The sequence below is a fragment of the Methanotorris igneus Kol 5 genome (assembly GCF_000214415.1).
Lineage (GTDB): Archaea > AGJL01 > Methanococci > Methanococcales > Methanococcaceae > Methanotorris > Methanotorris igneus.
The window spans coordinates 1,151,478-1,209,148 of the sequence record NC_015562.1 but is presented as its reverse complement, the minus strand read 5'-3'; the positions used below and the strand labels follow the sequence as shown (position 1 = coordinate 1,209,148).

Annotated in this window: 55 protein-coding genes and 2 tRNA genes (1 of these 57 only partly in view); 28 read left to right on the top strand and 29 right to left on the bottom strand. The window is 32.6% G+C overall.

What is annotated here, in order from left to right:
* Window positions 1–257: 257 nt before the first annotated feature.
* From frhB to frhA, 4 genes are read right to left on the bottom strand one after another with little or no spacing between them, the layout of a single operon-like run.
* Window positions 258–1,106: a coenzyme F420 hydrogenase subunit beta gene (frhB, locus tag METIG_RS06045; RefSeq protein WP_013799340.1), complete on the bottom strand. Its 849-nt coding sequence runs from the start codon at window positions 1,104–1,106 to the stop codon at window positions 258–260.
* Window positions 1,107–1,138: 32 nt separating this feature from the next.
* On the bottom strand, window positions 1,139–1,864 hold the full coding sequence (gene frhG, locus METIG_RS06040) for a coenzyme F420 hydrogenase subunit gamma (RefSeq protein WP_013799339.1): 726 nt from the start codon (window positions 1,862–1,864) through the stop codon (window positions 1,139–1,141).
* Window positions 1,865–1,886: 22 nt separating this feature from the next.
* Window positions 1,887–2,387 (bottom strand): coenzyme F420-reducing hydrogenase, FrhD protein, encoded by a 501-nt coding sequence (gene frhD / locus METIG_RS06035; RefSeq protein WP_013799338.1) that lies wholly within the window; start codon window positions 2,385–2,387, stop codon window positions 1,887–1,889.
* Window positions 2,388–2,398: 11 nt separating this feature from the next.
* Window positions 2,399–3,631, bottom strand: coding sequence for a coenzyme F420 hydrogenase subunit alpha (gene frhA / locus METIG_RS06030; protein ID WP_013799337.1), 1,233 nt, complete (start codon window positions 3,629–3,631; stop codon window positions 2,399–2,401).
* A 469-nt stretch (window positions 3,632–4,100) separates the two neighbouring features.
* Between frhA and METIG_RS06025 the strand changes: the two genes are divergently transcribed.
* From METIG_RS06025 to METIG_RS05985, 9 genes are all read left to right on the top strand, one after another.
* Window positions 4,101–4,523 carry a hydrogenase iron-sulfur subunit gene (locus METIG_RS06025; protein WP_048055556.1) on the top strand — a complete coding sequence of 141 codons (423 nt, stop codon included), beginning with the start codon at window positions 4,101–4,103 and terminating at the stop codon, window positions 4,521–4,523.
* Window positions 4,524–4,532: 9 nt separating this feature from the next.
* Entirely contained in the window at window positions 4,533–5,444 is a 912-nt protein-coding gene (locus tag METIG_RS06020; RefSeq protein WP_013799335.1) for an NADH-quinone oxidoreductase subunit B family protein, read from the top strand.
* Window positions 5,445–5,526: 82 nt separating this feature from the next.
* The gene (locus METIG_RS06015; protein WP_013799334.1) at window positions 5,527–6,948 is read left to right on the top strand and encodes a Ni/Fe hydrogenase subunit alpha; all 1,422 of its coding nucleotides are present in this window, start codon (window positions 5,527–5,529) and stop codon (window positions 6,946–6,948) included.
* Window position 6,949: 1 nt separating this feature from the next.
* On the top strand, window positions 6,950–8,143 hold the full coding sequence (locus METIG_RS06010; RefSeq protein ID WP_013799333.1) for a 4Fe-4S binding protein: 1,194 nt from the start codon (window positions 6,950–6,952) through the stop codon (window positions 8,141–8,143).
* A 95-nt stretch (window positions 8,144–8,238) separates the two neighbouring features.
* Window positions 8,239–10,203: a CoB--CoM heterodisulfide reductase iron-sulfur subunit A family protein gene (locus METIG_RS06005; RefSeq protein WP_013799332.1), complete on the top strand. Its 1,965-nt coding sequence runs from the start codon at window positions 8,239–8,241 to the stop codon at window positions 10,201–10,203.
* 106 nt (window positions 10,204–10,309) lie between these two features.
* On the top strand, window positions 10,310–11,614 hold the full coding sequence (locus METIG_RS06000) for a formylmethanofuran dehydrogenase subunit B (RefSeq protein WP_013799331.1): 1,305 nt from the start codon (window positions 10,310–10,312) through the stop codon (window positions 11,612–11,614).
* 151 nt (window positions 11,615–11,765) lie between these two features.
* Window positions 11,766–12,122: a hypothetical protein gene (locus METIG_RS05995; protein ID WP_013799330.1), complete on the top strand. Its 357-nt coding sequence runs from the start codon at window positions 11,766–11,768 to the stop codon at window positions 12,120–12,122.
* A 13-nt stretch (window positions 12,123–12,135) separates the two neighbouring features.
* Window positions 12,136–13,332, top strand: coding sequence for a molybdopterin oxidoreductase family protein (locus tag METIG_RS05990; protein ID WP_013799329.1), 1,197 nt, complete (start codon window positions 12,136–12,138; stop codon window positions 13,330–13,332).
* 112 nt (window positions 13,333–13,444) lie between these two features.
* On the top strand, window positions 13,445–14,584 hold the full coding sequence (locus tag METIG_RS05985) for a Coenzyme F420 hydrogenase/dehydrogenase, beta subunit C-terminal domain (RefSeq protein ID WP_013799328.1): 1,140 nt from the start codon (window positions 13,445–13,447) through the stop codon (window positions 14,582–14,584).
* A gap of 103 nt (window positions 14,585–14,687) precedes the next feature.
* Here METIG_RS05985 and METIG_RS05980 read toward each other — a convergent pair whose 3' ends face one another.
* Entirely contained in the window at window positions 14,688–15,428 is a 741-nt protein-coding gene (locus tag METIG_RS05980) for a TatD family hydrolase (RefSeq protein WP_013799327.1), read from the bottom strand.
* Window positions 15,429–15,503: 75 nt separating this feature from the next.
* Between METIG_RS05980 and METIG_RS05975 the strand changes: the two genes are divergently transcribed.
* Complete coding sequence (locus METIG_RS05975; protein WP_013799326.1) at window positions 15,504–16,574, top strand: DUF362 domain-containing protein; 1,071 nt, start codon at window positions 15,504–15,506, stop codon at window positions 16,572–16,574.
* A gap of 61 nt (window positions 16,575–16,635) precedes the next feature.
* On the opposite strand, the gene METIG_RS05970 is transcribed toward METIG_RS05975, so the two are convergent.
* From METIG_RS05970 to METIG_RS05930, 9 genes are all read right to left on the bottom strand, one after another.
* The gene (locus METIG_RS05970; protein WP_013799325.1) at window positions 16,636–17,244 is read right to left on the bottom strand and encodes an IMP cyclohydrolase; all 609 of its coding nucleotides are present in this window, start codon (window positions 17,242–17,244) and stop codon (window positions 16,636–16,638) included.
* A 49-nt stretch (window positions 17,245–17,293) separates the two neighbouring features.
* Window positions 17,294–17,458, bottom strand: a complete 165-nt coding sequence (locus METIG_RS05965) for a 4Fe-4S binding protein (protein ID WP_013799324.1) — start codon at window positions 17,456–17,458, stop codon at window positions 17,294–17,296.
* Window positions 17,459–17,777: 319 nt separating this feature from the next.
* A complete protein-coding gene (cobI, locus tag METIG_RS05960) occupies window positions 17,778–18,461 on the bottom strand; it encodes a precorrin-2 C(20)-methyltransferase (RefSeq protein WP_013799323.1) in 684 nt (227 codons plus the stop codon).
* Window positions 18,461–20,038 carry a M56 family metallopeptidase gene (locus METIG_RS05955; RefSeq protein WP_013799322.1) on the bottom strand — a complete coding sequence of 526 codons (1,578 nt, stop codon included), beginning with the start codon at window positions 20,036–20,038 and terminating at the stop codon, window positions 18,461–18,463. Before METIG_RS05955 ends, cobI begins: the two co-directional genes overlap by 1 nt.
* A gap of 166 nt (window positions 20,039–20,204) precedes the next feature.
* Complete coding sequence (locus METIG_RS05950) at window positions 20,205–21,233, bottom strand: ATP-binding protein (RefSeq protein ID WP_013799321.1); 1,029 nt, start codon at window positions 21,231–21,233, stop codon at window positions 20,205–20,207.
* Between the two features lie 11 nt (window positions 21,234–21,244).
* Window positions 21,245–21,991 carry a coenzyme F420-0:L-glutamate ligase gene (locus METIG_RS05945; RefSeq protein ID WP_013799320.1) on the bottom strand — a complete coding sequence of 249 codons (747 nt, stop codon included), beginning with the start codon at window positions 21,989–21,991 and terminating at the stop codon, window positions 21,245–21,247.
* A 39-nt stretch (window positions 21,992–22,030) separates the two neighbouring features.
* The gene (locus tag METIG_RS05940) at window positions 22,031–23,227 is read right to left on the bottom strand and encodes an acetylornithine transaminase (RefSeq protein ID WP_013799319.1); all 1,197 of its coding nucleotides are present in this window, start codon (window positions 23,225–23,227) and stop codon (window positions 22,031–22,033) included.
* Window positions 23,228–23,282: 55 nt separating this feature from the next.
* A complete protein-coding gene (locus METIG_RS05935; protein ID WP_013799318.1) occupies window positions 23,283–24,248 on the bottom strand; it encodes an inorganic phosphate transporter in 966 nt (321 codons plus the stop codon).
* Window positions 24,249–24,411: 163 nt separating this feature from the next.
* Entirely contained in the window at window positions 24,412–25,032 is a 621-nt protein-coding gene (locus METIG_RS05930; RefSeq protein ID WP_013799317.1) for a TIGR00153 family protein, read from the bottom strand.
* A 149-nt stretch (window positions 25,033–25,181) separates the two neighbouring features.
* On the opposite strand from METIG_RS05930, the gene METIG_RS05925 reads away from it, so the two are divergent.
* The 3 genes from METIG_RS05925 to METIG_RS05915 all read left to right on the top strand — a co-directional run bounded on the left by METIG_RS05925 (window position 25,182) and on the right by METIG_RS05915 (window position 28,096).
* Window positions 25,182–25,748 (top strand): phospholipase D-like domain-containing protein, encoded by a 567-nt coding sequence (locus tag METIG_RS05925; RefSeq protein WP_013799316.1) that lies wholly within the window; start codon window positions 25,182–25,184, stop codon window positions 25,746–25,748.
* A gap of 27 nt (window positions 25,749–25,775) precedes the next feature.
* Window positions 25,776–26,411, top strand: coding sequence for a TfuA-related McrA-glycine thioamidation protein (locus tag METIG_RS05920; protein ID WP_013799315.1), 636 nt, complete (start codon window positions 25,776–25,778; stop codon window positions 26,409–26,411).
* Between the two features lie 749 nt (window positions 26,412–27,160).
* Window positions 27,161–28,096 (top strand): transposase, encoded by a 936-nt coding sequence (locus tag METIG_RS05915; protein ID WP_013798476.1) that lies wholly within the window; start codon window positions 27,161–27,163, stop codon window positions 28,094–28,096.
* A gap of 521 nt (window positions 28,097–28,617) precedes the next feature.
* Here the strand turns inward: METIG_RS05915 and METIG_RS05910 are convergent.
* A complete protein-coding gene (locus METIG_RS05910; RefSeq protein ID WP_013799314.1) occupies window positions 28,618–29,844 on the bottom strand; it encodes a cation:proton antiporter in 1,227 nt (408 codons plus the stop codon).
* Window positions 29,845–30,203: 359 nt separating this feature from the next.
* Between METIG_RS05910 and dph5 the strand changes: the two genes are divergently transcribed.
* The 5 genes from dph5 to METIG_RS05885 all read left to right on the top strand — a co-directional run bounded on the left by dph5 (window position 30,204) and on the right by METIG_RS05885 (window position 35,591).
* Window positions 30,204–30,971 (top strand): diphthine synthase, encoded by a 768-nt coding sequence (gene dph5, locus METIG_RS05905; protein ID WP_013799312.1) that lies wholly within the window; start codon window positions 30,204–30,206, stop codon window positions 30,969–30,971.
* A gap of 64 nt (window positions 30,972–31,035) precedes the next feature.
* Complete coding sequence (locus METIG_RS05900; RefSeq protein ID WP_013799311.1) at window positions 31,036–31,806, top strand: DUF2334 domain-containing protein; 771 nt, start codon at window positions 31,036–31,038, stop codon at window positions 31,804–31,806.
* A gap of 14 nt (window positions 31,807–31,820) precedes the next feature.
* Window positions 31,821–32,753, top strand: coding sequence for a D-glucuronyl C5-epimerase family protein (locus tag METIG_RS05895; RefSeq protein WP_013799310.1), 933 nt, complete (start codon window positions 31,821–31,823; stop codon window positions 32,751–32,753).
* Between the two features lie 4 nt (window positions 32,754–32,757).
* A complete protein-coding gene (locus tag METIG_RS05890; protein WP_013799309.1) occupies window positions 32,758–33,831 on the top strand; it encodes an SLC13 family permease in 1,074 nt (357 codons plus the stop codon).
* A 230-nt stretch (window positions 33,832–34,061) separates the two neighbouring features.
* Entirely contained in the window at window positions 34,062–35,591 is a 1,530-nt protein-coding gene (locus METIG_RS05885; protein WP_013799308.1) for a radical SAM protein, read from the top strand.
* Between the two features lie 71 nt (window positions 35,592–35,662).
* On the opposite strand, the gene METIG_RS05880 is transcribed toward METIG_RS05885, so the two are convergent.
* Genes METIG_RS05880 through minD form a run of 4 tightly spaced genes read right to left on the bottom strand, consistent with a single transcriptional unit; the run spans window position 35,663 to window position 38,119 of the window.
* Window positions 35,663–36,433, bottom strand: a complete 771-nt coding sequence (locus METIG_RS05880; RefSeq protein WP_013799307.1) for a glycosyltransferase family 2 protein — start codon at window positions 36,431–36,433, stop codon at window positions 35,663–35,665.
* Window positions 36,434–36,483: 50 nt separating this feature from the next.
* Window positions 36,484–37,152: a hypothetical protein gene (locus METIG_RS05875; RefSeq protein ID WP_013799306.1), complete on the bottom strand. Its 669-nt coding sequence runs from the start codon at window positions 37,150–37,152 to the stop codon at window positions 36,484–36,486.
* A complete protein-coding gene (locus tag METIG_RS05870) occupies window positions 37,149–37,337 on the bottom strand; it encodes a hypothetical protein (protein ID WP_013799305.1) in 189 nt (62 codons plus the stop codon). Before METIG_RS05870 ends, METIG_RS05875 begins: the two co-directional genes overlap by 4 nt.
* Window positions 37,334–38,119: a septum site-determining protein MinD gene (gene minD, locus METIG_RS05865; RefSeq protein ID WP_013799304.1), complete on the bottom strand. Its 786-nt coding sequence runs from the start codon at window positions 38,117–38,119 to the stop codon at window positions 37,334–37,336. Before minD ends, METIG_RS05870 begins: the two co-directional genes overlap by 4 nt.
* Before the next feature lie 843 nt (window positions 38,120–38,962).
* Here minD and METIG_RS05855 point away from each other — a divergent pair.
* Together METIG_RS05855 and METIG_RS05850 are read left to right on the top strand one after the other, a co-directional pair.
* Window positions 38,963–39,898, top strand: a complete 936-nt coding sequence (locus METIG_RS05855) for a transposase (RefSeq protein WP_013798476.1) — start codon at window positions 38,963–38,965, stop codon at window positions 39,896–39,898.
* 94 nt (window positions 39,899–39,992) lie between these two features.
* Window positions 39,993–40,634, top strand: coding sequence for a hypothetical protein (locus METIG_RS05850; RefSeq protein WP_157209555.1), 642 nt, complete (start codon window positions 39,993–39,995; stop codon window positions 40,632–40,634).
* 53 nt (window positions 40,635–40,687) lie between these two features.
* Here the strand turns inward: METIG_RS05850 and METIG_RS05845 are convergent, their stop codons facing one another.
* A complete protein-coding gene (locus METIG_RS05845; RefSeq protein WP_013799303.1) occupies window positions 40,688–41,464 on the bottom strand; it encodes a MinD/ParA family ATP-binding protein in 777 nt (258 codons plus the stop codon).
* A gap of 290 nt (window positions 41,465–41,754) precedes the next feature.
* The gene (locus METIG_RS05840; RefSeq protein WP_013799302.1) at window positions 41,755–42,075 is read right to left on the bottom strand and encodes a winged helix-turn-helix transcriptional regulator; all 321 of its coding nucleotides are present in this window, start codon (window positions 42,073–42,075) and stop codon (window positions 41,755–41,757) included.
* A 348-nt stretch (window positions 42,076–42,423) separates the two neighbouring features.
* Between METIG_RS05840 and priS the strand changes: the two genes are divergently transcribed.
* Complete coding sequence (gene priS, locus METIG_RS05835; protein WP_013799301.1) at window positions 42,424–43,461, top strand: DNA primase catalytic subunit PriS; 1,038 nt, start codon at window positions 42,424–42,426, stop codon at window positions 43,459–43,461.
* Here priS and METIG_RS05830 read toward each other — a convergent pair.
* Both METIG_RS05830 and METIG_RS05825 read right to left on the bottom strand, forming a co-directional pair.
* Window positions 43,451–44,113, bottom strand: coding sequence for a DUF166 domain-containing protein (locus tag METIG_RS05830; protein ID WP_013799300.1), 663 nt, complete (start codon window positions 44,111–44,113; stop codon window positions 43,451–43,453). The genes priS and METIG_RS05830 overlap by 11 nt on opposite strands.
* Window positions 44,114–44,163: 50 nt before the next feature.
* Window positions 44,164–44,239, bottom strand: a tRNA-Gln gene (locus METIG_RS05825).
* A gap of 96 nt (window positions 44,240–44,335) precedes the next feature.
* Here METIG_RS05825 and METIG_RS05820 point away from each other — a divergent pair.
* A tRNA-Thr gene (locus tag METIG_RS05820) sits at window positions 44,336–44,409 on the top strand.
* Window positions 44,410–44,481: 72 nt separating this feature from the next.
* Here METIG_RS05820 and METIG_RS05815 read toward each other — a convergent pair.
* From METIG_RS05815 to METIG_RS05805, 3 genes are all read right to left on the bottom strand, one after another.
* On the bottom strand, window positions 44,482–45,423 hold the full coding sequence (locus METIG_RS05815; protein ID WP_013799299.1) for a GltB/FmdC/FwdC-like GXGXG domain-containing protein: 942 nt from the start codon (window positions 45,421–45,423) through the stop codon (window positions 44,482–44,484).
* 271 nt (window positions 45,424–45,694) lie between these two features.
* On the bottom strand, window positions 45,695–46,033 hold the full coding sequence (locus METIG_RS05810; RefSeq protein ID WP_013799298.1) for a P-II family nitrogen regulator: 339 nt from the start codon (window positions 46,031–46,033) through the stop codon (window positions 45,695–45,697).
* 78 nt (window positions 46,034–46,111) lie between these two features.
* Complete coding sequence (locus tag METIG_RS05805) at window positions 46,112–47,263, bottom strand: ammonium transporter (protein WP_013799297.1); 1,152 nt, start codon at window positions 47,261–47,263, stop codon at window positions 46,112–46,114.
* A 658-nt stretch (window positions 47,264–47,921) separates the two neighbouring features.
* On the opposite strand from METIG_RS05805, the gene METIG_RS05800 reads away from it, so the two are divergent.
* Both METIG_RS05800 and METIG_RS05795 read left to right on the top strand, forming a co-directional pair.
* Window positions 47,922–48,212: a SemiSWEET transporter gene (locus tag METIG_RS05800; protein WP_172632633.1), complete on the top strand. Its 291-nt coding sequence runs from the start codon at window positions 47,922–47,924 to the stop codon at window positions 48,210–48,212.
* Window positions 48,213–48,779: 567 nt separating this feature from the next.
* Window positions 48,780–50,393, top strand: coding sequence for a tRNA uridine(34) 5-carboxymethylaminomethyl modification radical SAM/GNAT enzyme Elp3 (locus tag METIG_RS05795; protein WP_013799295.1), 1,614 nt, complete (start codon window positions 48,780–48,782; stop codon window positions 50,391–50,393).
* Window positions 50,394–50,489: 96 nt separating this feature from the next.
* Here METIG_RS05795 and METIG_RS05790 read toward each other — a convergent pair whose 3' ends face one another.
* Together METIG_RS05790 and bioA are read right to left on the bottom strand one after the other, a co-directional pair.
* The gene (locus METIG_RS05790) at window positions 50,490–51,032 is read right to left on the bottom strand and encodes a diacylglycerol/polyprenol kinase family protein (protein ID WP_013799294.1); all 543 of its coding nucleotides are present in this window, start codon (window positions 51,030–51,032) and stop codon (window positions 50,490–50,492) included.
* A gap of 88 nt (window positions 51,033–51,120) precedes the next feature.
* Window positions 51,121–52,503 (bottom strand): adenosylmethionine--8-amino-7-oxononanoate transaminase, encoded by a 1,383-nt coding sequence (gene bioA, locus METIG_RS05785; RefSeq protein WP_013799293.1) that lies wholly within the window; start codon window positions 52,501–52,503, stop codon window positions 51,121–51,123.
* A gap of 443 nt (window positions 52,504–52,946) precedes the next feature.
* Between bioA and METIG_RS05780 the strand changes: the two genes are divergently transcribed.
* The 4 genes from METIG_RS05780 to queC are packed head-to-tail and all read left to right on the top strand — an operon-like array spanning window position 52,947 to window position 56,659.
* Complete coding sequence (locus METIG_RS05780; protein ID WP_013799292.1) at window positions 52,947–53,576, top strand: IS607 family transposase; 630 nt, start codon at window positions 52,947–52,949, stop codon at window positions 53,574–53,576.
* Entirely contained in the window at window positions 53,566–54,870 is a 1,305-nt protein-coding gene (locus METIG_RS05775; protein ID WP_013799291.1) for an IS200/IS605 family accessory protein TnpB-related protein, read from the top strand. Before METIG_RS05780 ends, METIG_RS05775 begins: the two co-directional genes overlap by 11 nt.
* A 59-nt stretch (window positions 54,871–54,929) precedes the next feature.
* Window positions 54,930–55,910, top strand: coding sequence for a (4-{4-[2-(gamma-L-glutamylamino)ethyl]phenoxymethyl}furan-2-yl)methanamine synthase (mfnF, locus tag METIG_RS05770; protein ID WP_013799290.1), 981 nt, complete (start codon window positions 54,930–54,932; stop codon window positions 55,908–55,910).
* Between the two features lie 47 nt (window positions 55,911–55,957).
* A complete protein-coding gene (gene queC, locus METIG_RS05765; RefSeq protein ID WP_013799289.1) occupies window positions 55,958–56,659 on the top strand; it encodes a 7-cyano-7-deazaguanine synthase QueC in 702 nt (233 codons plus the stop codon).
* A 60-nt stretch (window positions 56,660–56,719) separates the two neighbouring features.
* Here the strand turns inward: queC and METIG_RS05760 are convergent, their stop codons facing one another.
* On the bottom strand, window positions 56,720–57,671 hold the 3' portion of the coding sequence (locus tag METIG_RS05760; protein WP_013799288.1) for a potassium channel family protein. It continues 68 nt past the right edge of the window; only the last 952 of its 1,020 coding nucleotides appear in the window; the start codon falls outside the window, past its right edge; the stop codon is at window positions 56,720–56,722.

Sequence of the window (57,671 nt, the reverse complement as noted above, 5' to 3'; positions counted from 1 at the left end):
TAACTCCTCTCTTTGAAACTTTTAAAAAAAGTTAAGCAAAACCTGTCGGTTTTGCAGCTCGAACCTTACGGTTCGATTAGGCGAAATCAAAGATTTAGTTGAATAACTACGTTATTCAACTTCCCTGCAACCGAAGGTTGCAGTGGACGCTGCTCGAAGCTTCGCTTCGATTTCATCAAAAGGGATGCACTGACCTGAAACTTTTAAAAAAGTTTCATCAAAGGGATGCATTGCTTCGCTTCGCTCAGCAATGCCTCTTAGTAAGGAACGGGTAATCCTAACTCTTTTCTATGTTCGATTTCTTTTGTATTTTTCTCTTTTTTAGTTAGGGCTAATTTTTCGACTAATCCTAAACCTGGTTTGACTTCTTCTATTGGTTTAATTTCTAAGTAGCCATCTTCAACCATTTTGTTGAAGAATTCTTCCCCTCTTATAGTTCTTACGAATACGGTGCTCCAACCATCTGGACTACCAACAGAACCGGTTGAAATGTCTGCCAACTCAGCAGTGTAGTCAGTACAAACGTGGCATGCAATTTGCTCGTAAGGATGGGTCTCTTTCAACTTGATAGCCTTTGTCTCACCCCATTTTGTATAAACCCAAAACTTACCCTTCCCAATATCCATCTTAACAACGTCCTCCATCTTAACTCCACAGTGTTCTTCAACAATCGTCTTCAACCCCATGTATGGGAAGTTTTCCATACAAAAGATACCGATTGTTAAAGCGATTTTGCTGTCAGTGTGTCTAAATCCTACTGGATACTTCATTAACTTTCTAACGGCTCTTATTTGGCATGGAGTTCCGACGATACCAACTTTTTCTAATGCATATTCTCTAACTGCACTTTTTAAAACGCTTATGTTTGGGCAGACTGTGTATTTAGTTCCTGCCGCTTCTAAAACTTCCTCTGGAGTTGTAGCAACTTTCGGAACTGCTTTAAATTCTCCTGCATTATCTGCAACAATAACCCCATCTAATAATCCATTCTCTAAACCATAGATGAATGCTGCTGAAACGATTCCCCCATCTTGAGACTTTTTTAATATTTTCTTATCAGTCGCCCTCGCAGAGACGACAGTTTTATACTTTCCAAAAGCATCCACAAATACCACCTCTCTAACTACTATAGCTCAATTTATTCGATCTCTTCAATTAATTTTGGGAATCTGATTCTTGGACATTGGACTGAACATGCTCCACACTTAATACAGAGTTCTTTCAACACGTTTGGTCTCCCATCGAGCATTTCAATTGCCCTCGTTGGACATGCTGCTGCACAAGTCCCACAACCCATACAGAGGGATTTATTAACAACTTTGTATAGCAAATCACAACCACACACTTCTGTTTTATTTGCTAATTCAGCATATGGCTCCAAATATACGGTATCCCCATTTAATGCTGCCCCTATCAATTTTACAATAGATTCAGTTGATGGAGGACATCCTGGAAGTGCCAAATCAACCTTTATTACTTCCCCTATTGGAACAAATGAACTATGAACTGGTTTTGACATTTGGTTTCCTCTGCAGAATCTTGTAACTCCACCAGTCGCAGCACAAGCCCCCAAAGCAACAACAATCTTTGATTTTTCCCTAACTTCAAGAATTTCTTTTAGTGAGTGCTCATCATCTAAGCAAACACTACCCTCCACAAGCGCAATATCGATATCATCAGGAATTTTTCTTTCAATAATTATCTTATCATCTATTTCTTTTATCTCTGTCTTTTCATCCACCAGAGTTAATGCATAGACCAATTCCACCTTATTTAAAATATCCAAAAGTTGCTCATAGGTATCTGCAAGAGATATCAAACATCCTGTACATCCACACATGTGTATGTGTGCTATTTTTACCATAGTTTCCCCCCCACAAATTTATTTATTTTAATAACTCATCTAAAACCATCTCAACAGCCCTATCTACTGCATTTTTAACCTCTTCTGACAATTCAAGGCATATATCTGGGGCAGTCATATTTTTTGATTGGCATCCAATAACTACAACCTCTATGCCATATTTTTCATTAATCTCCTTTATCAGTCCTGCAAGGGGCATGTCATGAGCATCTATGTAGTATTTTTTTATCTTTGGTAAATCATTTGGATATAATTTTATCAATTCTCCCGGTTTTAATCCAAAATCAATTGCATCTATGATTATAATCTTTTTTATTGGCGTATCTTCATCAATTAAAGAAAGTATATAGTGAGATGCTCCAGTTCCAGCATCGATAATTCCTATTTTATTAGAATTTAGGGCGGGAATTTTTTCTTTTAATGCATTTAACTTGTTTACAACCGCATATCCAAACCCATCATCACCAAACAGAACATTTCCACATCCAAGGATTAAAATTTCTTTATTCAAATATTCTGGCATGTTTATCCCGTTTATTTTAGTATTTTCTCATCAACCACTCTACCATCATAATCCTTAACAATCATGTGGGTTGCACATGAAATACATGGATCATAAGCCCTAACAACATATTCTGCAAACTTATAATGACTCCCTTCAATTGCCTTACTAATAACTGGAATGTTCCATGTTGTTGCAACAATCGCATTGTAATAAACTATATTTCCTCTCTTGTCTATTGCTGCTTGGTGTGTGTTATGTCCCCTTGCTGCCTCATGAACACCTAAACCTGCTTTTTCACCATCTCCAATTATTGGTTCATCAGATAATGTTTTTCCGTTTACGTTTAGTTCATCAAGAATTTCCATTGCTCTCTTAACTAAAACCTCCAATTCATAAGCTCTTGCTATATTTATCGCCATGGCTCCTTTTTCTTTAAAATCAAAGAATTTTCTAAATCTTGCTCTTGGTCCAACTTCTGCCAATCTTCCATTGTATGTTGGGATTGTTGTTGATGCCTGTAATGCAACGTCTTTTTCATAAAACTCGAAAGGAGTATATTCCACAACTTTACTTTGGTCAATTGCTGTTCTATCTCCATAGGTTGGGTGCGTTGCTATATAACCAAAGTCATGATATCCAAGTTTTTCTGGCAGTTCTGTTCCATTAGTTAATGTTCTACTCTCAAATATTGGAACTAAATATTCTATTTGCTCTTTTGCAAGTTTTTCATATTCTTTGCATTTGTAGTATATTTTTGTCTTCGCAGATTCTGTTATGTTCTTTGCCATTCCTCCAATTCTAATGTTTGGTGGATGAATTCCCTCCCCTCCAACAACATCAACAATATACTGGGCAATTTTTCTCATTTTTTGGACTCTTTTTATAAATTCTACCCTATCCTTCTCTGGAACAAAGTCAGGCGATATTAAAAACTGATGCAACGGGTGAGAGTGCATTTTATTTGCAATTCCTATTAACTCTCTCAACAATAAACCATCTTTTGGAGGTGTTATGTTGCATGCGTCTTCTATAGCCTCAACTGATGAAATTGCATGAGCCACTGGGCAAACTCCACAAAACCTCATAACTGCAATAGGTGCAAATTCTGCTGGTTTACCAACCAAAAACTTCTCAAATCCTCTAACTGGAGTTACACTTAAATAATATCCTTTCTCAACAATTCCTTCGTCATCAACCTTTAAAACCAACTTTGCATGCCCTTCATGTCGCGTTGTAGGATGAATCTCCACGACCTTACCCATAATACCACCTTATTTGAAAAATTGATGTAGATATTATTAAAAGTGATATCTATTAAAATTTATTGTTTAGTTAAAATGAAAAATTATATATGTTAAAATAAAATTTTGAATTTTTATTAAAAAATAACAAAAATTAGAAAATAATATTACAAAATATGTATCTATTTTTAAAAATTAAATAAACTGAGGATATAATATCAACATAAAGTATGACAAAATTGAAAATAAAAATTATTTTTTGATTTTTGCCTTATTTTACTGTAGAATTCCCCAAAATCAATTTTAACATTCTTTTCTTGTTTTTTGATATCCAAAAATTCAACTTAAAGAATATAGTAATTTAAAATCTTAATATCTATATAAAATTTTCTATTTGGTTCTAAATGAATTGTTATATATATTAAAAATTGTTATGGTATGTTTGATTAGTTTTCGTAATATGGATATCAAAATATTTAATGGTGATCTAATGTCTGAATGGGAGCCAAAAATTATCGGATTTTGTTGCAACTGGTGCACCTATGGTGGAGCAGATACCGCAGGAGTAGGAAGGATGCAATATCCTCCAAGCATAAGGATAATTAGAGTTATGTGTTCCGGAAGAATTGAACCATCTCTTGTTTTGAAGGCGTTCAGGGAAGGTGCAGATGGTGTTTTTGTTGGGGGCTGTCACTTAGGGGATTGCCACTACGATTCTGGAAACTACAAATGGCAAAGAAGAGTCATGATGTTGTATGATTTGTTAGAAGAACTGGGCATTGAAAGAGAAAGGTTAAGGCACGAATGGATTTCCGCATCAGAAGGAGAAAAATTCCAACAAACGATGATTGAATTCTACAACACAATAAAATCTCTCGGACCTTGCAAATTAAAAGAAAAATTAAACGAATAAGGTGATTAAATGGTAAAAATAGCAACAACATGGCTATGCTGCTGTTCTGGGTGCCATATAAGTTTGTTAGATTTGCATGAAGAGCTTTTGAACTTGTTAGAAAATGTTGAGCTTGTTCATTGTCCAGTATTAATGGATGTTAAGGAAATTCCAGATGAGATTGATGTTGCTTTAATTGAAGGTGGAATAAGAAACGAAGAGAACTTAGAAATTGCCAAAGAAATGAGAAAAAAGGCAAAGATAGTTATTGCCTTTGGAACATGTGCCACATTTGGAGGAGTTCCAGGATTAGGCAACCTCTATTCAAATGATGAGATATTGGAGAAGGTTTACAAAACAACATTAACAACAAAGAACGATAACGGCATTATTCCAAACGAAGAAGTTCCTCCATTAACTTCAAGAGTTAAACCACTATCTGAGGTCATAGATGTCGATTACTTCATCCCAGGATGTCCACCAAACCCAGAAATAATAGCCAACATAATAAAAGCATTGTTAGAAGGAAAAGAACCAGAATTACCAAAGAAAAATATGTGTGATGAATGTCCAAGGAAAAAAAGCGATGATGGTGTTGCAATTGAAACAATAAAAAGAAAATATGAAGGAAATCCAGATCCAGAAAAATGTCTATTAGAGCAAGGTTATCTCTGCTTAGGTCCTGCAACAAGGGAAGGTTGTGGAGCAGCATGTCCAAGTGTGGGAGTTCCATGTAGCGGTTGTAATGGACCAACAGACGCTATTGTTGACCAAGGAGCTAAGATGATATCTGCTTTATGTTCCGACTTTGGAATTGATAAGGATAGAGAAGTAGACCCAACAATATTGCCAAAATCAATAAAAGACAAAATTGGCTGTTTCTACAAGTTCACCCTTCCAAGTGCCTTAATCCCTATTAGGATAAAACATAGTCATGATTAGAATTTTTTGTAATGTTATTAGTATTTTTAGCATATAATAAAAAACACGAAAACACCATAAAATTTGAAATTACGGTGATAAAATGGTAAAATTGTCAATTGAACCAGTTACGAGGGTTGAAGGACATGGAAAAATAACAGTATCCTTTGACGAGAATGGGAACTTAGATAAGGTCCATTTCCACGTTGTTGAGGTTAGAGGATTTGAGAAGTTTTTAGAAGGGAGATACATAGAGGACGCCCCAATATACACCCCAAGGATTTGTGGGATATGTCAAGTTGCCCACCATTTGGCAAGTGCTAAGGCAGTAGATGCAGTATTTGGTGTAAAAATCCCAGAAACTGCCAATCTCTTGAGAAATTTAATGCACCAAGGGTCAACAATCCACAGCCATGCACTCCACTTTTACATGCTCGCTGCACCAGATTTGATGTTCCCTACAACAGACGATGTTTTAAAGAGAAATTTAATTGGCATTGCAAAAGAACACCCAGAAATCGTTAAAGATGCAATAGAGTTGAGAAAAATAGGGCAGACAATTGTTAAAGTTGTTGGGGGTAGGGCAATCCACCCGGTTACATGTGTAGTTGGGGGGCAGTCAAAACCATTGAAAGAAGAAGAAAGGGAAGAATTATTAAAATTGTCTGAAAGGGCAATTGAACTTTCTGAAAAGTCCATTGAAATTGGAAAAAAACTCATTGAGAACATAAAAGAAAAAGATTTATTAGATATTGGCTATTTTGAATCCTACCACATGGGTATGGTAAATGATGGAGTTCATGAACTCTATGATGGAAAAATTAGAGTAGTTAATGCAGAGGGGAAAGTTGAGTATGAATTTGATCCATCAGAATACATGAACTACATTGCTGAGGGAGTTAGGCCATATTCTTACTTAAAATTCCCATACTTAAAAGATAAAGGGGAAGAAGGAGGAGTTTATAGGGTAAATACGTTATCAAGGTTAAATGTCGCAGATAAAATGGCAACACCATTAGCACAAAAATACTATGAAGAATTCGTTAAAGAATTTGGAAAACCATGCCACTACCCAATGCTCTTCCACTATGCAAGGTTAATTGAGCTCCTCTCAAGTGCTGAAAAGGTAAAAGAACTTTTAGAGAATGATAAAATCGTTGGAGAAGATATAAGAGCAGAACCAGAAGATATTGTTGGAGAAGGAGTTGGATGCGTTGAGGCACCAAGGGGAACACTAATCCACCACTTCAAAACAAATGAGGAAGGAATCATAACCGATGCAAATTTAATTGTTGCAACAGTCCAAAACAACCCTGCTATGGATATTGGAGTTAGAAAGGTTGCTGAAAAATACTTAAAAAGCCCAGACGATGCAAATCCACAAGTCCTAAACTACATGGAAATGGTAATTAGGGCCTATGATCCATGCTTATCATGTGCAACCCACGTAATTGGAAACTCTGAGAATGGCCTTTCATTAGAGGTTTACAAGAAAAATGAATTAGTCAAAGTCATAAGGGGATAAAATGATAGTGATAAATACGGAGGATTGTTACTTATGCAAAGCGTGTGAAAGGGCATGTCCTAATGAAGCGCTAAAGCTTAATCCCCTTAAGGTTTGTATGTTATGTGGAAACTGTGTCAATGCATGCCCAAATGATGCGTTAAGTTTGAGAGAAATCAACATAGATGGTAAAAAAATTAAGCAAATAGGTTATAACCCAAGCAAATGCGATTTATGCGGGGAATGTGTAAAAGTCTGCCCAAATAACCTGAAAATTGAAGAAAATAAATTAAAAGGATTTTGTGTTGGATGCATGAAGTGTATCGATGCCTGTCCAGATGGGTTCGTTGGAATGGAAGGAGTTGTTGAACCAAACAAAAAAGAAATCATACTTCCAAAAGAACCAATTGTTGTTACAGATGACTGTATTGGATGTGGAATTTGTGCTAATGAATGTCCAGTAAATGCCATAGAGATTAAAGATAATAAAGCGGTTGTTGATGAGAGCAAATGTATTTACTGCAGTATATGTGCCCAAACATGTCCATGGAATGCAATATTTGTTGCAGGTAGAAAAGTTCCAAAAAGAGACAAAACAATTAAGAAGTTTGAAGTTGATGAGGAACTTTGCATTGGATGTGGAGTTTGTGTAGAGGTTTGCCCAAGAAATCTCATAAAAATAGAAAACATGGTAGCAATTCCACCAGTAGGATGTCCAGCGTGTGGCTTATGTGTTAATGCATGTCCAGTAAATGCAATAACTTTGGAAGTTGAGTATGAGCCACCAAAACCTGTAAGTGAAGAAGGGCTTGTGTGGGTTGAGGAAAACTGTAACTATTGCGGTTCATGTGCAATGAAGTGTCCAACAAGAGCTATAAGAGTAATTAACAAGAGGGGAATGGAGCTTCCAACAAAGAGGAAGACGGAGGAAAAAGAAAAGTTCAGAATGTGTGTAAGATGCGGAGCATGTACAGTGGCATGTCCAACAGGTGCATTGAAGTTAGGTAAAATAACCCACAACGGAAAAGAATACAACAGGATCGAATTCAAACCACATCTATGTAACAAATGTGGCAAGTGTGTTGAAATCTGCCCATATAACGTGTTGGAGTTAACTGACAACAACGAAATGCCATTAAAAGGATTCTGTGTAATGTGCTTGAAGTGTGTTGAAGCATGTGAGAAGATTAAAAGAAATGCATTGGCATTGAAATAATTTTTTACACATTCTTATTAGAAAAACCAATCACCAAATTAATAAATCAAATATCAACAAAATATACTAAATTACCAATAACATTTGGTGATAACATGGAAGAGCCAAGAATCGGAGTATATGTCTGTCATTGTGGAGTTAACATTGGAGGAGTCGTTGATTGTCCAGAAGTTGCTGAATTTGCTAAGACATTAAAAAATGTTGTTGTTGCAAGAGATTACAAATATATGTGTGCCGACCCAGGGCAAGAGATGATTAAGAAGGATATTGAGGAATACAATTTAAACAGAGTTGTTGTTGCTGCCTGTTCTCCAAGGTTACACGAGCCAACATTTAGAAGATGTGTTGCTGAAGCAGGATTAAACCCATTCTTATTCGAGTTTGCAAACATAAGGGAACACTGTTCATGGGTTCACATGCATGAAAAGGAAAAAGCAACAGAAAAGGCAAAAGATTTAGTAAGAATGGCAGTAGCAAAGGCAAGGTTGTTGGAGCCATTAGAATTCATCAAAGTTGGAGTTACAAGAAGGGCATTGGTTATTGGAGGGGGAGTTGCTGGAATTCAGACTGCATTAGATTTAGGAGATATGGGATTTGAGACCATACTGGTTGAAAAATCCCCTTCTGTTGGAGGAAGAATGGCACAATTAGACAAAACATTCCCAACAAACGACTGTTCTATCTGTATATTGGCTCCAAAGATGGTTGATGTTGCAAAACATCCAAATGTTAAACTCTACGCATATTCAGAGGTTGTAGATGTCCAAGGATACATTGGGAACTTTAAGGTTACAATAATGAAAAAGCCAAGATACATTGATGAAACAAAATGTACTGGATGTGGACAGTGTGCAGAAGTTTGTCCAATAGATGTGCCAAATGAATTTGATATGGGTCTTGGAATGAGAAAAGCAATCTACAAACCATTCCCACAAGCAGTTCCAGCAAAATACACTATTGACAAGGAACACTGTATAGAATGTGGATTATGTGCTAAGGTTTGTGGTCCTAATGCCATCGACTTTTCCCAAAAACCAGAGTTCATTGAGGTTGAGGTTGGAACAATAATTTGTGCTATTGGTTATGATGTATTTGACCCAACAGTTAGGGAAGAGTATGGATATGGAGTTTATGACAACGTTATAACTGCTCTTGAATTGGAGAGGATGATTAATGCCTCAGGTCCAACAGGAGGAAAAGTAATTAGGTTGAGCGATGGTAAAAAACCAAAGAGAATTGCATTCATTCAATGTGTTGGTTCAAGGGATGCAAAAGTTGGCAACAAATACTGTTCCAATGTCTGTTGTATGTATGCAATGAAAAACTCACAATTAATCAAAGAAAAATCCCCAGATACGGAGATAGACATTTACTACATGGATATTAGGGCATTTAGCAAAGGATATGAGGAATTCTACGAAAGAAGTGCAAAACAATATGGCATTACATTCATAAGGGGTAGACCTGCTCAGATTTTAGAGGATCCAAAAACCAAGAACTTAATTGTTAGAGCAGAAGATACCTTATTGGGAGAAATAATCGAAAAGGAGTATGATTTGGTTGTTCTTTCAGTTGGTATGGTGCCAACAAAATCAGCTGATGAGATCCAAAAAATCTTAGGTATCTCAAGAACACCAGACCAATTCTTCATGGAGGCACACCCAAAATTAAGACCCGTCGATACAGCAACAGATGGGGTTTATTTAGCAGGGGCATGTCAAGGACCAAAAGATATTCCTGCTTCAGTAGCACAAGGTTCCGCAGCGGCAGCAAGGGCTGCAATTCCATTGGCTAAGGGAGAAGTTGAAGTCGAACCAATTGTTGCAACAGTAAATGAAGAAATTTGCGGTGGATGTGGAGTCTGTGTAAAACAATGCCCTTATGGAGCCCCAAGGTTAGTTGAAAAAGATGGTAGAAAGGTTGCAGAGGTTATTGCTGCGTTGTGTAAAGGATGCGGAACATGTGCTGCTGGATGTCCAAGTGGAGCATTAGAACAGAAACACTTCAAAACTATTCAATTATTCAAGCAAATTGAAGGAGCATTCAAAGACCCTGCATAAATCTATAGTATATGCCTAAAAGTCCTAAATTCCAAATTTTATTCCAAATTTTCAAATTTCTCTATTCAATCAGTTAAATTGCACAAAGATTATTTAAGGTGGTTCTATGGAGATAGTAAAGGACGTGGTGTGTCCATTTTGTGGGACGTTGTGTGATGACATAATATGCTATGTTGAAAATAACCACATAGTTGGAACAAAAAACGCATGTAGAATTGGACACAGCAAATTTACCCATAGAGATGGGGCAGTTAGATATACAGAGCCGTTAATGAGGGAAAATAAAAAAGATGATTTCAAAAAAGTGGATTGGGACACAGCAATAGAAAAAACAGCAGAGATATTGGTAAATGCTAAAAGACCAATATTATATGGATTCTCAGCAACTGAATGCCACGCACATGCGTATGGAATGAAATTGGCCGAAATGGTTGGAGGGGTTGTAAGCAATACAGCAGAGGTTTGTCATGGGCCAAGTGTTTGGGCACTGCAAGATGTTGGCTATCCAATCTGCACATTAGGGGAAGTAAAGAACAGAGCAGATGTTGTAATATACTGGGGATGCAACCCAATGCATGCACACCCAAGACACATGGGTAGGTATGGAGTGTTTGCGAGAGGATTTTTCAGAGAGAGAGGAAGAAGTGACAGAACCTTAATAGTTGTTGATCCAAGAAAGACAGATACTGCAAAGTTAGCTGATATCCACTTACAGGTTGAGCAACATAAGGACTATGAGTTAATAAGTGCAATGAGGGCAGTATTGAAAGATTTTGAGTTGCAAGTTGACAAAGTTGCAGGGATTCCAGTTGAGTTAATTTATGAGGCAGTCGATATTCTTAAAAACGCCCAATTTGGAATCCTATTCTTTGGTATGGGAGTTACCCAATCAAAAAGCAAACATAGAAACATAGACAATGCTATCCAATTGGTTGTTGACTTAAATGCTTACACAAAATTCTCACTCATTCCAATGAGAGGACACTACAACGTAAACGGATTCAACCAGGTCTGTACATGGGTCTCTGGCTTTCCATTATGTGTAGATTACTCAAGAGGATACCCAAGATTCAACCCGGGAGATACGAGTGTAACTGATTTACTAATAAGGAAAGAGGCAGATGCTATGCTCAACATTGCCTCTGATCCAGGAGCACACTTCCCAAATAAGGCTGTGGAGGGAATGGCAGAAATCCCACTAATAGCAATAGAGCCCCACAGAACCCCAACGACAGAATTGGCAAACATTATTCTACCCCCAGCAATTGCAGGTGTAGAATGTGAAGGAACTGCTTATAGAATGGATGGAGTTCCTATTGAATTAAAAAAAGTCATAGAGCCCCCAGAAGGCGTTTTATCAGACAGAGAAATCATGAAAAAAATTATCCGCAAAGTCAAAGAACTTTTGTAATCATAACATTTTCTTATATTTTTTTCGTTATTTAGTAATACTTTTTTAAAATTTATATTATTATAATAACAAAAATTTAAATTAAGTAGTAAATTTTATATACAACAACCAAAGGTGATATTAACATAAGTAGAGTAATACGGTGATAATTATGAATATAAAAATAAGCATCGAAAAGTTAAAATTAGTAAGACCAAAGGAAAATCCAAAAAATGCAAATTTAAAATTGGATGTAAATTGGGACATAACATACAAAAAAATAAGTAACAATTCATTTGGTTATATATGCAATTTAAAAATGGAGGGGGAATTTCCAACATTATTTGTTATTGAGGGTGCTGTGGAGTTTGAAGAAAGTATTAACCACATTCCAGATGATATCTCGCAATCAATATTAGATAGTTTATTTCAAATTTTAGTAAATATGATAACCATAACAAAAGAAATACATATTGAAGTTAAAGATTTCCCACTCGCAGAAATTCCCGCTCAAAAGGTTGCATCATAAACAAGGTGGTAGAATGAAAATTATACACACAATATGCCCAAGTTGTAGCGTTGGATGTGGAATAGATTTAATTGTTGAGAATGACAAGGTTGTAGGGACTTATCCATACAAAAAACATACAATAAATGAAGGAAAAAACTGTTTAACTGGAAAAAACTGCTACAAAATAATTTACCATGAGAAGAGATTAAAAAAACCATTAATTAAGAAAAATGGGAAGTTTGTTGAAGTTAGTTGGGATGAGGCTTTGGAGTTAATAGCAAATAAATTAAAAAGTTACAATCCAGAAGATATTGGCTTTATTGCTTCTGGAAAATGCACAAATGAAGATAACTATGCACTAAAAAAGTTTGCAGAAACTCTCGGAGTTAAAAATATAGGGCATTGTATATGCAACTCCCCAAAAGTTGGTTTGGATAAAGAGACTGCGTCAATTGATGACATTGAGAATGCAGAAGTTATTTTAATATTTGGAGATGTATTTGGACAGAATGCCCTAATTGGAAGGAAAGTAATTAAAGCAAAAGAAAAAGGGGCTGATGTCATTGTTATTGATAGAATAGAGAAAGAAATAACCAAATTAAATTCAGATGAGTTCATAAAGGTTAATGACTTTGTGGAATTTTTAAGCAATCCCAATGATGAAATAGTAAAGAAACTCAGTGAAAAGAACTCAATTATAATATTTAATGCTCTAACAACAGAGGAAGAATGTGATTTAGCATATAAATTGGCAGAAAAAACAAATAGCAAAATATTGCCAATTGCAAAACATTGCAACACCGTTGGAGCTACAATGGTTGGCATTTCTGCTTTAAATAAGGATGAGATTATCAATTTGATAAAAAGTGTCAAATGCCTCTATATTATGGGTGAAAATCCAGCATTAATTGATGATGAAGCATTAAAAAATGTTGAATTTTTGGTTGTTCAGGATATTATAATGAGCGAAACCGCAGAACTTGCTGATGTAGTGTTGCCTTCTGCATGTTGGGCAGAAAAAGAGGGAACATTCACCAATACAGAAAGGAGAACACAAAAAATAAATAAGGCAGTAAATCCACCAGGAGAGGCATTGGAAGATTGGAGAATAATAAAGAATCTCGCTGAAAAAATGGGAATTGATTTGGGATTTAGTTCAGTTGAAGACATCCAAAAGAATTATGTAAAATTTAAACAAGTCAGTTATAGTCGTTCTACAATTAAATGATGGTTAACATAACTCTAATTTAAATTGGAGTTTCGTTAAATTTACTTAAAATTGAAATTTTAAGTTGTAAATAGTGGCTGTATTTTGTAGAACGACTATAAAAGGTGGTATCATGGATAAATATGTGTTAGTTCAGGCAACTGATGAAGAAATTTTAAAAAAGGCGGAATGTGGTGGGGCAGTTACAGCATTGTTCAAATATCTTTTGGATAAAAAACTTGTTGATGGCATCTTAGCATTAAAGAAAGGAGAGGATATTTACGATGGAATCCCAGCGTTCATAACAGATTCAGAGGAACTAATTGAAACTGCCGGTTCTCTGCACTGTGCTCCAACGAATTTTGGGAAGTTGGTAAAAAATTATTTGGCAGATAAGAGGATTGCAGTTTCCGTTAAACCGTGTGATGCAATGGCGATAAGGGAATTAGCAAAGTTAAACCAAATTAACTTAGATAATGTTTATATGATTGGCCTAAACTGTGGGGGGACTATAAGTCCAATTACGGCAATGAGGATGATAGAGTTGTTTTATAAGGTTGATCCAAAAGATGTTGTGAAGGAGGAAATTGATAAAGGGAAGTTTATTATCAAGTTGAAGAATGGGGAACATAAGGCAGTAAAAATTCATGAGTTGGAGGTGAAGAGTTTCGGAAGGAGGAGGAATTGTCAGAGATGTGAATTAAAAATTCCGAGAAATGCGGATTTGGCATGTGGGAATTGGGGAGCAGAGCCAGGATGGACGTTCGTTGAGATTTGTTCAGAGAAAGGAAGAGAACTCATTGAAAACGCTGAAAAAGAGGGTTATATAAAAACTAAAAAACCATCTGAGAAAGGCATTGAGATTAGGGCAAAGATAGAGAATAGTATGATCAAACTCGCTAAAAATTTCCAAAAGAAACATCTTGAAGAGAATTACCCAAGCATTAAAGAATGGCAAAAGTATTGGAACAGATGCATTAAATGCTATGGATGTAGAGACGCATGTCCAATCTGTTTCTGTATTGAATGTAAGTTAGAGAAAGATTATGTTGATGAGAAAGGCAAAATCCCACCAAACCCACTAATGTTCCAAGGTATTAGATTATCTCACGTCTCCCAAAGTTGTATAAACTGTGGACAATGTGAGGATGTTTGCCCAATGGACATACCACTCGCATACATCTACCACAGAATGCAACTAAAATTCAGAGACACCTTTGGCTATATACCAGGAGTCGATGACAAAACACCACCATTGTTTGATTTTGAATAAAGACATTATAAATTTATTTTTTAGAGTTTAGAGTATAGACACATTTTGGGCAAAATATTAAGCAAATAAGTAATAGAAAAACCAAAATAAAAAACCAAATAAATTAAATTCCATATAATCTCTTTGTATTTTCATAGATTATTTTTATAATTTCTTCTTTTGAATACTCATCTTTTTTAAGTTCCCAAATTTTATCTATAACTTTTATAACATTTTTTGGTTCATTTTTTTCTCCTTTTATTGGGGATAAATATGGGCTGTCTGTCTCAACAACGATATTCTCCAAATTTAGGTTTTTTACTAAATTTTGGTGATGCTCTGAAAAGCAGATTAACGTTGAGATGGAAATGTAGTGCCCATTATTTATGATTTCTTTTGCCAAGTCCAAATCTCCGCTATAGCAGTGATACATGGAAATAACCTTATTATTTACGATATCAAAACATTCCCTCTCCATACCCTTTGCATGGATAACTATTGGTTTATTCAACTCTTCCGCCAAATTTATAAATCTTCTAAACCTTTCTTCTTGTTTTTCTTTATTTTCAACTCTTATATCCAACCCTATTTCTCCAACCGCCAATATCTCTTTTTCATTTTCCTCTATTAATTTATAGGCCTCATCAACGACTTTATCATCACTCCTAACATTGCTTGGATGAAAACCTAAGGTAATGTAGATGTTATATTTTTTCTTGCATTCTAATGCTCTCCTACATCCTCCTAAACTTGCACCACTTGTAACAATCTCTACGCCGTTCTCTTTTGCATTTTTTACTATCTCATCTCTATTTTTGTTAAATGCCTTATCCTCAATATGGCAATGAGCATCAATATAACGCATGAAATCACCTTTAAATATGATATCGGAGTTACTTTTATTATATCTTTATGTTATGATTTATTTTGAGGAGATATTATGGAGAAAGTGTTTTATTCAATAAGGGAGGATTACGATTCATTAGATAATAACATTTTGGATTTAACATTTGAATCATGCAATTTTGAGAAATTTGATAAAATACTCATAAAGCCCAACATCCTTGGCCCATATCCACCAGAGAGAGCAGTTACAACCCATCCAAAGTTCTTAGAGTGGGTTATAAAATATTTGCAGGATAACTTCAATGGGAAGATTATTGTTGGAGAATCCTCTGGATACTCAACGAGAAAATCCTTTAGTGTCTCTGGAATTGAGGATATCTGCAGAAAATATGACATAAAATATATTGCATTTGAGAAGGATGAACATATAAAAACAAAAATTCTCGATAGAGAAATCCCAATTCCAAAAACCGTTGTTGAGAGTGATTTGATAATAAACCTCCCAAAACTAAAAACACACGTTTTGATGAAATTTACTGGGGCAGTTAAGAATTTATATGGTTGTATTCCTGGAGGTTTAAAGCCAAAGCTCCATGGACATTTTCCAAAGGAAGATGATTTTGCAAGGTTGTTGGTTGAACTTTATAGGTTTATAACCAAAGATAAGGAAATAATAACCATCATGGACGGAATTTGGGGAATGGAAGGAAATGGACCGAGTAATGGGAAGCCAAAGCATTCAAAGATAGTTATAGGCTCAAAAAATCCAGTTGCTGTTGATTTATTCGCATCTTATTATATTGGTTATAAAATGGATGATATTTTAACAAATAAATTGCTTAAAGTTGATTTTGAGATAATAGATGCGGATAAAAACGAGAAAAAATCCCTCAACGAAATAAAACCTCTTAAATTTAAAAAACCAGATACGGTTTATTTGAATTCATTTTTGCCTCCCCAAATAGTAAGGATAATATTCCACCTTATGACTCTAAAACCTAAAATAAACAAAAGCAGATGCATAAAATGCAGGATTTGTGAAAAGGTTTGCCCAGTTAATGCAATAAAAAATCTAAAAATAGACAGAAAAAAATGCATAAATTGTTACTGTTGTCATGAGATGTGCCCTTACGATGCGATTGAGTTGAAGAGAAGATTTTTGTGAAAAGATTTACTATTATAATATTTTTTATTTATAATGATTTTTATATTTTTATTTTTTTATTTTATAAGATAGCTATCTTTATTTTATCCTTATCAATAACAGCAGTTGCACAAGTTACTGGATGTTCAAATTCTTTGTAGTTTAAGATATATTCACAAATTTCTTCTGGCGTTTCTCCCTCTATGTCTATAACTTGCTCTTCTGAGATTGCACAGCACTCGTAGGTACTTAAATAATATCCTTTTCCTTCTTTAAGTTCAACTTTTTTAACTCTCAATTCGTCATCTCTAACATATCCCATATAGCACTCTTCTCTATCCAAAATAGCCGCTATTCTTGGAGTATTGTATGCATCTTTTTCATAATCCAAAGTTGCCAATGGATAGATTAATGCATCTCTTTTTGGATAATTGAATGCCAATTTTTCAGCAATAAAATCAGTGTGAGAACCATTAGTTGCCACAACAGTGTTATTTACAATTTTTATGCAATTGTAGGCAATGTAGGGGTTTTTAAAGACCTCATTTGGATCTTTTGGAATTATTGCAACGGTGTTTTCATCAATAATCTTCGCTACCCTATTTGGAAAACTTCTGCTTGAGACTCTGTAGCATACAAATGGCTTTCCTTCTTTGGTTTTCCCAACAACCAAAAATCTTCCAATATACATTAAATCACCTATTTAATTTTTGAAAAATAACAAACTAAAAAAATAATAATTAATTGTCTTCTTCAATAGCACTTATTGGGCAATATTTAATGCAAATTCCGCAGTTTGTGCATTTTTCTTTGTCTATTATTGCTTTTCCATAGGTTTTTATTGCTTCAAATGGACAAAATGGAACACATTCTCCACAACCTACACACCTATCCAATATCCTCATGCTTTCACTGTTTGTGATTATTACTTAAGTTATTTTAATTGTTTGTTATTTATAGTCGTGTGCGAAATATATTACGGCAAAACCTAAAGGTTTTGCCATTAATTTTTAAACTTATTTATATGTTAATGAATTTCTAAATAATTATTATCCATACATTAAAATTTAAAATGGTTATGCAATCCTTAAAAATTTACTAATAGTATATCTCCAAATTATACGGCAAAACCCAAAAGGGTTTTGCCAAATATCTCTAACGCACACAACTATATTTTAGTTTTGATTGAGAATTACCAAAATATTTAATTTATAAATTTGAAATTCATTTAACCTTCTTTATTATTGCAATTGACAAATAATCCCTAAACTCATCAAAATCAATCTCATCTATCTTCCCAAATGCAATTTTTTCATCTTCAAATGTTGCTTTTTTAACAATTCCAATAAGATATTTGTCCTTTTTGTCGTTAAGTTCTTTTAGTTTCTCCTCTAAATTTGTTGTTTTCATTACAACAATCGTATCAAACTCATCCAAATACCTCTCCAAGTCCTTTCCCTGCGGAAGAATGCAGAGTTTTTCGTCACCTTCAACCAAAGGAATATTCAACCTCCCTGCAGCAGCAAATGGGGAAGAGATGCCATTTATTATCTCAACTTCTACACCATTGTCCTTTAAAAGATTCCAAACATAGGAAAATGTGCTGTACAATGTCGGATCTCCCAAAGTAAGGACTGCAACTTCTCCATCCTCATTCATTATTTTCTCTGTCGCCTCATTCCAGTATTTTTTTAATATTTCTTTGTCTTTTGTCATTGGGAAAAGCAACTCAATTATTTTTTTACCATTTATATAATCCTTCACAATCTCCAATGCAATGGATTTTTTTCCTTCCTTTGATATTGGGACAAAGACAGTATTTACTTTCTCCAAAACATTCATTGCCTTTAAGGTTAATAATTCCTTATCTCCAACCCCAACTCCTATACCATATACCTTTTTTACCATTAACTCACCTTTTCAATTTCATTATATGCTTCATCAATAATTTTTTTAATTTCTTCTTTTGGTATTCCAAATTTTTCCCCAACAAATTCAGCCCTTTTTAGCATGGAAGGATGTGTTGAGAGGATGTTTAAAAATCCTTTCTCTGGCATGTAGTTTGCATAATGAAGTTTTGCAAGTGCTTTGATATATGTTTTTGGGCTCGTTATTTGTGATGCAATGATGTCTGCTTCATTCTCCCTCTTTCTACTCAAATACATATCAATAGCAAATAGTAAAAAATAACCAATTGTAAATATTGAAATCCCAACCATCCAATAATCTCCAAAAGCATTTTTAATTACATCAAAGATGTAGTCTATACTGCTAAATATAAAAACTCCTAAAATAAGCCACAAAAACAATCCAATTTTTATATGCTTTTTCTTTTTATGTGCTATCTCATGTGCAAGGATTGTCTTTAATTCATCCTCATTAAGGATATCGATTAATTTTGTAGTTAAAATTAGTTTTTCATTAAGAAGTCCAACAACCATGGAGTTTGCCATATCACCTTCAATGATTTTAATTTCCTTAAATTTCTTTGCATTTAGTTTTTCTATTAATTCATCCACAAGTTTTGAAATTTTTTCATAATATAATTCACTTTTATCTTTCTTTTTCATTATAATATTCCCTACTAACCTTCCAGGAATGTAAAAGGCAATAAATCCAACAACCATCCAAAATACAATCCTCATTGGTATTGGAAGGCTTTCTAAAGCATTATAGAACTCATCTGGTAAATATGAAGGTAGTTGGAATATAACAAAAAATCCAACAACCATTGGCAATATCAAAACCCCAACAACTTCCAAGGATGCTCCTCTTCTATTCTTTACATCGTGGATTTTTAGAAGATACTTAACCCCAAATATCGTAGGAAAGAATACCATTATTGCGCATATCCCAATTATAATTGTCATTGCACTTCCAAAATCTCCCCAATTAAGAAGATAAACCACTAACGCTGGCAAATCACAAATAAACAGCGCAAGAATAAAAAGTGCGGAACATAAAAGCATGTGCAATATTGTAAAAATGCTAATCTTTTTATTTAACTCCGCTCTTTCCCTTATTGATGAGGGAAGATTTTTCGTTAGTTTTCTTATATAACCAACTACCAACAAACCACTAATTAATGGAATCACAATAAACAAACAAAGACCTAAGAGGATTATTTTATAATTTGGCTCAACTTTAACAATTAATGTATTGTTATTTACTTTTGATTCAACAACAGACAAATAAGCATCACTTTCAATTTTGTAGGAAAAATTTCCAAGTTTTTTAATAGAGGAGATGTTGTAAATAAACTCCTTCCTATTCCAATTAATTCTTATAAATGTTCTGTATTTTCCATCCTCAAATCTTGAATGGATATTTTCATAATCCTTTAAGTTTTTCTCTAAGTAAGAACTAATATTCTTATCAGAAACTACTTTTAAATAAGCATAATCTCCCAAATCAACGGTCATATTAACTCCAAATGTTTGTGGGAGTAAGACAAATAAAAACAGCAGAAATGCCATATATTTCATGCCCACCTCCCCCATCTGCTATAATTAAAGAGTAATTTCAACAAAAATTATAGTCGTGTACGTTAGAAATATTTGGCAAAACTAAAAGTTTTGCCGTATAATTTGGAACATAACTGCGGTAATTTCTCACACCTTTTTACATTATATTCTCAAAATTTATTATTATTCATCGCTCTTCCAAAATACGTCTAATAGCATAAATCTTTTTTAAAGAATGTGGCTTTATTATTCCATTAACAACATCATAAAACAAAATCTCATTCTCAATCAAATACTTAAATACTGAAAACTCTTCTTTTTTAACGTCTTTTACATAAGAAATTTTTATTTTATCTTTGAATTTTTTTAATGCATTTAATATTCTTTCTTCTTCAATATCTGATGTGTCTATTAGATACTTCAATCGGTCTCTTTCAACATTTATCCAATTTCTTATTGTGTCTTCAACTGATACGCCCAATTTTCTATTGTTTATTAGTTGGGTAATTTCATAAGGTAGAGAAACATAATTAACTGCAAAATTTACCTCCTTTTCATTAAATCCTTCTTCTTTTAATATTCTTTTAATATCCTCCTTCTTTAGCCAATCAATTAGATAATACTCTGACGTTTCTGCCAATGAAGAGTTAGTATAAATCTCATTAATAAACAAACTGTCCGATGTTAAACATATAACATGACATAGATGTTCCATTTTTGTTAAAGATACAAATAAATTAAATAATTCATTTAATAAGGACTTTCCACCATTGAAATAAATGTTTTTTAACTTTTGCAATTCGTCTATTATTAAGATTGGTATCTTTTTTTCTTTAACAACTGTATTTATATCTTCTTTAATCCTTCTAAAAACATCGTTTAAGCTAACATTGTTAAAATCAAAATTTTCTTCAATTCCAAATTTGAATACCTTAATATCAATTACCAACGAATTTTGAATGTATTTTTTATCCCCTTTTTCAAAGAAGATATTTAAAAATTCTTCTTTGGTTGGTGTTGCATACTCTCTAAGGTTATAGTAAAAGAAAACTAAATCTCCTCTATTTTCTAAATCTTTAATAACTTTTTTCATTACTGTTGATTTTCCTGAAGATTTAGGGCCATAGACAAATAAAATAGAGTTCGGAAGTAATTGGCAATAAGTTTTTAAATAATTCAGTTCTTTTTCTCTATCATAAAATTTAAATTTTTGCATAATTGCCACCTTTAATTTCTAAAAACATCCTCTTCCTTCTTTCTAATTAAATCCTTCCCTTTCCCATTCCCAAAAGGAACTGGTGCATTTCTAATAATAACAACTGGGATACCTTCATTTGCTTCTCCCATAACAACATTAGCCATACTCGCCAATTCATCAGCAATAGCCACTTCTGTTGTCCTCAACTCCCTCCCAAATAAATCCTTCTCTCCCTTCCTGTCCCATAATGCCAAAATTCCACTAACTCCAATCGCTACTCCTACTGCTCCTTTTCTAAAGGGCCTTCCAACACTATCAGATATTATAACCCCAACTTTCTTTTTAGTTATTTTTTCAATTTCCTTCCTTATTTTTTCAGCACTTTCGTCTGGGTTTTTTGGAAGTGGTTTTATGCCATCCACATTACTCTCATCTACTCCACTATTGGCACAAACAAAACCATGCTTTGTCTCGGTTATTATAAAGTTCTTCCCAATTTTCACAATCTCCTTCGCCTCATCTAAAATAACATGCATAACTTCTGGTTCTTTTCCAAGTTTTTTAGCAAGTTCTATTGCCTCTTTTGATGGTTTTATATCCTCTTTCTTTAAAATATTGCCTTCAACTTTTGATATTAGTGTTTCAGCAATAACAATAACATCTCCATCTTCCAATGGGTATTGGGCAATCAACTCTGCCAAATTTACATGTTCATTTCCTTTAAAAATTGGTAGTTCGAGCCCAATAACCTCCACTTTTCTCTTTTCTCTAATCATCTTCTCCACCAAAAAATAAAAATTCAACTAAAATTTTCCTTATTTGTTATTCATTTCACTAAATACTTCATCTAACGCCTTAATTAATCCATCTATATGCTCCTTTTCAACAATTAAAGGTGGTAAAAATCTCAAAACAACATCAGATGTACAATTTATTAAATAGCCCTTTTCAAGCATCTTCTTAACGATTTCTCCTCCGTTAAATTCCAATTCCATCCCAAGCATCAATCCTAAACCTCTAACCTCTTTTATAAATGGATATTTTTTATTTAATGTTTCCAATTTATCCATGAAGTATTTTCCCATCTCTTCAACATGCCCCAAAATACCCTCAATAACTTCAATTGTAGCCAATGCAGCAGAACATGCCAGTGGATTTCCTCCAAAGGTTGTTCCATGGTCTCCATAACCCATTGCTTTTGCTATTTCCTCCTTAGCGAGCATTGCACCTATTGGCACTCCTCCTCCTAATGCTTTTGCAAGAGTTAAGATATCTGGCTTAACACCATAATGCTCAAAGGCAAACATTTTCCCAGTTCTCCCCATTCCACATTGAACCTCATCAAATATTAAAACCAAATTTTTATCATCACACAAATCTCTAACAGCTCTTAAGTATTCTTTATCTGCGACGTGTATTCCTCCCTCTCCTTGAACTGGCTCAAGCATTATGGCAACTGTTTTATCTGTTATACTCTCCTTCAACGCCTCAATGTCATTAAATGGGACATATTTAAACCCTGGAGTTAATGGCTCATAGCCCTTTTGATATTTTGGTTTTGGTGTTGCAGTTATTGTTGTTATCGTTCTTCCATGGAAGGCATTTTCCATCGTTATAATTTCTCCACCATCTTTGCCTAAAATTTCCTTTGCGTATTTTCTTGCCAATTTTATTGCTGCTTCATTTGCCTCGGCCCCGCTGTTGCAGAAGAATGCTCTATTTAGTCCACTCAAATTAACAAGTTTTTTTGCAAGTTCTATTTGTGGGATTGTGTAGTAGATGTTTGATGTGTGGATAAGTGTCTCTGCCTGTTTCTTTATTGCCTCAACGACTTTTGGATGACAATGCCCCACATTATTAACTCCAATTCCAGCGAGGAAATCAACATATTTTTTTCCATTAACATCATAAACATACATTCCTTCTCCTTTAACCAAAACAACAGGTAATCTTCCATAAGTTTGGAGATGGTACTTCTTTTCCTCTTCTATATACTTCTCCATCTCTTGCATTAAACCACCCACATTTTGATTATAAAAATGTTATGTTAGGTATTTTTATAATTTTTTAAAAATGAGGTTGTATTAAATAGCCTATAACCAATGCAAATGTGGGGGCTGAAATCCATCCTAACACAACATTTCTCAACGTTCTCCAACTTACCGTCTTAATACCCTTTGTTAATCCTACTCCAACAACCCCTCCAATAATTGCTTGGGTTGTGGAGACAGGCATTCCGAATTGAGTAAACACAAATACCGCCAGCCCTGCTGATAACTGGGCAATAAATGCTGGAAGTGGGTTTAACTCAACAAGTTTCATCCCAACGGTTTCTGAAACTCCCTTCCCAAAAAACAACGCCCCCATCCATAAGGCAATAGCCCCAACAACAAAGATTGATAGTTCACTAGATACTGTTCCGAGGACTGTTGGCAAATCATTAGCCCCTAAGTTATACGCAATTAAACCCCCACTAAATATCAACCCATATTTTAAAAAGTTCTCTCTCTTTAATATTGGAATCTCCAATTTTTCAAAAATCTTGTAAATTATGTATGCCAAAATTCCTGCAAGGATTGGGGATACAATCCAACTACCAACAATTTTAACAAAAAGATTTAAATCAGCAGAATTCAAGTTTAAACCAACTAATGCAGAAACGATTACTTGATGTGTAGAGATAGGAATTTTTTTAAATGTTAGGAAAGTTATTATTATCCCTGCTATTATTAAGGGCAGTGTTACATCCCCACTTACAATAGAACTCATCGTGTGTCCAACATTGTGGGCATTTAAACACCCAATAAGAACAAAAATTCCAAATAAAAGGACTGCCCTCTTATAGCTCATCAACTTTGCCCCAACAGTTGTGCCAAGAGCGTTTGCAGCATCATTTGCCCCTATTACAAAAGCTATATACAACCCAATAAGTATCTCGATTATTTTAATCACCATTATTTTGTTGTCAAGGAAGTTCCGCTCTTTAGAGCGGAGGAGATTTGATATCGATGAATTTATATACAAGTATTCCATAAATTATACGGCAAAATCCAAAGGATTTTGCCATTATATTCTTCGAAGGCTGCCTGACCCAGCCTGATGAACATAACCTGCCCAATGACGCCTCGGCGACGAGGATGAGAGGGTGTTTCCCATGGGAACCTCCGCCCTTTAGGGCGGAGAGGAGGTCAGCTTTTTAACTTGAGTATATTACTTGGAACTCATTTGCCACATCTTCAATTAAATCACTTATATTGGTTATCATATCAACGAAATCACTCATCAACTTCCCTTCCCAAAAATTATTGATCTCCATACTAACCATATATCTATAGATCTCATGACGAATGTCATCAATTTCCTCTTCTCTCTGCTTTATTATTCTTATATGCTCGCTAAAGTTTCCCCCCTCTTCAAAAGCATTAACTGCATTTACCAAACAATCAAGCATCTCAATGGACATGTCAAGAACCAATTTGCATTTTTCTTTTATGTTGTTATCTAACTCAAAAGTCATCAAATCATAGATCTTTGCTCCATGATTGACACTATCTAACACCTCATCCAAAATTTCTATTGAGTAATTTAACTCCCTCCTCATACTTGGAAGAAATGCCTCATAAAGCTTAAATATTGCTTTTTTTCTTATTTCATCCCCTTCTTTTTCGATAGACGTAATTTTATTTAAATGCTCTTTATCTTTATCATCCAAAAATTCTTTTAGTATTTCTATAGCTTTTTTTGATAAGTTTATGTGGTATTTTATAAGCTCCATAACTTCTTTTTCTGGTTTTCTTTTGAAGAAAAATATGGACATAATTTATCCCCCACATAAATGACAATATAAAAAAATATAAAAAAAGTAATTTATAATTTTTAGGTTTTTGAAAGGGGTTGAAAATAATTTGAAAATTTAAACTTATTAAACTTAAATAATTTAAGCTCAAATAAATAGAGGGGGATACTATGAATTTTAATACATTTTTGTTGGTTATGTTGTTAGTAATATCAATAACGCTAACATTCATGACAATAATAATAAATAAAAAAATAAAAATCCTAATACAGAAATTAGAAGATACCACAGAAGAAATTATAGATGAAGATAAGGATATTGTTGTTCTAAATGATGAAAAATATTTTTATTATGTTTTAAACCTCATAAAATCTGCAAAAAAAGAGATTGATATTATAATGTTTTCCATGTTTAGATGCAAACAAACGGAAGAACTACTAAATGCCCTAATTGAAGCGAGAAAAAGGGGAGTTATGGTTAGAATAATTTTAAATAAAGAAGTAGAATCAAACAAAGAAGTAAAAAACTACTTAGCAAGTGAGAGAATCTCTGTGAAATATTCCAAAACACGTGTGCATAATAAGTTGGTTATTGTTGATGATACTGTTGTTGTTGGTAGCCACAATTGGACAGATAGCGGGTTGTTTGAAAATAGAGAATCAAGCATTGCTATTAGGGATAAAAATGTTTTAAAGAAAGAGAAGGAATATTTTGAGGCATTGTGGGAGAGGTTATAGGTTTAAACAAAATTTATTGGTGAAATTATGAAGATAGCAATATTTTCAAAACTTACATTAAAGGAAGATGAGATTAAGGCAGTTATTGATGCTGATGTTTTCCCACCCATAAAAAGAGGGGACCTACTAAATCCAATCATAGATAAGTATGAGGTTATTGGCATAATTGATGGTGTATTTTTGCAGAACACTGCCGTAGGGCATAGGGAAATTCTGCATAGGTTAAAGGAAGGCAAAGTTATATTTGGGGCTGGGTCAATGGGGGCTTTAAGAGCATCTGAGTTAGATGTCCATGGGATGATTGGAGTAGGGAAAGTTTATAAACTTTACAAAGAAGGGGTTATTGTTGATGATGATGAGGTTGCAGTTACGTTTGATGATAACTTTAACCAAATATCTTTCTCTCTTGTAAGCTTTAGGTTTATGGTGAAAAATGCTGTTGAAAAAGGACTAATCAGCAAAGAAGAAGGAGATTTATTAATAAAAATAGCAAAGTCCCTATACTATCCATTAAGAACATTTAAAAACGTTCTTGATAGGACAGATTTTAGTGGAGAGAAAAAAGAAAAACTATTAGAATTTTTTAAAAATGAGGAAGATATAAAAAGGAAAGATGCCTTTGAGATGCTGTATAGGATAAGAGATTTCATAGAAAAAAAGTAAATTTATTACTTTTTCATCTTAATTATTATTTATTAATTTAAATTAATGGATTTTGGGTTGTAAAATTTTAGTGTGTTGAATCCTTATTTTGTTTCAATCCTTGTTTTAATGGATGAGATATTCAAACCAGATATAATTGTTATTGGAGTATGCCCGGTCAAAATGTTTCCATCCTTGTTTTAATGGATGAGCAATTCAAACTGTTGGTTTTACAAAGGGACAGGCTGAGGTTATTAGTTTCCATCCTTGTTTTAATGGATGAGTAATTCAAACACTATAGAAGAATAACACATAGAAGATTTAGACCACGGTTTCCATCCTTGTTTTAATGGATGAGTAATTCAAACTTGAACATGATTACAAAACAATAATAATAGAAAGTTTCCATCCTTGTTTTAATGGATGAGTAATTCAAACGTTGCCACTAAATACTCAACATCATGCCAACCGGTTTCCATCCTTGTTTTAATGGACTGAGTATTCAAACTTAGAAGGTATGTTTTAGTTGATGATGAAGATGTTATTGTAATGTTTCCATCCTTGTTTTAATGGACTGAGTATTCAAACTTTCTTGTAGTAACTTCATAAACTCTTTATTTTGCTTAGTGTTTCCATCCTTGTTTTAATGGACTGAGTATTCAAACCCTTAACTTCTGTCCTTATTTTATGCCCGAACTCCTATATAAATGTTTCTTTTTTTAGGAGGTTGTCGAAAAATACGAATACTATAAATAATAGTAATAATAATTATGAGCGGCAGAAAAACCAAAAGAAAAGGATACTGGAAAGCCTACGATAAGAGGTTTAAGATATTCAATATTAAGTACACTTATGATTTTGTTTCATTTATTATAAATATTTTACTTCCATATAAAGAAAAACGCAAAGTAGGAAGGCCTTTAGCTATAAGTTACAATGAATATATAGCTACTCTAATAATAAAACACATTTTTAGAATTAGTTTAAGAGATTTAGAAACTCTTTCCGATTATTTACATAAAAAGCATATAGATAGCTCCACATACGGAAAAGCTTTTCAGAGGATTAAAATAAGCGATTTAACTAAAATAATCGTTGGATTACACTTAATTATTGCTAATTCGTTAAAATCATCGGTTATAATTTACATAGCTGATTCCACTGGAGTCCATTTATTAAGAGTGTATTGTGAAAGAATCAGAGTTGTGAATAATGAAATAAAAAAGGTAAAGTATCGGGTTTTTGACAAAATGCACGTATTAGCTTGCTATTATAAAGATTATGGATTAATTTCGATTGTTATGGTAAAATGGGATAATGGATATAGTTCAGACAGTAAAAACTTACTAAAAATGATAAAATCTTTAGATTTTGTGAAAGGTGCGATAATATTGTTGGATGGTGGTTACGATGATGAAGATTTACTTAGAGAGTTGTTATCTATAGACCTCATTCCAATAGTTAAAACAAAAGAGTTTAAATGGGATTACGGTATTTCTAAAATCAGAAAGAAAGTTAAAAAATTGTTTGATAAGAAACTGTATAAAATTAGAGGGGTAATAGAAGCGATATTTGGAGGGCTAAAAACTAAATTTAGATTAACTCTAAATGAAAAACTACCTGAAAGTAGATGTAGAGCTACTTTAGCAGTAGCAATCGTTCATAATATTTTAACACTAATGAGAGTTATTAGTATTAGAGAGTAATATTTAAATTCATTGATGAAATAATTTTTCGACAACCTCTTTTTTTAGGTCATTTTTCTTACTGCCCAATTATTGAAACCTTTATAAAGCTAAGAAAGATTGTGCATGTTATTTTTAAATTAAATGCACAACCACGCTAATAAATCTCGATAATTAGAACTTATTTTATTCTATTTAAAACCAAATCAAAATTAAAACAATAAAATAAACTCAAATAAAATAAATATTCCAAAAATATCCATTTTCCTTTGAAAAAATCAGTAATACTTTTTCCCAATTTTCTAGTACCAAAATTCAACAGGGGGTATATAAAAGCAAGAAAAGTTAATTAGGAAATTTAATATATGCTATTAAAAACTAAGAGGCACTACCGAGCGAAGCGAGGTAGTGCATCCGATTTGGATGAAACCTTTTTTAAAGGTTTCATTTAGAGGTTTCAATTAGAGGTTTGCTAAGCGAAGCGAGCATAGTTGTGTGCGAATTTTTAATTTATACGACAAAATATTGTTTGCCATAAAAATCTAATCATCCCCCAAAAACCTATCAAGATGCTTGACAACAATGCTCTTAACCCCTATTGGTGTTATCATAGCCGTTACAATGGAAAGGGCAACTATCGCAACAAAGACATCATCTGATATAATTCCCAACTCTCTACCAACTGATGCCGCAACCAATGAAGCGGAGATTTTTGGAACTGTTAAGAGAGAACCGACAAAACTCTTTAACTTATCATACCCCAAAATCCTCAATGATATTAACCCAGAGGTTAATTTTAACAATACAGCACTAACAATAGTTATTAGCACAAGTTCTAAATTGTTTAAGTTAAATATAACTCCTACATTTGTCTCCATACCCAAAACTAAGAAGAATATTGGTATAAAAAATCCATAACCAATGGCATTTAAATTTTTGTTTAGTAGTTCATCGTATTCCTCTTTAGTCAATGCTTCACTAACGGCAACACCTGTTATAAATGCCCCAACGATTGGGTGTAGCCCCAAATGCTCACCAATTAGTATGGAGATTAGTATAATAAACAATACAAAATGAATCCTTTGGATATGGAGTTTTTCAAGGTTTTTAAAGATGATTTTTGATAGATATGGGATTGTTAATAACAACCCCCCAATGTATAACCCAGCATATATTAAAAACATCCAGATATCTGATGTTATTGCATTTGTTTCACTCAACTTAATGACAATAGACAATAATATTAACGTAATCAAATCAATCAATATAGTTGCACTCAACATCATCGTTCCCAACTTTGTTTTAACCATTTTAAGCTCATCCATTAATGCATAGACAATTCCAACGGAATGGGAAGCGAATATAACTGAATACAACAAACTCCCAGCAAATCCAAGCCCTAAATATTGCCCAACCAAGTATCCACCAACACCGGGTATTAGGAGGGAAAATAAACTGACTACCATAGAGTTTTTAAACTCTTCCCTCAAAGTTTCATTATCAACTTCCAAGCCAGCCAAAAACATCAAAAATATCGCTCCAAATGAAGAAAATATCTTTAAAGTTCCATCAACTTGAAGAATATTTAAACCATGGGGCCCTATCAAAATACCCGCCAACATAATTGACGTTATAGCAGGAACGTTAAACTTCCTCAATAAATTAGGGACAATAAACACTGTGGCAATAATTATAAAGAACAGTAAATACTCATCCACAATTTCACCGTGTACCATTGTATATACGGTTTTTTGCATGTATTTTGACATAATGGAATTTTGATAGGGGATGAAAGACATTCTTTAATTTTAATTAAATTTTCAACCATTTATAACGCAAACGACTGTAGATGACACTTGTCCAACTTTAAATTTTAATTAAATGTCTGCTAAACATTGCAAATTGGAAATTCAAGATAATATTATGACACTCACTCTCGCAGAATGACTATAAATTTGCCAAAAGTTTTAAATATATTGATGGTTCCGATAATAATGGTTTTGAATGCATCTTTATCTACCCTATATTTATTATTAACTATTTGGGAGATTATGGGGTTTGTTTTAGAATTTGTGGCGAAAAATAATATGACTTTTAAAAATGTCAAACTTCAAGTTTTGGTGAGATTATGCTCATTTTGGCAGGGTTGGGATTATATGATGAAAAGGATATGCCATTAAAAACCTTAGAATTTGCTAAAAAAGTGGATAAAATTTATGCAGAATTTTACACTGCAGTTTTGACAGGAACAACCATTGAAAAAATAGAAGAAACCCTTGGAAGAAAAATTGAGGTATTAAGCAGGGAAAAAGTTGAATATGAAACAGAAAAATTGATTGAAGAGGCAAAAGAAAAAGATATCATGTTTCTAACTGCTGGAGACCCAATGGTTGCAACAACCCATGTTGATTTAGCAGTTGAGGCAAAAAAGAGAGGAATTGATGTTATTATTATAAATGCCCCATCTATCTACTCAGCAGTTGGGATAACTGGTTTGCAATTGTATAAATTTGGTAAAACAACATCAATTGTCTTCCCAGAACCAAACTATTTCCCAGAGACGCCTTATGATGTTATAAAGGAAAATTTAAAGATGGGGTATCATACATTGTGCCTCTTAGATATCCATGCAGATAAAAATAAATTCATGACGGCAAATGAGGGATTAAAAATTCTCTTAGAATTGGAAAAAAGAAGAAAGGAAAATGTAATAACTGAGAATACAAAGGTTGTTGTAGTCGCAAGGGCGGGAAGTTTAAAGCCAAAGTTGGTTTATGGTAAAATAAAGGATTTGATTAATTATGACTTTGGAAAGCCATTACATTGCATAATCATCCCTGGAAAATTGCACTTTATGGAAGAAGAGGCATTAAAATATCTGTGTGAGAATGTATAAAAAATAGAATGCATAGTTATTGTTTATTTTATTATTGTTTATTTTACTTCAAAGGGGGGATTTTATGGGAAAATTACTTTATTTTATTTTTTCAGCAGTTATATTGGTTTTATTAATAATATTTACTTTTGAAGTGAGTAATAGTCATGAAATTGATCCTTTAGGTAATATATCAAATAACATATCAAATAACACTACCAAAAAACCAATAATTTTTATTCATGATGTTAGTCCAAAATATTTCAATGAATTGAAGGATATTGAAAAAATAATAAACAAACACAACTATCAAGATAGAACCTACCTATTTATTATCGTTAATCACGCAAACAAATACAACCTTAAGAAGTATCCTAAATTTGTTAAATACCTACATCACTTAGAAAATGAAGGTTATCATATAGAATATCATGGATACAACCACATAGGCGAAGAATTTAACTGTAATAAAACTGTTGCAGAAGAAAAACTGAATAATTCATTTAAAATATTGAATGACTGTGAGTTTAATACTAAAAAAATAAAATATTTTATTCCCCCAAGGTATAAAATATCAAAAGATGCAGAAGAAATATTTTTGAATAAAAATATTACAATCATTATGGATTACTACATATTAAAAAAAGAAAATAATTCAATTAAAAAAATTATAATAACTAATAAAGAATATACATGGTATCTTCCAGAAAATCTTGTCAAACCAGCTGAAATTTTGGCTGAGATTGATTATAAATCTTCGCAGCATCAATTCTGCCTATCAATTCATCCAAAGGCTGTAAATTATGGGGGAGGGTTGGAATTCTTAGATTACTTCTTAAATATAACTAACAAATAATGGTGAGGGGTAGTATGCTTAAAAATATTAAAAGGTATATTGTGATACCTATTGCAATATTATCATTGGCATTATCATTTATTTTTGGTTATTTTACTGGAATTTCCCAGATAACATATTCTGAAAATCCAATTATTCAATATATTGAGAATCCAAAACCATTTACAGTTGAAAATGTCAATATGCCAGTAACTTATTATGGAACTATAAATGGAAAATACATAGGCTATCAAATAACTCCCCACAATGTAAATGATGAAGCAAGGAAATGTTTTTATAAATATCTTAAATTAAAAAATGAAGATCAAGAAAAAGCAAAAAATTGTTTAAAGAGGGGTTTATTTTTAACCGAATATTTAATATCTCAATCAGAAGAAGAAACCGTTAATTTAAATGGAACAAATATTACCTTTATTATTTGGAGGTATAATTTTGATTATCCAGAGTATAATTTATCAAAAGGATGGGCAGGCTCATTATGTCAGGCAGGATGTTTAAAAACATTATACTTGGCATATAACACAACTGGGGATGAAAGATATTTAATATTGGCTAATAAAGCATTAAATGCCTTTAAAGTTCCAGTTGAGAGAGGAGGGTTATTAAAAATAAGGAAAAGAAATAATAAAACTTACTATTGGTATCCAGAATATGCATCAAATAACCCACCTTATGTTTTAAATGGGTTTATAACTTCTGTTATATGGATTGGGGAATTTGCAAATAAAACCAACAATAAAAATGCAAATTTTTTATATAGAGAGGGGGTTAAATCAATAAAAGCTTTCATTTCTGATTATGATGATAATGATTGGAGTTATTACGATGCTTTAGGCCATAGGTGCAATAAACATTATGAACATCTTCATAGATTGCAAATGTTATGGCTTTATAATTTAACTAAGGATGAAATATTTCTAAAATATTATAACAAATGGAAGGAATAAAGCTATGGTTAGAATTAACATTGATGAGACAATATTTTTATTTTTTATCTTTATTTCAATATTATTTTTAATCTTCCTAATAAAACCAATTGAGATATTGGATATCGTAGAGTGGAAGACAATTTTTAGTTTATTTTACATGTTGGTGGTTGTGAATCTTTTAAAGGATTGTGGGTTTTTAGAATGGATTTCTTTGAAGATAATAGAAAAAACAAATAGAATTTTCATTGTTCTAATTTTATTAACCCTACTACTCTCTATGTTTGTAACAAATGACATTGCACTCTTTGTTATAATTCCAATAACTTTAATTATGACAAAATACTGCAACATCAACCTAAGAAAAATTCTTATGCTTGAAGGGATTTCAGCAAACATTGGGAGTGCTTTAACCCCTTTTGGAAATCCGCAGAATTTATTCATCTATTATCACTACAATTTAAATCTTATGGAGTTCATAATAAACATGATACCATTTGAAATTTTAGGTATTTTGATTTTAATCCCATTTTTGGAATTTAAAAAGATGAATGTTGATGTAAATACAGTAAAAACCCAAAAATTTAAAAAAGAGTGGTTGAGTTATTTAGCAATATTTCTGCTTGTTATTGCATCAATCTTGGGCATTTTTAATTATATCTATTTATTGCCAGTAATCCTTCCCATTGCATTCATTAAAAGAATAAAGATTGACTACCTCTTCATTTTAACATTTTGTGCATTGTTTATTGATATTGAAGGTCTGAAAAGGTTAGGAGTTATAGAGTTGTTTAAAATTAGCTATGAAAACGACATATTAACTATGATATATGCATCATTATTATCTCAGATAATCTCAAACGTCCCAACAACTATTTTATTATCAAATATATACAATAATTGGCTACCAATTGCCTATGGAGTGAATGTTGGAGGAAATGGGACTTTAATTGCTTCCTTTGCAAATTTAATAACTTTAAGGTTATCAGATGGAAAGATAAGTGCTATTAAGTTTTTAATGTTTGGAATTTTAGTTTATATTTTGCATTTAATTGCGTTGATTATCTATTTCTATGTAAAAAATAGATTTTTAATTTGACAATTAGAAATTAATTCTTTAATAGATTATTTTTGATGAAGAATAGCAATCATCATTGAATTATATGATGAGATAAAAGAGTTTTTTGGTATGACGAATAATGTAAAAGAAAGTTGAGAGGTAAAAATATCAAGATAATGCTTAAAGAGTGATGTTGTCTCAGTGCTCATACGGTTCATCATAAAATCAGCGAAACTATTCATCATCGACAACATTTTTGTGGTGATTCTATGAGGTTTTTAATTTTAGATGGCTATACTGATGAGCCAGCAGGATTAGGAGTTCCCCCTTACATAGGCATATATCCAAGATACATTGCAGGTGTATTAGATAAATTTAACCAAGAAGTGCATTATATAACTATCGATAAATTGAGAGAAATTAGAGGAACGTTTGATTTTAATAAATTCGATGCAATAATTGCTATTTGTGGATTTCACACACCAGGAAAGTATTTAACTGCAAATCCCGCAACATTGAGAGAAATTGTCTCTCTGCTTTATAACTTCAAAGGCCTAAAAATTCTTGCAGGACCAGCGGCAACAAAATTCGGCTCATCCATTGAAGGAGGAACCATAAAAGATGAGAGTAAATTAAAGGCATTCTTTGATATTATCATAGAAGGAGATGCTGAGGCAGTTTTGCATGATTATTTTTTGAATAATTGCAAAATTGAGAATATCGATACAAAAAGATTAAGAACCTACGATGAGTTAAGAGAGTTTGCCATTAGAGGGGCAAAGATAGTTAAGCAACACCCTTCTTATCCATACATAATTGCTGAGATTGAAACCTATAGGGGATGTGCAAGGGCTTTGAGTGGGGGATGTAGTTTTTGCACAGAGCCAAGGAGATTTGGAACTCCCAACTATAGAGATGCAAAGGACATAATTGAGGAAATTAAAGCTTTATATAGTTATGGAATTAAATACTTCAGAATTGGAAGGCAACCATGCATATTCTCATATAAATCAAAAGAAAGTGAAAAGGAAGAAGTTCCAAAGCCAAATGTGGAAGAGATTGAGAAACTTTTTAAGGGCATTTGGAATGTGGTAAATCCAGAGGTTTTGCATATAGACAATGCCAATCCTGCTGTAATAGCAAGACATGAAGAGGAAAGCAGAGAAGTTGCAAAAATTTTGGTTAGATATTGCACTGGAGGAAATGTTGCTGCATTTGGTGTGGAGAGTTTTGATGAAAAGGTTATTAAAAAGAACAACCTCCTAACAACACCGGAGGATGTTTTGAAAGCAGTGGAAATATTGAATGAAATTGGAGGAAAAAGGAGTGAGACAGGATTGCCCTACCTCCTACCTGGAATCAACTTACTTTATGGATTAAGAGGAGAAACAAAAGAAACATTTAGAATAAACTATGAATATTTAAAGGAGATTTATGACAGAGGTTTAATGTTGAGAAGGATAAATATAAGGCAGGTGGTTCCATTCTTTGGAACTGAATTAACCATTAAAGATGTTGAAAAAGCCAAAAAAAGAAAAAGTTTATTTTTAAGTTTTAAAGAAAAGGTTAGAAAGGAAATCGATAATCCAATGCTAAAAAGGGTGGTTCCAAAAGGAACAATATTAAAAAATGTTTTTGTTGAGGTTAAGGAGAGAGATGACTTATTCTTCGGTAGGCAATTTGGTAGTTACCCCATTTTGGTTGGAATAAAAGAGAAAAACTTAAAAATTGGAGAGTTTGTTGATGTTGAAGTTATTGATTATGGAAGAAGGTCAATAACAGCAAAAAAGTTATTATAGTCAAGTGCATTATAATTAACGGCAAAACCTTTGGTTTTGCCAGGATGTCTTCTGCACATGACTATAAATTATTAAAGGAGGGTTATTGATTTTATTATTTGATGAATTTTATGAAAGAAACATAATAAAATCCATGTTTTTGACTCATTTTTTGGAAGCCCCTTTAAAACAAACTTTGCAACTTCTTTTGCAACATCCAAAATCTTTTTAGTTGTTATGTATGAAGTTGCGTCTGGATGGTACTCAATATCTACATATTCCTCAACAATCTTTGCCCTATTTTTTGCAAGTTGTAGGGCAATTAGATGTTCAACACTATACCCTTCCCCAAAATAAACATCTTTTAAAAATTTCGCCTTTATTATTCTATATCCACACTGAATATCCCTAAAGATGTAAATTTTTCCCGAATAGAACGTAACTACAAGTGACATTATTAAACTTGCCAAAAAATTAGATATCTGCCTGTGGAATGGAATGTGTTTATACTTTCTAATTCCAAAAACCGCATCTGCATTTTCTTTTTTTAATTTTTCTATCATTTTTGGAATGTCTTTTGGTTTATGCTGATAATCCCCATCCATATAGATTATGTAGTCGGGGTTTAGTTTTAATGCAAATTCTGTTCCATCTTTTAATGCTCTTGCCTTCCCTTCGTTTTTTTCTTTCTTTATTAAGTATATCCTATTCTTTGATTTTTTTGAGAATTCTTCCACGATTTTTGAGGAGTTATCTTTACTCCCATCATCCACAACAACCGCATCAATCCCCAATTCTTCCAAATCCCTCAAAACTTTTAAGATATTCCTCTCCTCATTGAACATAGGGATAACAGCAATCATAATATCACAAAAAACAGTTTTAAAAAATCTAAATTAATGTTAAAAGTCCTTTACGCTTTAATTGCATACATAAATGCAATACCACTTAATATCCCAACCAACAAGCCACCAATTACATAGTATAAACTGTGTAGCGAATATAATGATTCTGTATTCTTTTGTGATTGTGAATTATTAACGTTAATGCTAATTTCCACATTTGTTATATTTTCAATATTACTGTTGTTTTTGTTTATTGTTTGAACAGTTGTTTGTGCGGATTCATTTTTAGATTTGTTGTTAGTGATATTATTGATTGAACTTTCATTAATAGTTTCATTTTTTACGATAATTTTTTCTACAACTTCTTTTTTAATTTTAATTATTGTTTTTGGGATTATGGATATGTTCAAATAGTGTTTTTTACGTATATGACATCCATTTTTCCAATAATCCATAGTTATAACAATTGTATGATTTCCCAATTTTTTGGCCTTACCCTTAAATAATTTTATGATTTCTGCATTTGCCGCCACACCTGCATAATATAGGGAATTATTTTCAAATTCTACAGCGTCAGAGTTTATTGTTACATTGAAATTTGAAATACCTTGCTCACATGACCATTTAAATATTACATACACACTTTCGTTAATAGGGACTGTTTCTGGAACTACTATAAATTCTCCAAAAACTGGTGAAAGCATAAGTAATAAAAATATTGGAAGAAATTTTTTCATACTTGTCCACCCATTTTTAATCTTTTTAGTCTCTCATTTAATTTTTCTACCTCCTCTTTTGTAAGTTGTGTTGATTTTTTAACAGCATTAAGTTCTCTCTGTAACATTACAACTTTTACAAAAAGCACGACGTTCAATGCTATGCTAATAACAACAAGAGTTACCAATATTTCTGGGGGTATCATTTTTTCTTCCTCCCAAACAGACCTTTAATGAATCTCTTTATAAATGATTCTTTTTCTTTCTTTTCAGGAATGTATTGCTTTCCTACGAGTTTTGCTGCTATTTCCATAATTGCCTGTGCTGCTGGGGAATCTGGATATCTTAAAACTATTGGTTCTCCAAACGCTGCACTTCTTCTGACATTCGGATCTTCAGGAATTATACCCATTATAGGGATTTCTAAGATTGTTTCAATTGCCTTAGCACTAAGTTCTGTACTATCGTTGCTAACCCTGTTAATAATTGCTCCAAGAACATTGGTTTCAAGTCTACGAGCTACTGCAATAATTTTTAAGGCATCAGATATTGATGAAATCTCCGGGTTTACTACAACAATAAGATTCTCAGCAGCAGATAATGCTACAAGTGCATCCTTACCAAGCCCTGCAGGACAATCTATGATTAATATATCTGCTTTTTCATTTAATTTAGTCAATACTTCTTCTAATCTTTCGGGATTGGCTCTCCTGAACCTCTCTAATGAAATCCCTGCTGGAACTACTTTAACCCCTCCAGGACCCTCATAAATTGCCTCTTCAATATCAGCAGTTCCCGCAAGGACGTCATTTAATGTTACTGGTTTTCCTTCTAACCCCAAAATCAATTCCAAGTTTGCCATTGCGATATCAGCATCCAATACAATAACATTTTTTCCAAAACGAGATAACGCAACTGCTAAGTTTGCAGCAATTGTAGTTTTTCCAGTACCTCCTTTACCAGACGCAATTGCAATAGTTACTGTCATGATTTCCACCTAATAAAGTAATAAATAATAAAGAAAGACATATCTTGTTATTTGATTGTTCATACTAAAAATATGGTTATTAGTTATTATATATATTTCACTACGGTATTACCAATTAACGTTGTAGTGCGTTGGTTCTATATATACAAAATGTATATTGTTGTCATATTACTTAAAGTTTAATAAAACTCAAGTGATTCCAAAGGTTTATTTCATGGATGCAATGTTATTATAAAATTTATTTTTAACTTACGATAAAAATCTTAAAAATCGTACTATATGCACCCTATATAGAATATACGGCAAAACCCAAAAGGGTTTTACCAAAAGACATACGGCAAAACCTTCGGTTTTGCCAAAAAACTTTTCTAATGCACACGACTATATTTCATCATTTAATTATTTTATTATTTTGGTTATTTTAATATATATCTATTTTCTCCATAATACTTTATTTAATTTAAAATTTTACACTATATAGGGAAATACTACACTCAGAGAAAATATTTAAGAAAAAATATTTATATTTATTGCAATATTGTAGATTTAATATAATTTACAATATATATTTTTTTAACGGGGAAAATATGAATATTTTTAGGGTCTTAATTCAGGATACAAAAATTAAATTTCTCATGTTAACAATGTCGATTGAAATGGTTTTTACTTTCATTTTTTATCCAGGATTTAAAATGGTCAGTATATCCCCACATAAAATAAACTTGTCTCCAAGTTTAGCTCCAGTTTGTGGAACAGTGTTGGGGCCTCTTTATGGAGCTATTGCAATACTAATTGCGAGGTTGTCGAAAAATACGAATACTATAAATAATAGTAATAATAATTATGAGCGGCAGAAAAACCAAAAGAAAAGGATACTGGAAAGCCTACGATAAGAGGTTTAAGATATTCAATATTAAGTACACTTATGATTTTGTTTCATTTATTATAAATATTTTACTTCCATATAAAGAAAAACGCAAAGTAGGAAGGCCTTTAGCTATAAGTTACAATGAATATATAGCTACTCTAATAATAAAACACATTTTTAGAATTAGTTTAAGAGATTTAGAAACTCTTTCCGATTATTTACATAAAAAGCATATAGATAGCTCCACATACGGAAAAGCTTTTCAGAGGATTAAAATAAGCGATTTAACTAAAATAATCGTTGGATTACACTTAATTATTGCTAATTCGTTAAAATCATCGGTTATAATTTACATAGCTGATTCCACTGGAGTCCATTTATTAAGAGTGTATTGTGAAAGAATCAGAGTTGTGAATAATGAAATAAAAAAGGTAAAGTATCGGGTTTTTGACAAAATGCACGTATTAGCTTGCTATTATAAAGATTATGGATTAATTTCGATTGTTATGGTAAAATGGGATAATGGATATAGTTCAGACAGTAAAAACTTACTAAAAATGATAAAATCTTTAGATTTTGTGAAAGGTGCGATAATATTGTTGGATGGTGGTTACGATGATGAAGATTTACTTAGAGAGTTGTTATCCATAGACCTCATTCCAATAGTTAAAACAAAAGAGTTTAAATGGGATTACGGTATTTCTAAAATCAGAAAGAAAGTTAAAAAATTGTTTGATAAGAAACTGTATAAAATTAGAGGGGTAATAGAAGCGATATTTGGAGGGCTAAAAACTAAATTTAGATTAACTCTAAATGAAAAACTACCTGAAAGTAGATGTAGAGCTACTTTAGCAGTAGCAATCGTTCATAATATTTTAACACTAATGAGAGTTATTAGTATTAGAGAGTAATATTTAAATTCATTGATGAAATAATTTTTCGACAACCTCACTAATTGCAAAATCTATTTATTTATTAATTAATCCCAAAGCTGCATATTTTGGAGTGTTTTCTGTATTACCCCCCATACTTGGAACAATTGTTGCAGGTTATCTATCTGAAGGTCGTTGGAAACATGTGGCAATTATAATGTTATTTGGGTTGTTGTTGTGGTACTCAACAGACATTGGAAGGATAGTTTACTATTATCCATTTGTATCCATCTTTGCACTAATACTAATATTATATCTACGAGAAAAAATTTGCAAATTAATGTTTGAAAAAAATGTAATCAAATCAATTTTTGGAACTGCAGTGTTATCTTTTTGTAGTGTTATGACCGACCACTTATATGGTTCATTCTTAGGCATGTGGTATCTTAACCTTCCAGCATATATGTATGCCGAAGTGATTCCGCATTTTATTAAAGAAAGGTTATTTATGACACTAATTGGCACAGTATTCACCATAATGATAATTTATTTAACAAAAATGATTATAAAATACAGCCCAAAGATATATGATAAGATGTTAGAAGAGCACATAAACGAATATATGCAAAATAAAAAAGATGATCATAAAGTTGACCCAGAACTTTTAGAAAAATATAATATTAAATATCCTTCACAGGAAGAACAGAAAGAAATATTAAAAAAAGTGTTCTCACAAATAAGTAAAACGCCTACAGACAAAACAAAAGATAAATAATATTAATAAAGATAGATAATATTAATTTTTTAAATAATTTTTTTAATTTTTAATTATAATATCAAACTATCTTTTATTCTTTTTAATAATTCAGGAATGCTTGTTTTTTCGTATTCAGGAAGTGCTTCTAATTCTTCTACAATATTGTCAATTAGCTTGTTGAAGTTTGCATCCGTATTTTTTACATATAGAATCTCTTTTCTGTTGTATGATTGTTCAAGTAATGCATTTTTTGGAATATTGGCTATACATTTCATACCAAGTAATTTTTCAACATCATTTATAACACTTTCTGGAACCAAAGCGTCTGATTTATTTAATATGAATCCTACTGGTTTACATTCAAGGTAATTTCTTCCTATAACTGCAGTGTTGATAGCCCCTTGCAAACTTGGGCCAAAGGATATGAAATCTAAAACCAAAACGAAATACTCAGAAAACCCTAAGGATAGGTATGTTTCAATACCTGTGGTAGTTGTTGGGGCATCAATAAACACATAGTCAAATCTCTTTAATTCCTCTAATTTTTCAAATGCCTTATATCCTTCAATTTTGAAATAATCTTCTAATGACCTTCCGCTTGTAATAATGTAGAGATTTTCAATGTCTGTTTCTACCAATATTTCATCTATGCTCAAGTCCTCTTTAATCGCATCTATAAATGATTTGTTCATTTCCTTCCCAAAAAGATGTGTTAATGATCTTGATCCAATGTCAGCGTCTAATATAACAACCTTTTTACCCTTCAAAGCCAGTGCTGCAGCAACATTTGCAGTCATGACACTTTTTCCAGTTCCTCCTTTTGCTATGGAAAATGTAATTGTCTTCATAGTATTCCCCGCTTGTACTATTTTTTATGTTTTTGTTGTTTATTAATAGGGTTTTATACAAGGGCCGTTTGCGGAATAGTTGAATAATCAACTTCCTGCAACATAACTACGGCAAAATCCAAAGATTTTGCCGCTATTCATACGGCAACCTTCGGTTTTATCATTAAATTTTCAAATAAAGCATAATTTATCCTTGTTAATTTCATTGATGACTGTGGCCATTATAACGCAAACGACTATACATCCACGCGCAATATTATCAAAAAATGGGGTATAAGCATTTTAATGTTTTATCTTTTTTCACCTAACATTCCAAGAATTACTCTTGGTATTTTAACTTCTCTCCATTTAGCTTCCCAGGACTTTACTTTTTCAATAATTTCAATAAGTTCTTCTCCTTTTTTTGTAAGTATATATTTATTGGACTCTTTTTGAATGATATTCTCATGTTCCAACTCATCCAATCTCTCAGCCAAGGTTCTTGTACTTACACCTTTACCTTCCTCATCAAGGCTTTTTTTCAATGTAGTAAATGTATTTACCCCTTCTTTAATCTTAAAAATTATGTCTATAACTCCCTTTTTACCCAATAAACTGAATATATCCTCCATAATGATCCTCCTTAAATCAACATTCTTTTTAATACACTCTGTGAATTATAAATAATCTTGATTTATGTTTAAATATTGCAGGTTTTTATGTATTTATATAATATTATTAATACTTTATGGTATTGTGATTTATAGTCGTATGTGTTAGAAGGGTTTTTGGCAAAATCCAAGGGATTTTGCCGAATATCTTTTGGCAAAACTGAAAGTTTTGCCGTATGTCTTTTGGTAAAACCCTTTTGGGTTTTGCCGTATAATGCTATTGATAAAGTCATAAAGATTTATACTATAACGTAGTTATTAAACTATTCCGCACATAACTATAAATTGGTGAAAAATGGTGGAGTAATTATGGATAAATTAAATGAAATTCAAAATTTGTATAAAGAATATTACTCTTATGCAATAAAAAATGATTTGTTGGAGGTTCCTGAAGGAATTGAGTATAGGGAATTTGGTTATGGGTATTTTAAAAAAGTAGATAATAGAAACATCTCATTTAAGGATGAGGAAGAGTATAAAAATTGGGTATTGAAAAATGCCCCATTCCATTTGTATAAGTCTCTCTCCTACATGGAATTTCCTGACAAATCCGGTGGTGCAAATAAAAAGAAGGTTTTTAGGAGAGAGATTGCATTTGATATTGATGTTCATAAAACAAATAAATGTAGGCATAGTGATGATTGGGTTTGTGATAAATGCTTAAACGCAGCAAAAGAGCAGGCAATTTATTTAATTGAGGAATTTTTAATGCCTGATTTTGGGTTATCTAAGGAGGATTTGCAAATTGCATTTAGTGGGAATAGGGGATATCACATCTATATTAAACCAAAGGATGAGGAAATAAGGAACATCATAGAGCATTATGAAAAACCGCAGAGGAGATTTTTTATTGAATACATCTTAGGAAAAAATTTGAATTTAAATAAGGTTGGAAGTGGTTGGAGGAGGAGATTGGTAAAGGAGTTCAAAAAGAAAAGAATAGCAACAAAACAATTTGAAAAAGAAGAAAATTGGAAAAAAATAATTGAAAAAAGGAAAAATAAGGATAAAATATACTCAATTATAAATGAAACTTTAAATAAATTGGAATTGGATGAGAAAGTTATGGATGATGATATAAGATTGTTAAGGGTTATCAACTCTTTGCATGGATATACAGGGTTTATAGTTAAGGAGATAAAATACAAAGAACTTGATAATTTTAATCCCTTAAAAGATGCGATTTTTAATGGTTTTAATAAAAAATTCTACAATGTTAAGATAAAACAAAAGGTTGATAAAATTAACATTGGAGATGAAATATATAGCACTAAAAGCAAAGAAATTCCGGCAAGTGTTTTGTTGTTTTTATTTGGGCATGGTGTGGATTTTGAGATTATTGGTTAATCCCCTCTTTAACAGATTGGACAATAATTTCCCCGGCTTTGATTTTTTTGCATTCGTTATCTACAAATAATCTAATTTTAGATGCTCTGCAGAAATGTTGGACTCTTAAACCAATGTTTTTTAAGGTATTTTCGTTAAACTCCTTTCCAATAAATTCCTTTAGTGTTTCTGAGGTTGAACCACATGGTGCCTCTCTCAAAATTTCAATATCTTTTATTTTGTCATCTATGCATTTGATTTTTACCTTTGGCCTTCCAAAATATTTTAAAAATCCCTTCAATTGGGGAAATTTATCGATATAATTTTTTAAAACATCTTCATCAATCTCACACATCAAATCTGGACAAAATGCATTACCAAAACTTTCCAATTGCTTTTTAAATCCCCCACCTTTCCATGCACCAACAATAACAAATGCATTTTTATTTATTTTGCTGATTTGCCTAACGAGTTCGTAGGTTAAATCCGGGTTTGTGGTATAGGTTATAAATAAATCATAATCCTTTAATTTCTCCAAAACATCTTTATCAATTTCTATGTCATCAAATTCTCCAGAATATTTAACCTTAATAAAATCACAATTGAATTTTTTTCCTATAACATTATAAGCCCTTTCTCCATACTTTCCTTCACTTAAAATGCCTATTTTCATTATTTCACCATAAATTTAAATATATGGATATAACTGTCCAAAATAAAAAATGGTAGCCCGGCGCGGATTCGAACCGCGGTCCCGGGGTCCAAAGCCCCGGATGATTGGCCACTACACCACCGGGCTTCAGATAGCACCACTCATTATTAGATGATGTTCTGGTATATAAACTTTTCGGCGAAAATTATATATAGTTGTTTAAGAATTTAAAAATTATTTGGTGCCTCGGTGGCTCAGCCTGGTAGAGCGCCTGCTTGGTAAGCAGGAGGTCGCGGGTTCGAACCCCGCCCGAGGCTTCATTTTTAATTTTTATTTTGGAAAAATTAATTTATAAATCTAAATATAGAAATTTAGAAATTCATAATAGTTCATTGGAATTTGTAAAATTCTCCAAAAAACCCTAATTTATTTAGAAGTTTTTTATCCTCTTCACTTAAAGGATATTTCTTTGTTGGTGGAATTGGTGAGCCATCTCTTGCGTATATAACCCCTCCTTTTTTCTTTGCTCCCAAATATTTTCCTGCATTTCCATCAACTATGATAAACCCTTTTTTCATCTCAATGGCTGTAAAGTCCCCAGTATTGCCCCTAACTATAACACACCCTCCCCTCAAAACAGCCCCAGTATTTTTTCCAGCGTTTCCATTTACAATAACCTTTCCTTTTTTCATCAGTATGCCAGTGCTTAAATCAACGTTTCCATTTACAACAATGGTGGCATCTTTTTCTAATCTTGCTCCAACAGTGTCTCTAACAATTCCATCATTAATAATTAATTCATCATTTCTAAATTTATTTGGTTTTAGAAGTTTTTCGTTGTGTCTTTTTTCAACAAATTCAGTAATGGATATGAACTTTCTATATCCTTTAATATCACTCTCAACTTCAATTACATTGCCTATTGGCTCTTTTATGGTAGATTTTTCATTAACATAAACCGTTCCAGAAACCATACTGATGCCAAACCTTGTGTCAATGTTTCCATCAATGACTACTGTTCCTACGTCAATTTTTCCCCCTTTGCCTCCAAAGTATTTTAAATCTGCTCCCATAGATGAGCAAAACCTCTTTCCAACATCTCCTTTTATATAGACAACTCCTTTATTTTTCAGATGTTCAACCAAATCTTTGTAGGTTATATCATCAACTACTTTTTGGTTATAATCAAAATTACTTTGCCATATAAAGTTGTAGGTAAAATCGCACAGACAATCCAGTGGCTTTTCTAATTTTATTGTTAAAATATCCTTATCTTTTAAAAAATCTTCAATGGATTTCTTTTTTAATTTTTTGAATATACCAAAAACCATAATACCACCAAAATAAACAGCACTAATATAGTCGTTCTACAAATTTACAGCACTGTCCATAATCTTAAATTTTAAATTTTAGGTAATTTGACAAAACTCTAATTTAAATTAGAGTTATGCTAACTATCATCTAATTGTAGAACGACTATAAACACTCTGTGAAAAATACCTAATAAAATTATCGATTTAAAATTATTAAAAAATGCAAAAAATCAATAAAAATTGGGTAAATAAAAAAGAGTAACAAAAAAGGAGTAAAATTATAAATTATTTATAAAGCATCTTTTCCTCTTTCTCCTGTTCTTACCCTTACAACTTCTTCTACTGGAATAACGAATATCTTACCGTCCCCAAATTCTCCTGTTTTAGCATTTTCGCATATTAAGTCAATAATTTTTTCTACATTTGCATCATCGACGACAATCTCAATTTTTACCTTTGGCAATAAATCAATGATGTATTCTCTTCCCCTGTATCTCTCAACAATTCCTCCTTGAACTCCTCTTCCTTTAACCTCACTAACCGTCAAACCTTTACATCCTGCCTTGAGCAATGCATTTTTTACATCCTCTAACTTTGAAGGTCTTATTATTGCCTCTATTTTCTTCATAATATCCCCCTAAACTAAAAACTTAAAGAAATAATAAGAAATTAAATAGGAATAAATAAAAATTAGAAGAGTTTTTGTTTAGTCATTTGTGTATGCACTTACCTGCAATACTCCTTCATCCAATCCGACTTCTTCAACTTCTTTTGAAACTCTCAAGCCAATGGTTGCATCTAATCCTTTATAGAGGATTGCTCCACCAATAATCGCAATTAAACTTATTATAACTGCCCCCAACACCTGCCCAACAAATGATGTTGCTGAAGGATCTCTTAACAAGAATGGAATTCCTGCACATATAACCCCAATTAAACCACTCATTGCATGAACTGGTCCAATAGCACAGACATCATCAATTTTCAATTTCTCTTCAATGAATTTGAATGTGAATGGTTGTTGCAAACCTGCCAATAATCCAACAATTAAAGCCCCTATTGGGGTGAATAAATCTACTCCACTACAAACAGCAACTAACCCTGCACACATACCGTTTGCAGTGTAGAGGGGGTCGTTTCTTGAGCTTAAAGCCCCACCAATGATACCCCCAGCAAGAGCCATTGTTGTTGCCAATGCAACTCTTGTTAATTCCAAACCATCTCCAACACTTGCCGCACTTCCAATGTTAAATCCATACCATCCAAATGCCAATATAAATGCCCCTAAGACAGCCAATGGGATGTTATGTCCTGGAAGTGCTTGTGGGATGCCATTTATATACTTTTTAGCTCTTGGCCCCAATGCCCATGCAGCCATTAGACCAACCAAACCACCAAACAAGTGGACAGCTCCACTTCCTGCATAGTCGTGGAAAGCAATTCCTAACGCCTCAAATCCTCCGCCCCATACCAAATGCTCAACAATTGGGTATAAAATACCTCCAACGATTAAAGCCCCAATGAAGTATGGAAGGATTTTTATTCTCTCTGCAACTCCTCCTGTTATGATTGTTACTGCAGCAGCAGCGAACATAACCATCTTCATGAACCATGCTCCTAACTCGACATCAAATCCTCCAAATACCAAAGGAATAATATTCTCAAGTCCATAAGAAATTCCATAACCAATTGCCAAATAACCAATAAACACTGCAGCCAAATCCAACAATTTCAAAACACAATGATAAGCAGCATTTCTATGGCTGAACTGACCAATCTCCAACGCAATAAACCCTGCCTTCATGAAGAAGATCAACGATGCAGCCCATAAAAAGAAAAATACATCAATTCCTTCCATGCCTTCCACCTTACGTATTTTAGGTGTGTTTATGGTTGTTTGTGGATTTTAATATATTTTGGACATAAGAAATTATTGTAAGAAATTCTTGAAAGAACGATAATTGCACGTAAAATTCCAAATAAAATATAACTCATGCTTTAATTTCATTGATGACTATGGTCATTTATAATGCAAACGACTATACTACGGGGTAGAATATTATCGCCAATAGGAATACTTCTTCCTACATCCCAATTTCCTTTTGATGTATAAATAATTTATCACGGAAAATAGAAGCCGACTTCTTTTAACCGAATAAAATAAAAATAGGTGTTGAATTGTTGAGAATATGGGCATATAACAAAAATACAGCGGTATTAAGAAGTAGGGCATAAGAATATAGTTGTGTGCGTTAGAGTTTGGAAATATGCTGTAGCAAATTTTCAATGATTGTAAGCTATTTCAAATTTTTTGGCAAAACCTAAAAGGTTTTGCCATATATTTTTAAGGAAGAATAATTACTATTAAAAATTCATTTAATATATAAATGAGTTTAAAAATTAACGACAAAACCTCTGGTTTTGCCATATATAATTCCGCACACAACTATAAATATCACAAATTGTTTATAGTTGGTATGCAAAATTATGTTAAAAAGAATTTTTGGGATGGTTTTATGGCGATAGAGTTTGATATGGTTGGATATATTGCTGGGACGTTGACAACATTTGCCTCCCTGCCCCAACTAATAAAATCATTAAAAACAAAAGACATGAGTGGGATTTCACTTTATTTTGTGGTTACTTTCACTTTAGGGCTTTCTTTATGGCTTGTTTATGGAATTTTAAAGAATGATTATCCAATAATAATTTTTAACATAATTTCATTGATGTTTTGGATTCCAATAACGTATTTAAAGGTAAAGGATGAATTAAGAAGGAAGTTAAATTATAGTCGTGTGCGTTAGAAATTGGAATAAACTGTTGGTTAATTTTTAAAGATTTATATCTCATTTAAAAATTTTAAGGAGGAATGAAAGCCATTTAAAAAATTCATTATTATATAAATAGGTTTAAAAATCCACTGCAACCTTCGGTTGCAGGGAAGTTGAATAACCGTAGGTTATTCAACTATTCCGCACACGACTATATTAAAAGCAAGGCTACGGAAATGAATATTTACTTTATTTTTTCCTATTTTGCTCAAAATCATAAATCATAATATTTTTGTATTGATTATTGATTTTTAGTTATAACTTCTCTTGCTTTATAAAGAGTTCGATAATTTTTAGTAAGAGTTTAAAGAAAGATATTTATAGAAGTTTCTGCAATAATAGAAAATAAATTTAAAAATAAGTCAGCAAGTTCTATTTTTCTGATTGTTTCTAAGCTAATAAAATATCGAAAATTATTCTATTTTAAGATTAAATTAAAGTTTGGAATTATTTTCATACAATCAACTATTTTCAAACAAAATAAATACCAAAAATAATAAATTTAGGTCATAATAATGACAAAACTATTTTGGTGATTTTATGGATGATTACGAGAAATTCATGAGGTGTATAATAGAGAATATATTGAATGAATATGAAAAGAAAAAGAAGGTCTCAAAAGACAGAATTGAACAGATAAAATCAAAATGTCTAAGAAAATTTAGGCATTTAAATGTGGGGTTCCCATTAAACTCTGAAATATTAAAATATGCAACTGAAGAAGAGAAAAAAGTCCTCATCCCATTACTGAGAAAAAAGCCCGTCAGAACATTATCTGGTGTTGCGGTTGTTGCAGTAATGACATCCCCTGAAAAATGTCCGCATGGAAAGTGTATGTTTTGTCCAGGGGGAAAAGGTAGCGTCTTTGGAGATGTGCCGCAAAGTTATACGGGAAGAGAACCAGCAACAATGAGGGGCTTGATGTATAAATTCGACCCCTACGAACAAACCAAAGCAAGGTTGGAGCAGTTGGAGAAAGTTGGGCATCCAACAAATAAGGTTGAACTCATCATTATGGGAGGGACATTTCCAGCAAGGGATATAGAGTATCAAGATTGGTTTATAAAAGGTTGCTTAGATGCAATGAACAAAAAAGTATCAAATAGTTTAGAGGAAGCACAAAAACTAAATGAAACTGCAGAACATAGATGTGTGGCTTTATGCATTGAAACGAGACCTGATTATTGTAGAGAGGAACATATAAACCAAATGCTAAAATTGGGGGCCACAAGGGTAGAACTTGGGGTTCAGAGTATATACAATGATGTGTTAAAGTTTGTTAAAAGAGGACATACCGTTGAAGATACAATAAAGGCAACGCAATTGTTAAAGGATAGTGGTTTAAAGGTTTCTTACCACATGATGCCTGGCTTACCAAACACAACAGAAGAGATGGACAAAAAGATGTTTTATGAAATATTCAACAATCCAGATTTTAAGCCTGATTTAATCAAAATTTATCCATGTTTGGTTGTTAGGGGGACAGAAATATATGATTTGTGGAAAAAAGGGGAATTTAAACCACTAAATGATGAAGAAGCGGTGGAATTAATAAGTTATGTAAAGTCCATAATGCCAAAATGGGTAAGAACTTCAAGAATTCAAAGGGATATTCCTGCAACTGTTATCGTCGATGGAGTTAAGAAGAGCAATTTGGGAGAATTGGTCTATAAAAACTTAGAAAGGAAAGGCATAAAATGTAAATGTATAAGGTGTAGGGAAGTTGGGCATGTGATGTATAAGAGAGGCATTATGCCTGAGATTGAGCATATAAAATTATGCAGGGAAGAATATATTGCAAGTGGAGGAACAGAAATCTTCTTATCCTATGAAGATTTAAAAAACGATATATTAATAGCATATTTAAGGTTGAGAATTCCATACAAACCATTTAGAAAGGAGATTGATGACAAAACAGCATTGGTAAGGCAGCTCCATGTTTGTGGGCAAGAAAAACCTTTAACAAAGGACATAAAAGAAATCACATGGCAACATAAAGGATATGGAAAAATGCTCCTAAAAGAAGCAGAGAGGATTGCGAAGGAAGAATTTGGCATGAACAAAATTTTGGTAACAAGTGGTATTGGAGTTAGGGAATACTACAGAAGGTTGGGATATGAAAGAATAGGGGCATATATGGGTAAATATCTATAGCCCAACAAAAATATTTAAAAATATTAATGTTAATATCTCCAAATTTATCTGAAATTTACAATAACAACAAAAATTGACTATAAAAAAATAAAAAATTTACCAATTTATCATATTCAAAATAAACGCCAAAAATATGGGGAGGACTAAATTGTCATCAATTTTTATTTTTTTGCTTATTAACTCTATAAACGCCCCAACAAATGCCACTAAAACCCCGTAAATTCCAAATGAATGCAATATTATGCAGGCAGAGATAAAAAATGCAAGAAATCCTTCAAGTGTTTTCCCAAATATCTTTATTTTGCCTCTAATACCCACTAATGTTGCCAAAGCATCGCTAATAGAAAAAACCAATATCGCATAAAAAATGGCATTAATGTTATCTACAAGTATCACTGCTATTAACACTCCAACTGCAAACAAAACAGCCCCTTTACCATACTCATTTTCTCTACCACACAACCTAAGTAAGTCAGATATTATTGGAGCATAATGTTTCCTTAAATAAAAGTGTAAGAAAATCCCCGCCAATGTCAAAATAAATAATGGATATATTACCTTCTTTCCAAAATAAAGAATTGAAAAAGCAGTAATACTTCCGAATACCATGTGGATGAGCTGTCTATAAATTTCCCTCATAAATAAAACCCAGATTTCCCATTTTATTTTTTGTACATAATCAAAATTATCAAGAATTAAAGAAAAGAAATAGAATATTAATGTTGTTTTATAAATCCGCTTCTTTTATTGCATCGTATAGGGAATTGCATAAATAAATGATTTCTTCCTCTGTTATTGATAGTGGAGGAACTAAGATAACAACATTACCAATAGGCCTCATATATATGCCTTTTTCAAGTAATTTATCTGCAACCCTATATCCTGCCTTATATCCATAAGGATAAGGTTCTTTTGTTTCTTTATTTTTTACAAGTTCTATTCCAACCATAAAACCTCTTCCTCTTACATCTCCAACATGTTCAAGTTCTTTTAATTTTTTAAGCTCCTCGTGGAGAAGTTTTATTTTTGGTTGAATATTTTCTATTACATTTTCTTTCTCAAAAATATCTAATGTTGCAAGTGCAGCAGAACATAGGAGTTGGTTTCCAGTATATGTATGTCCGTGATAGAACTGCTTACTTTCCCCAAAGTCTCCAAGGAACATATTATATATCTCATCTGTTGTAAGTGTTGCGGCCAATGGTAAATACCCTCCAGTTATTCCCTTCCCAAGACAAAGGATATCAGGTTTTTCTAATTTCTTTAACTCTTCATTGTCACAAAAGAACATCTTTCCTGTTCTTCCAAATCCAGTAGCAACTTCATCAAGGATAAATATCACATCGTTCTCTTTACATGCCTTCGCTACTCCTTCAATATACCCATCTGGGAATGGTATTATTCCAGCAGAACCCATAACTCCTCCTTCAAGGATAACACAAAATACTTCCTCACTATGCTTCTCAATCAACTCAACGATTTCATTTAAACACTCCATCCCACAACCTTTCTTATTTCTCTCATCCGTATCTTTGAAGTTGTAGTATTTGCATCTATAGCAGTAAGGAGGGTCTGCATGGTAACCTTTAAATAATAGTGGTTTAAATACCCCATGGAAAAGTTCACTACCTCCAACACTCATAGCACCAACTGTATCTCCATGATAACCTTCTTTAACTGAAATAAATTTATGCCTCCCTTTATCCCCTCTCAAAACATAATATTCAAATGCCATTTTAACGGCAATCTCTACAGCCTCTGCACCATCTTCTGAATAGAATACTTTTGTTAAATGCTTTGGGGTTATATCCACCAATTTTTTTGCCAATAAGATAGATGGAACATTCCCACATCCAAGTAATGTTGAATGGCAAATTTTATCCGCTTGATTTTTTATTGCATCTATTATCTCTTTCCTACTATGTCCAAACAAATTACACCATATAGATGAGACGGCATCCAAATATCTATTCCCATAAATATCAATCAAATAATTTCCTTCTCCTCTCTCTATAATTAAGTTTTTTGAGTTTACATATTCCTTCATTTGTGTGTAAGGATGCCACACATACTCCTTATCCCATTTCTCAAGCAATTCTGGATTTTTCATAGTATCACCAATGAACCTGTAGTTAGATATTAATACGTGGAAATTATTGTTTGGAAAATTACTGTGGTTTATATATTCAAAGTCAATTTTGTTGAGATACCGTCGTGTGCGTTAGAAATATTTGGCAAAACCAAAGGTTTTGCCGTATGTTTTTTGGCAAAATCCAAGGGATTTTGCCGTATATATTTGTCCGAGATTATATCTTCCTTATTTAATTTAGAAAGTTTTGTAACTGACTATAATCTACAAAATCCTTTCAACTTTCCATTTTTATTCTCAAATTCATTCCACATGACACATTCCAAATGACAAAATACTTCCCCACATTAATTTAATCTTTATTGTTATTTTATACTAAAAAGTTTTTTAAAATATTTTTTATATAACCGCCTTCCGAAACTGTTATATATTAGATGAGTGTTAGTTATTATTGGTGAGTAAGTATGAGTTTAGAAAGACTATATACGATGAAGGAAGCTTGTGAATTGTTGGGAATTCATATAAAAACACTGCAAAGATGGGATAGAGAGGGAAAGATAAAGTGTGTTAGAACTGTGGGGGGAAAGAGGAGGGTTCCAGAGAGTGAAATAAAACGAATATTAGGAATTAAAGATAAAGAACAAAGAAAAATTATCGGCTATGCAAGGGTTTCATCTAACACACAAAAAGACGATTTAGAAAGGCAAATAGACGCGATAAAATCATACGCAAAAGATAGGGGCTGGAATATAGAGATATTAAAAGATGTTGGCAGTGGATTAAGCGAAAAAAGAAAAAACTACAGAAAACTTTTAAAAATGGTTATAAATCAGGAGGTTGAGAAAGTAATAATTGCCTATCCAGATAGATTGACAAGATTTGGCTTTGAAACATTAAAAGAATTCTTTAAATCTTACGGAACGGAGGTAATCGTTATTAATAAGAAATGTAAGGCTCCACAAGAAGAGTTAGTAGAAGATTTAATAACCGTTATTTCCCATTTCGCAGGAAAATTATACGGAAGGCGTTCTCACAAATATAAAAAACTTATAAAGACAGTTAAAGAAATTGTGGGCGAGAATAATGCAAAATAAAAACAAACTTCCATCCGAAATCGTATTAACTTACAAGATTAAACACAATTACGATTTAAAAAACTTGTTAGATGGATTTATGAGTACCTCTCAGAAAGCAGTTGATATTATCTGGGAAAATATCAACTGGAAAGAAAAACAAGTTAAACATCGATTTAAATCTAAAAATAAATACAAATACTACACAACCACCCGATTAATCCCAGAAATTCCAAAAGATAAGGATTTCAAAAGAGAACTAAGAAATTATTTACTAAATGGCTGGAATTTTGCTTCTCATTATGTAGATGGAGCTATTAAAGTGGCTTATTCAACAATAGAGAGTTGGAAATCGAATTATTTAGATGGTAAAAGAAAAAGAAATAAACCGACATTTAAAAGACCTTTTGTTAGAGTTAAAAATACCCTAATAAAATACGATAAAGAAAATGGAACGATAAGGATAACAATAAAAGCGAGGAGGGAGTATTTAGTTTTAAATATTAAAAATGAATGGTTTTTCGAAAAAATTAGAGGTTTTGACATTGGAGAGATTATTTTGAAGGACAACGAGGCATTAATAACCTTTAAAAAACCTTTAAATATATTTGATAAAAAAGTCGTTATCGGTGTAGATAGCAATCTAAAATCCTTAGATTTATTCCATCCAGAAGAGGGGTGGATTAGAGTTGATTTATCTGAACTGCATAGAATAAAGAAGGTTTATGATGTTATTATCGATAAGTTAAAGTCGATTTATAAAAAAGCTCCGAAGAGAATTGGTATCTTGCTAAAAAAGTATTATAATAGAAGGAAAAATCGAGTTGAAGATTTTATTAATAAATTAACTTCCCAGCTATCTAAACTCTTTCCAAATGCAATTTTTATCTTTGAGGATTTGGATAAGCTCAGTATGTATAAAAATTCAAACTTTAACAGAGATTTAGATAGGACAAGCTGGAGAGAGATAGCGAAAAAGTTAGAGTATAAGAGTATTGTTTTTTACGTTAATCCTCACTATACTTCAAAAACCTGTCCCGTATGCGGGAGTAAAATGGAGTCCCAAGAGGGACAGGTTGTAACATGCGAAAAATGTGGAGTTTTCAATAGGCAGTTCGTCGGCTCTTTTAATATCTTTAAAAGAGGAGTTAAATTAGTTAAAAAACTCTTAGGCGGAGTTGGGGCCCCCGTGGCTGGGGTGGAGGTCGATGATTTACTCCCCAATGAACCCAGAGGAGAGTTGAGACCGATGTCACCCAAGTCCATCGTGAGGGTTAATTTAAGCGAGAGTACTTTTATTCACATTTACTCCTAAATCCTCACGATGGATAGACCCCAATTTATTTTATTCTAAGAAACCATCTTGGTGAAAAGATGATATTGGGCATTGATATTGGTGGGGCAAATACAAAAATAACTGAAATTGATGAGAATGACTACAAAATACATCATATATATTTCCCAATGTGGAAAAATAATGAAAAACTAACCGAATTATTAAAAAAATACAGTGAAAATGTTGATACAGTTGGTATTGTTATGACCGCTGAACTCGTTGATGCCTATGAAACAAAAAAAGAGGGCGTAAATGACATATTAAATTCCGTTGAAAACGCCTATGATTGCCCAATTTATGTTCTTGATGCTGATGGGAATTTTTTAACTCCAGAAGAAGCGAGAGAAAACTACTTAAAAGTTTCCGCCGCCAATTGGATGGCTACTGCAAAATTTGTCTCTGAATATATTGATAATAACTGCATTTTGGTGGATATGGGCTCAACCACAACAGATATAATCCCAATAAAAGATGGGAAAATTTTGGCAAATAAGAAGGACTTGGATAGGTTAATGAACAACGAACTTATTTATGTTGGGACTTTGAGGACTCCATTATCATTTTTAGCCAATAAAATAAACTTTAGAGGAAAAATAACACATGTATCATCAGAATACTTTGCAATAACTGGTGATATACACGTTATTCTTGGCAAAATTAAGGAAGAAGATTACACCTGTGAGACACCAGATGGTAAGGGCGTTGATAGAGACGCATGCTTAACAAGAGTCGCAAGGGTTTTGTGTGGAGATAGAGAGATGATCAATGATGATGAATTAACTGCTATTGCTGAAGAATTCTATGCCAAATTATTGAAATTAATAAGGGAAGGAGTTGATGAGGTATCTAAAAAATATGAATTAAAAAATGTAGTTATAACTGGTTTAGGAGAAGAAATCTTAAAAGATGCGTTAAAGGGATATAACATAAAATCAATAAAAGAAATTTATGGGAAAGAAGTTTCATTGGCAACCCCAAGTTTTGCCGTTGGGATGTTGTTGAAGAAATACATTGGCTAATTTCCCAAATGTTTATTATCTAAAACCAAAAAACAAAAAGTGATAATATGAAAGCAGTATGTGTTTTAAGCGGTGGTTTAGATTCTACAGTAAGTTGCTTAATTGCAAAGGATTTAGGTTATGATTTGGTTAATATTACATTTAACTATGGACAAAAAGCAGCAAAAAGGGAAGTAAACTCTGCAAAAAAAATATCAGAAATTTTAAATGCTGAACATGTTGTTATTGATTTGCCATTTATTAAAAAATTTGGAAAAAGTGCTTTGCTAACTGAAAAAGAACCTCCAAAATTGGATATTGAAGAGTTGGATATGAGATTCAGAACCATTCAAACAATGGAAGAAGTTTGGGTTCCAGCGAGGAATTTAATCTTATTCAGCATTGCAAGCGGGTTTGCCGAGAGTATTGATGCAGATAGGGTGTTTGTTGGTTTAAGCGGGGAGGAGGCAACAACATTTCCAGACAACACACCTGAATTTGTTGAGAGATTAAATAAGGCATTGGAATATGGAACATTAAACCAAGTTAAGATAGAGGCACCACTATGCAATAAGAACAAGCAGGAGATTGTTAAAATTGGGCATGAAATTGAAAAGAAATTGGGCGTTGAGGTTTTAAAGTATAGTTACTCATGCTACAAAGATAATGGAGAGGATTTTTTACATTGTGGAGTTTGTGAGAGTTGTGCAAGAAGAAAAAGAGCATTTTTAGGAGCTGGTGTTAAAGATAAAACAAAATATATTGAATAACTCATCTCAGACAAATGTATTTGGAAATCGACATTAAAATTTCCATTAAGTTGTCTTTTTTTATTTATTCTTTCTTTTTTTTGTTTTATTTAATATTTTTTCAAGTTTTTCTAATTGTTCTTTAGTACCAAACGCGTAAATTTCATCTCCTTTATCAACAACAACATCTGGGGAAGGATTTATAATTAAATCATTCCCCTTTTTAACTGCTAAGATTGTTACCCCAGTTTTTGACCTTATTTGGGATTCATAAAGTGACTTCCCACAAATTTCAGATCCTTCACAAACACAGAACTTCTCAATCTCCATATCATAACTATCATCCATTATGGTAGATACAAAATCCAAAACCTCAGGTTTTAGGGCTATCTCTGCTATCCTTGAACCCCCTATCACATTAGGAGAAACTACCCTATCAGCCCCTGCTTTTAAAAGCTTATCTACTGCACTACCATCCTCTGCCTTTGCCACAACATATATGTTTGGATTTAATCTTTTAGCAGACAAAGTTATAAAAACATTCTCAGCATTAGTATTTACCACAGAAATTAACCCCCTTGCCCTCTCAATACCTGCTTTTATCAAAACATCATCTGATGTAGCATCCCCCACAACATAAATCAGATCAGGGTCCTTTTCAGCTTCTTCTTCCAACATTTTTTCATCAGAATCAATAACAACAAAAGGTACCTTTGCATTTTTGAATTTTTCCGCTACAACTTTTCCTAATTTGCCATATCCACAGATAATAAAGTGACCCTTTAATTTTTTTAAATTTTTCTCCATTTTTCTCATCCTTGCAACTTTTTTAAAATGCCCTTCCATAAAAAACTCTGCAATACTTCCAAATGTATACGCAACAGCACCAACACCAGTAACGATATACACCATTACCAGTGCCTTACCCCAATGTGTAGTTGGAGTATAATCACCATAACCAACAGTCGATATTGTCACAATTGAAACATACAACGCCGTGAAAAAATCCCAACCTTCCAAAAACATAAACCCT

Coding starts and splice junctions, on each gene's coding strand:
- frhG (WP_013799339.1), bottom strand. CDS start 1,864: ATGGTAAAAATAGCACACATACACATGTGTGGATGTACAGGATGTTTG.
- frhD (WP_013799338.1), bottom strand. CDS start 2,387: ATGCCAGAATATTTGAATAAAGAAATTTTAATCCTTGGATGTGGAAAT.
- frhA (WP_013799337.1), bottom strand. CDS start 3,631: ATGGGTAAGGTCGTGGAGATTCATCCTACAACGCGACATGAAGGGCAT.
- METIG_RS06025 (WP_048055556.1), top strand. CDS start 4,101: ATGTCTGAATGGGAGCCAAAAATTATCGGATTTTGTTGCAACTGGTGC.
- METIG_RS06020 (WP_013799335.1), top strand. CDS start 4,533: ATGGTAAAAATAGCAACAACATGGCTATGCTGCTGTTCTGGGTGCCAT.
- METIG_RS06015 (WP_013799334.1), top strand. CDS start 5,527: ATGGTAAAATTGTCAATTGAACCAGTTACGAGGGTTGAAGGACATGGA.
- METIG_RS06010 (WP_013799333.1), top strand. CDS start 6,950: ATGATAGTGATAAATACGGAGGATTGTTACTTATGCAAAGCGTGTGAA.
- METIG_RS06005 (WP_013799332.1), top strand. CDS start 8,239: ATGGAAGAGCCAAGAATCGGAGTATATGTCTGTCATTGTGGAGTTAAC.
- METIG_RS06000 (WP_013799331.1), top strand. CDS start 10,310: ATGGAGATAGTAAAGGACGTGGTGTGTCCATTTTGTGGGACGTTGTGT.
- METIG_RS05995 (WP_013799330.1), top strand. CDS start 11,766: ATGAATATAAAAATAAGCATCGAAAAGTTAAAATTAGTAAGACCAAAG.
- METIG_RS05990 (WP_013799329.1), top strand. CDS start 12,136: ATGAAAATTATACACACAATATGCCCAAGTTGTAGCGTTGGATGTGGA.
- METIG_RS05985 (WP_013799328.1), top strand. CDS start 13,445: ATGGATAAATATGTGTTAGTTCAGGCAACTGATGAAGAAATTTTAAAA.
- METIG_RS05980 (WP_013799327.1), bottom strand. CDS start 15,428: ATGCGTTATATTGATGCTCATTGCCATATTGAGGATAAGGCATTTAAC.
- METIG_RS05975 (WP_013799326.1), top strand. CDS start 15,504: ATGGAGAAAGTGTTTTATTCAATAAGGGAGGATTACGATTCATTAGAT.
- METIG_RS05970 (WP_013799325.1), bottom strand. CDS start 17,244: ATGTATATTGGAAGATTTTTGGTTGTTGGGAAAACCAAAGAAGGAAAG.
- METIG_RS05965 (WP_013799324.1), bottom strand. CDS start 17,458: ATGAGGATATTGGATAGGTGTGTAGGTTGTGGAGAATGTGTTCCATTT.
- cobI (WP_013799323.1), bottom strand. CDS start 18,461: ATGGTAAAAAAGGTATATGGTATAGGAGTTGGGGTTGGAGATAAGGAA.
- METIG_RS05955 (WP_013799322.1), bottom strand. CDS start 20,038: ATGAAATATATGGCATTTCTGCTGTTTTTATTTGTCTTACTCCCACAA.
- METIG_RS05950 (WP_013799321.1), bottom strand. CDS start 21,233: ATGCAAAAATTTAAATTTTATGATAGAGAAAAAGAACTGAATTATTTA.
- METIG_RS05945 (WP_013799320.1), bottom strand. CDS start 21,991: ATGATTAGAGAAAAGAGAAAAGTGGAGGTTATTGGGCTCGAACTACCA.
- METIG_RS05940 (WP_013799319.1), bottom strand. CDS start 23,227: ATGCAAGAGATGGAGAAGTATATAGAAGAGGAAAAGAAGTACCATCTC.
- METIG_RS05935 (WP_013799318.1), bottom strand. CDS start 24,248: ATGGAATACTTGTATATAAATTCATCGATATCAAATCTCCTCCGCTCT.
- METIG_RS05930 (WP_013799317.1), bottom strand. CDS start 25,032: ATGTCCATATTTTTCTTCAAAAGAAAACCAGAAAAAGAAGTTATGGAG.
- METIG_RS05925 (WP_013799316.1), top strand. CDS start 25,182: ATGAATTTTAATACATTTTTGTTGGTTATGTTGTTAGTAATATCAATA.
- METIG_RS05920 (WP_013799315.1), top strand. CDS start 25,776: ATGAAGATAGCAATATTTTCAAAACTTACATTAAAGGAAGATGAGATT.
- METIG_RS05915 (WP_013798476.1), top strand. CDS start 27,161: ATGAGCGGCAGAAAAACCAAAAGAAAAGGATACTGGAAAGCCTACGAT.
- METIG_RS05910 (WP_013799314.1), bottom strand. CDS start 29,844: ATGTCAAAATACATGCAAAAAACCGTATATACAATGGTACACGGTGAA.
- dph5 (WP_013799312.1), top strand. CDS start 30,204: ATGCTCATTTTGGCAGGGTTGGGATTATATGATGAAAAGGATATGCCA.
- METIG_RS05900 (WP_013799311.1), top strand. CDS start 31,036: ATGGGAAAATTACTTTATTTTATTTTTTCAGCAGTTATATTGGTTTTA.
- METIG_RS05895 (WP_013799310.1), top strand. CDS start 31,821: ATGCTTAAAAATATTAAAAGGTATATTGTGATACCTATTGCAATATTA.
- METIG_RS05890 (WP_013799309.1), top strand. CDS start 32,758: ATGGTTAGAATTAACATTGATGAGACAATATTTTTATTTTTTATCTTT.
- METIG_RS05885 (WP_013799308.1), top strand. CDS start 34,062: ATGAGGTTTTTAATTTTAGATGGCTATACTGATGAGCCAGCAGGATTA.
- METIG_RS05880 (WP_013799307.1), bottom strand. CDS start 36,433: ATGATTGCTGTTATCCCTATGTTCAATGAGGAGAGGAATATCTTAAAA.
- METIG_RS05875 (WP_013799306.1), bottom strand. CDS start 37,152: ATGAAAAAATTTCTTCCAATATTTTTATTACTTATGCTTTCACCAGTT.
- METIG_RS05870 (WP_013799305.1), bottom strand. CDS start 37,337: ATGATACCCCCAGAAATATTGGTAACTCTTGTTGTTATTAGCATAGCA.
- minD (WP_013799304.1), bottom strand. CDS start 38,119: ATGACAGTAACTATTGCAATTGCGTCTGGTAAAGGAGGTACTGGAAAA.
- METIG_RS05855 (WP_013798476.1), top strand. CDS start 38,963: ATGAGCGGCAGAAAAACCAAAAGAAAAGGATACTGGAAAGCCTACGAT.
- METIG_RS05845 (WP_013799303.1), bottom strand. CDS start 41,464: ATGAAGACAATTACATTTTCCATAGCAAAAGGAGGAACTGGAAAAAGT.
- METIG_RS05840 (WP_013799302.1), bottom strand. CDS start 42,075: ATGGAGGATATATTCAGTTTATTGGGTAAAAAGGGAGTTATAGACATA.
- priS (WP_013799301.1), top strand. CDS start 42,424: ATGGATAAATTAAATGAAATTCAAAATTTGTATAAAGAATATTACTCT.
- METIG_RS05830 (WP_013799300.1), bottom strand. CDS start 44,113: ATGAAAATAGGCATTTTAAGTGAAGGAAAGTATGGAGAAAGGGCTTAT.
- METIG_RS05815 (WP_013799299.1), bottom strand. CDS start 45,423: ATGGTTTTTGGTATATTCAAAAAATTAAAAAAGAAATCCATTGAAGAT.
- METIG_RS05810 (WP_013799298.1), bottom strand. CDS start 46,033: ATGAAGAAAATAGAGGCAATAATAAGACCTTCAAAGTTAGAGGATGTA.
- METIG_RS05805 (WP_013799297.1), bottom strand. CDS start 47,263: ATGGAAGGAATTGATGTATTTTTCTTTTTATGGGCTGCATCGTTGATC.
- METIG_RS05800 (WP_172632633.1), top strand. CDS start 47,922: ATGGCGATAGAGTTTGATATGGTTGGATATATTGCTGGGACGTTGACA.
- METIG_RS05795 (WP_013799295.1), top strand. CDS start 48,780: ATGGATGATTACGAGAAATTCATGAGGTGTATAATAGAGAATATATTG.
- METIG_RS05790 (WP_013799294.1), bottom strand. CDS start 51,032: ATGAGGGAAATTTATAGACAGCTCATCCACATGGTATTCGGAAGTATT.
- bioA (WP_013799293.1), bottom strand. CDS start 52,503: ATGAAAAATCCAGAATTGCTTGAGAAATGGGATAAGGAGTATGTGTGG.
- METIG_RS05780 (WP_013799292.1), top strand. CDS start 52,947: ATGAGTTTAGAAAGACTATATACGATGAAGGAAGCTTGTGAATTGTTG.
- METIG_RS05775 (WP_013799291.1), top strand. CDS start 53,566: ATGCAAAATAAAAACAAACTTCCATCCGAAATCGTATTAACTTACAAG.
- mfnF (WP_013799290.1), top strand. CDS start 54,930: ATGATATTGGGCATTGATATTGGTGGGGCAAATACAAAAATAACTGAA.
- queC (WP_013799289.1), top strand. CDS start 55,958: ATGAAAGCAGTATGTGTTTTAAGCGGTGGTTTAGATTCTACAGTAAGT.